The following is a 57,089-nucleotide window of genomic DNA, read 5'->3' as shown; positions in this document are numbered from 1 at the left end:
ACTCCGGGGTCTGCTTGTCGATGTCCCACTTCGGGGCGCCGGGGATGACCGGGTCGCCCCAGCGGATCAGCACCTGCTGCTCGTAGCCCTCGGGCACGACGACGGCGTCCAGCTCGTTCGGCTGCACGGGCGTGAAGTCCAGCCCGGCGACGCGGCGGCCCAGCCCGATCTCCACGTCGATGTCGATGTCGACGTCGATACCGGGGGCCGCGGCGGCGGTACCGGCGAGCGCGGTGGTGCCCGCCGCGGTCAACGCGAGCGCGGCACCGGCCTTCATGGCGCCTCTGCGGGACAGCGCCCGGCGGGCCACGTCGGCGAAGTACTCGTTCTCGGAGACGTTCGGCGCGTCGTGAGCGCATTGGTTGTTGCAGCGGTACTCACAGGTCACCGCTGCCCGGCTGCCCAGGTGGGGGAGCAGCATGGGGAGCATTCGCCGGCCATCGCGTTCTACCGACACGCGGACCTCCATATCGTCAGCTGGGGAACGCGGTGACGTTAAGCCGGATGAGCGTGCGATGAAAGACCTGCAAGTGAACTCTTCACCAACTGGCCGAAAGTGGTCGAATCGTTACCGTCTGTCCAGGTCACGCGGCGGGCGCACGACGAGCCGGTAGAGCGCGGGCAGCGCGGCGGTGATCGCGGCCCGGTCCGCATCGTCGAGGGCGGCCAGGCGCTCGGCCAGGAACTCCTCGCGGGCGGCGGCGGCCTCGTCGGTGAGCCGCTGACCGGCGGGGGTGATGTAGACCATCATCACCCGGCCGTCCTCCGGATCGCGTTCGCGCTCCACCAGTCCCAGCCGTTCCAGCCTGCCGACCAGTTCGGTCGTGGACGGCAGCTGGACGTCCAGCCGTTCGGCCAGCTCGCTCATCCGGTGCGGGCGGCGGGAGAGCACCTCCAGCGCCGAACTCCGGCTCGGCGTCAGCCGCTGCCGCGGGGCCTGCCTGCGCACCATCGCGGAGAGCTGGAACAGCAGCGGGCGCAGTGCGCGGGCCAGATCGGTCGTCGAACTCACTTCGGTATCCTAACCAGTTATATTAGGGACCCTAAGTAATCTGAGTCACGCCAGTTGTGTCTGTTTCAGCCGGTTTATGGGCCTTCGGGATCCACCTTTCAGCAGCCCTTAGGTGCAGTTACCCACCCGTGTCTTCAAGGTGTTGGCGTGGCCCTCTCGCTCGCGGACGAAGAAGCGGACAGTACGTACCAGTACTCCTTTAGAGTGAAAGGTACTTACTGTGCGTAGTGGACAATTCGGGCGTTTCCGCCTCGCCGCCGGTGCCGTCGCCCTGACCGCCGTCACCGTCGTCGCCGGTACCGGTGCCAGTGCTTTCTCAAGTCCGTCGGCTCCGTCCGAAGCTTCGGCGAACAACGCCGAAGCGCGGTTACTGCCCACCCCGCGGGAAATCCGTGCGCAATTCGACAGCTGGAACCGCGACCTCGTCACCGGTGACGTGAACAAGGTCGTGCGGCACTACGGCCACGACGCCGTGCTGCTTCCGACGCTGTCGAACAAAGTGCGGACCAACCACGAGGGCATCAAGGACTACTTCGTCGAGTTCATGGCGAAGAAGCCGACCGGGAAGATCCTGGAAACGCACGTCAACATCCAGAGCGACCACTCCGCCGTCGACGCGGGCGTCTACCGGTTCACCTACGGCGACGGCACCCACACCGACGCGCGCTACACGTTCGTCTACGAGAAGCGCCACGGCCAGTGGGTGATCATCAATCACCACTCCTCGAGGATGCCGCAGGGCTGATCAGCGCGCGGCGGAGCACCTCGGCCAGGTGCTCCGCCCGCCGCGGCGTCCCCTGCGCCACCTGCGTCCGGCAGGAGAAGCCGTCCGCGATGATCGCGGTGCCCGCGCTCGCCGCCCTCGCCTTCGGGTAGAGCTCCCGCTCGGCGCACTCCTGGGCGACCTCCCAGTGCCCCGGCTCGAAGCCGAAGTTGCCCGCGAGGCCGCAGCAGCCCGCGCCGATCCGGTCCACGTCGATACCGAGCTCGCGCAGCAGCGACAGCTCCGCGTCGTAGCCCGCCCCGGCCTCCTGGTGGCAGTGCACCTGCACCACCGCGGCGGCGTCCAACCGCTTGAACGGCAGCGGACCTTCATGCGCCGCAACGAGTTCGCCGAGTGTGCGGACGCGTGTGCTGAGCAGCTCAGCGGTCGGGTCGTCGGGAAGCAGCTCCTTCGCGTCGTCGCGGAGGACCTGGGTGCAGGACGGCTCAAGACCGACCACGACGCTTCCCGCGCGCAGCTGGGACTCCAAGCTGCGCATGGACTTCCGCAGCACCCGCCGCGCGACGCCGAGCTGCCCGGTGGAGTGCCAGGTCAGTCCGCAACAGACTGGACCTTCGGGCAGCTCGACGCGATAGCCAAGCGCCTCAAGGACTTCCACCGCCGCGCGGCCCGCGGTCGGATCGAGCAGGTTGGTGAAGGTGTCCGGCCACAGCACGACGGTTCCCGCGCTCCCCGGGGCTGGAGGGCGACCACGCATCCACCCGCGGAGGCTCTTGCGGGCGAAGCGGATCATCTTGCGGCGCGGTTCGAGCCCGGCCAGCCGCAGCATCGTTCGTCCGCCGAGCGCGTTGGCCAGTCCGGGCGCGATGGACGCGAGCCGGGCCCACAACGGCAGCCATCCCAGGGCGTAGTGCGCACGCGGACGGACCCGGCCCTTGTAGTGGTTGTGCAGGAACTCGGCCTTGTAGGTCGCCATGTCCACGTTGACCGGGCACGCGGACTTGCACGCCTTGCAGGACAAGCACAGGTCGAGCGCGTCGCGGACGGCCTCCGATCGCCAGCCTTCGGCGATGAACTCCCCGCGCAGCATCTCCGAGAGCACCCGCGCGCGTCCTCGGGTCGAGTGCACCTCATCGCCGGTGACCTGGAACGACGGGCACATCGTCCCGCTGGACTGGCGGCAGCTGCCCACGCCGAGGCAGCGGCGGATCGCACCCGCGAACGAGCCTTTGTCGTGGCTCAACGCGTGCACCGGGGTCAGCTCGAGGCGGTTGTGCCCGGGGCCCGGGCGGATGTCGGAGTCCAACGGCTTCGGATCGACCAGCAGGCCGGGGTTGAGCGCGCCGGTCGGGTCGAAGGCGCCCTTGAAGGCCGCGAACGCGTCGATCACCCGCGGCGAGTACATCCTCGGCAGCAGCTCCGACCGCGCCCGTCCGTCGCCGTGCTCACCGGAGAACGAGCCGCCGTGTGACGCGACGAGATCGGCTGCGCGCTCGATGAACTCCCGGTACTCGCCGATCCCCCGCGCGGTGGTCAGGTCCCACCCGACGCGCAGGTGCAGGCAGCCCTCGCCGAAGTGCCCGTACGCGATTCCCTTGCGCCCCATGGAGTCCATCAAGCCGTGCAGCTCGCGCAGGTAGTCGGCGAGGCGCTCCGGCGGCACCGCGGAGTCCTCCCACCCCGGCCACGCCTCTCCCCCGTCGGCCATCCGCGTGGCGAGCCCGGCGCCGTCGCGGCGGATCTTCCACAGCGCGGTGGTCTCGGCGGGATCGGTGACCACCTTGCCGCCGATTTCCTTCGCGCGCGCAAGGGCTTCGTCGATCGTGTCGCCCGGGACCTCGCAGTACACCCACGCCTGGCCGGGCGGCAGGAGGTCGGCGGCCGCGGAGCCACCTGGGCGGCTGCGGAGCGCTCCGATGAGGTGCGCGTCCATGCCCTCGGCGGTCAGCACGCCCGTCCGCGCGAGCTCCGGCGCGGCGGACGCTGCCTGGTAGACATCGTCAAACCCTTGCACCACAAGGACTTTGGCCTTGGGAAGCTCGGCGAGCCGGACGGTCGCGCCGAGCACGACGCCGCAGGTGCCCTCCGAGCCGACCAGCGCGCGGGCGACGTCGAAACCGTTCTCCGGCAACAAGGACGCGAGCCCGTAGCCGGAGACCTGGCGGGAGAAGCGGCCCAGTTCGGTGCGGAACTCGGCGAGGTGGTCGGCGGTGAGGGCGCGTAACCGCTGGTCGAGCTCGGGATCACCGCTGGAGCCCGTGCGCGCCGTGATCGTCCTGCCGTCCGCGAGCAGCACGTCGAGGTCGACCACGTTGTCCGCGGTCGTGCCCCACGCGACCGAGTGCGGTCCGCACGCGTTGTTGCCGATCATCCCGCCGAGCGTGCAACGGGACAGCGTTGACGGATCGGGACCGAAGGTCAGGCCGTGCCGGGCGGTCGCCGCGAGCAGCCTGCTCAGCACCAGGCCGGGCTCCACCACGGCTGTCCGCGCGTCCGGGTCGATCGCGCGCAACCGGTTGAGGTGCCGGGAGAAATCGATGACCAGGCCGGAGCCGATGGAGTTGCCCGCGATCGACGTGCCACCGCCGCGGCACGTGACGGGGACCTCGTGCTCGACCGCGATCCGCACCGCCTTCGCGGCCTCCCCCCGGCTGCGCGGCTCGACCACGGCGACGGGCACGGCGCGGTAGATCGAGGCGTCGGAGGTGTACGCGGCGCGTGTGGAGTCGTCGACCCGCGCCGCGTACGGCAGCTCGGACGTCAGGTGCCGGACGAAGTCCCGTTGCCTAGCCACCGAAGCATTGTGCAGGCTGATCAGTGGTCGCTACGCCTGGGCCAGCGCCGTGTCGCGGTCCGGGCAGTCGCTCGCGGTCCAGGTCGCCGAGAGGTCCTTGGCGATCACCGCCAGCGATCCGGCCTGGCACGCGATCTCGTGGCTGCACCCGTGCGCGTGCGGCAGCAGCTCGTCCAGCAGCAGCGGCCCGAACCGGCTCCACTCCGGCGACTCCAGCATGAAGCCGGACACGCCGTAGTAGCGCAGCAGCAGGTTCTCCACGTGCCGCCCGCAGCGGTGCCGGAACCGCAGCTCCAGCGTCACCTCGGTCTCCGTGCTGTCGAAGTCCACCCGGCTGAGCACCATGTCCTTGACGCAGCGCGGACCGTCGAGGTCGTAGTGCCCCTGCGCCTCCGCGAACGCGCGAGCCCCCGCGGGCAGCGCGGCGGCGAGCTGCGGGAGCTGGGCGAGGTAACCCGAGGGGTCGATCCCCGCGCCGCTCGCGATCACGAACCTCATGAGCCTGTCGCCTCTCGTTTCCCTCGCGGCCGCAGCCGCACTCCCGTGATCGCGTGGTGCTCGGTCGCGGTGACCTCGGCCGACCACTCGGCGAAGTCCACCCGGTCGCCCGGCCGCTCGGGGATTCGGCCGAGCCTGGTCAGCAGCATCCCGGCGATGGTCGTGTAGTCGCCCGCCGGCGCGTCGGAGATGTCCACGCCAAGGTCGGTGAGGTCGTGCACGGGGAAGGTCCCCGGCAGCTCCATGCTGCCGTCGTCCCCGGTCCGCACGGAGAGGATGTCGCGGTCGGCCTCGTCGTAGATCTCGCCGACGATCTCCTCCAGCAGGTCCTCCAGCGTCACGATGCCGTCCGCGGCGCCGTGCTCGTCCACGACGACGGCGAACTGCTGGTGCTCGGCCTTGAACCGGCGCAGCGCGTCGGAGACCCGCACGGAGTCCGGGAAGACGGTCGCGGGACGCGCCACCTCCGCGACGGTTCCCGTGTCCGCGAGCAGTTCGCGCAGGTGCACGACGCCGATCATGTCGTCGAGGTCGCTGCCGCGGACCACGGGCGCGCGGGAGTGCCCGGAGGCGGCCAGCGCGGCACGGGCCTCGGGCACCGGCGTCTCGGCTTCGATGGTGAAGACGGAGCGGCGGGGCCGGAGCACGTGCCGGAGCAGCCGCTCGTGGATCTCCAGGCCGCCGATGATGATCATCCGCTGTTCGGCGTTGAGGCCGCGGTGCCCGGCGATCAGCTCGCGCAGCTCCTCGGGGCTGAGCTGTTCCTGGTCGGCCTTGGGATCGCCGCCGAACACCCGCACCACCACGTTGGTGGACCTGCTGAGCAGCCACACCGCCGGGCGGGAGATCTTCGAGAGCACGTCGAGCGGCCGGGCCACCAGCAGCGCCCAGGGCTCGGCGTACTGCATGGCCAGCTTCTTCGGCGCCAGCTCGCCGATCACCAGGGTGAAGTACGTCAGCACGAGGGTGACCAGCGCGATCGCCACGCTCTCCGCGGCCGTGCCGAAGAACGACAGCGCCGGGACCAGCGGGCGGGCCAGCGAGACCGCGGCGGTCGCCGAGGCCAGCGCGCCCGCCAGGTTGATGCCGATCTGGATGGTGGCCAGGAACCGGGTCGGGTCCTTGGCCAGCCGGACCAGCGTCCGCGCCCCCTTGCCACCCCGCTCCAGGCGGCGCAACTGCCCTTCCCGCAAGGAGATCAGCGCGATCTCGCTACCCGCGAAGATCGCGTTCACCACCATGAGCAGCAGGATCAGCGCGATGGTGAACCCATATCCGTCCACTGTGGACTCAGCCCGCCCTGTTCCCGGTCCAGCGCCGGATCACCGGGCCGCCGGGGTCGGTGTTGTCGATCACGATGTCGGCCTGCTCCGTTGGGCGGGCGCTGTTCCAGTAGAGCTCGTGCGCGGGCCGGTAGCGCACCGCGTAGCGCTCCCGGACCCGTTCCGCCGTACCGAAGATCTCCGTGTCGCGCTCGACCGCGCGGCGCAGCTGCTCGTCCTCGCGGACCTCGACGAAGATCCGCACGTCCCAGCAGTCCCGCAGCTCCTCGCGCAGCAGGAAGACCCCGTCGACCAGCACGATCGCGTCGCGGGCCGCGACGCGCCGCGGATCGCTGCGGCTGGTGTTGGTGAGGTGGTCCCACACGGCCGTCCGGTACTGGCGGTTCCCTTGCGGGCCAAGGGGTTCCAGTACCTCGCGGCGCAGTGCGGGAACGTCGAAGGCGTCCATGAAGTAGCCCTCGGCCGACAGCGGTCCGCGCCGCAACCGCTCCTGCGCCGGGCGGTGGAAGTCGTCGGCGGAGATCCGCAGCGCGCGCGAGCCCAGCGCCTCCGCGATCTCCGCGGCCAGGGTGGTCTTGCCCGCCGCGTCCGGCCCGTCGATGGCGACGCGCACCGGGCGCGCGAGATCGATCCGGGTCAGCCATTCGACGAGTCGGCCGACCACCTCCGGCCGTGATGCGCTCATGCCGACCAGCCTGCCAGACCGGCTTCCGCCACCCGCGCACCTTCCCCTCGTGCCGCCCGTGGTGATCACCAATCGTGATTCGGGAAAATCCCGCTGCTTTCCCGTCGCGGTGCGGACGATCGCCGCTCGGATCAGGGGCAGCGGCTGGCGAGGACGCAGAACTCGTTGCCCTCCGGGTCGGCGAGCGTCACCCAGCTCTCGTCACCGGTCTGGCCGACGTCGGCGTGCCGGGCGCCCAAGTCGAGCAGACGGCGGACCTCCTCGGCCTGGTCCCGGTCGGTCGCGTTGACGTCGATGTGGAGCCTGTTCTTGGTGGTCTTGCCCTCGGGCACGCGCGCGAACGTCAACGTCGGCGGCACCGGGCCGGGGCGGTCCTTGCCCTCGGGCACCGCGGGGGAGCCGATCGTGACGCACTCGTCGTCCTTGTGCTGCACCTCGTAGTCGAGGACCGAGCACCAGAACCGGGCGAGACCGTCGGGATCGGCGCAGTCGATCGCGAGCTCGGTGAACTTGCTGGCCATGTCAGGACCTCCCGGGGCGAGTGGTTCGCTCCACCTTGACACATCCGAACAGGTGTTCGATATGCTGTCGGTGTGACGGTGGACGCGCGGACCCAGGCCGCCTTCCTCCTCGCCCTCCGTGGCGGGGAGTCACTGGACGCGGTCGAGCGGGAGATCATCGCCTGGCGGCGCGAGGGCATCGGGCTGGTCACCGTCGAGGACCCGCACTACCCGGCCTGGCTGCGCTTCCAGCCCGATCCGCCGCCGTTCCTGACCTACCGCGGCTCGCTCGAAGCACGGGATGCCCGGTCGGTCGCGGTGGTGGGCAGCCGTCGTCCCTCCAAGCGCGGCATCGCGCGGGCGTGGGACATCGCGGCGGTGCTCGCCGAGGCGGGCTGGACGGTGGTGAGCGGTCTCGCCTCGGGGACCGACGCGGCGGTGCACCGCAGGGTGCTGGCCGCCGGAGCGCGGACCGTGGCGTTCGTCGGGACGGGCCTGCGGCACTGCTACCCGCTGGAGAACTCCCCGCTGGAGGCGGAAATCGCCCGGCGCGGGGCGGTGGTGTCGCAGTTCCTGCCGGACACCCCGCCCGCGCGGCACCAGTTCCCGAAGCGTTGCGCGCTGATGAGCGAATCCTGTGCGGCGGTCGTGGTCGTGGACGCCGAGGAGTACTGCGAGGCCAGGGTGCTCGCCCAGCTGGCGCTGTCCTCGGGACGACCGGTCTTCCTCGCGCACGACGTGCTGTCCTGCCGGTGGGCGGCGGAGATGGCGACCCAACCCGGGGTCACCGTGCTGTCCGGCCCGCGCCAGGTGCCGGACGCCCTCGCCACCCCCGCCCTAGCCGCCTGACTCCGCGTGCCCTCGGCGGGTTGGGCGGTCTTCAAGTACCCCCGACCCCCACCCCAGCTGTCGTTAACCGCCCCCAACCCCGGCGAAGTCGCGTGGAGGTTGGGGGCGGTTAGCGGTGATCATCGGCGGGGTCGGTGGTACTTGAAGACGTCTCAACCTCCGTGCGGGGCAGGTTGGGTAGTGGTGCGCTAGATGAGGGTTGCGGCGATGTGCGCGGCGGCTTCGGCGAGGAGCGCCTGGTCGTACTCGGCGTCCCTGGTGGATTTGCTGGACATGATGGCGATGACGATGGGCGCGGAGTTCGGCGGCCACGCGATCCCGATGTCGTTGAGGGTGCCGTGATCGCCGGTCCCGGTCTTGTCGGCGACGTTCCACCCGCGTGGAACTCCGGCGCGAATGCGTTGCGCCCCAGTGGTGTTGCGCTCCAGCAGATCGCGGAGGAACGCGCGCTTCTCCTGCGGAAGGGCATCCCCGAGCACGATCTTCTGGTACGTGGTGCCGAACGCGCGCGGGGATGTCGTGTCCCGGGGATCTCCGGGAGCGGCTTCGGTGATGGCGGGCTCGATCCGGTCCATTCGCGTCACCGTGTCGCCGAGGCCGCGCGCGTACTCGGTCAGCCGGGCAGGTCCGCCGAGCTCGCGGAGCAGGAGATTTCCCGCTGTGCCGTCGCTGTAGCGCACCGCGGCGTCGCACAACTGCCGGATGGTCATTCCCGTTTCGAGGTGCTTCGGGGTGATGGTGGCGTTCTTCAGCAGATCGTTCTTCGTGTACTTCACGACCGTGTCCAAATGGGACATCGGGTTGTGGTGCAGCACCGCCGCAGCGGCCAAGCCCTTGAACGTCGAGCAGAACGCGAATCGTTCGTCCGCCCGGTGCGCGATGATCTTCCCGGTGCCGGTCGCCACCGCGTAGACGCCCAGGCGCGCGTCGAACTTTCGCTCCAGCTCGAACAGCCGGTCGTGAGCCGGGGCGGGAGCCGGAAACGACGTCGGAGCGGGAGCGGGCGTCCCGGTCCTCGCGCATCCGGCCAACGGCAGCAGCGCCACGGCCCCGAGCAGGCTGCGGCGGGTGATGATCGGCATGGTCTCCGAATGTAGCTACCAGTGCTTCCCCGCCGCGGTCAGGGTTTCGGTCACCGCGCGGATGTGCGGGAGCCGGGCCTGGTCCGCCCGCGTCGCCAGGTAGAGCGTGTTGATCGGCGGCTCGTCCGGTTCGTGCAACAGGACCAGCTGCCCCGACTCCAGCTGCGCCGCGCACAGGTACCTGGGCAGAACGGAGATCCCCGCCCCCGCCAGCACCGCGTTCAGCAGCGCGCGCAGGTCCGGCACGACGACCGCGGCGGTGTGCGGCGGCGGGCTGCCGAACACCGCCCGCCAGTAGCGCCTGACCAGCGGCAGCTCCTCCGCGTAGGCCAGCATCGGCGCCGCGGCCAGGTCGGGGAACCGCGTGCCCGACGCCGCGACGAGCACGAACTCCTCGTCCGTCAGCGGCGTCACCACCAGGCCCTTCCGCCGCGGTCGGACCGAGGAGAGCACCAGGTCGAGCCGTCCCTCCGCGAGGTCGGCCAGCAGGTCGTCGGCCAGGCCGAGGCCGACCCGCAGCCGCAGGCCGCGCCGGACCAGCCCGGCCAGCGCGGGCAGGGCGAGCAGCGAGATCGCCTCGGCGGGGCCGCCGAGCCGGACCGTCCTGGCGAACTCCTCCCCGGTCAGCTCCAGCTCCACCCCGGACAGGGCGTCCAGGTGCGGGCCGACCCGCCTGGCCAGCTCGTCGGCGAAGGCGGTCGGCGCGACCCCGCGGGCCAGCCTGCGGAACAGCGGCCGCCCCAAGCGCTGCTCCAGCGCCTTGACCTGCACGCTCACCGCGGGCTGGGTCAGGCCGAGCACCGTGGCCGCCGCGGTCAGCGAGCCCGCGCGGTACACGGCGTTGAACGTGCGGAGCTGCCCGAGATCCATAAAATAGATTATGCCTGGAGCGGCTCCAGACTATTGGTGGCTAATGGGTTTTCCGGCTTAGCCTGGCCAGGAACCCCAGCACAGGAGGCAATCCCATGGCTCGCACCAACAAGGTGCTGATCGCGCTGACCAGCCACGACAAGTTCGGCGATACCGGCAAGGAGACCGGCTACTACGTGCCGGAGGCCGCGCACCCGTGGCAGGTGTTCCGCCGGGCCGGTCTCCAGGTGGACTACGTCTCCGTCCGCGGCGGGACCCCGCCCGCGTACGGCTTCGACGCGGACGACCCGGCGCAGCGGCTGTTCGTGGAGAGCGAGACCGAGCGCCTCGCGGTGACCCCGGCCGCCGCCGAGGTGGCCGCGGCCGACTACGACGCGATCTTCTACGCCGGTGGTCACGGGACCATGTGGGACTTCGCGGTCGACAAGGACCTCGCCGTGCTCGGCCGGGACATCTACGAGAACGGCGGCGTGGTGGCCGCGGTCTGCCACGGTCCGGCCGCGCTGGTGCCGCTCACCCTCTCCGACGGCACGCTTCTGGTGGCGGGCAAGGACATCACCGGCTTCACCAACTCCGAGGAGGAGGCGGCCGGGGCGACCGAGATCGTGCCGTTCCTGTTGCAGACCGCGCTGGAGGAGCTGGGCGCGCGCTACCACGTCGCGCCGGACTTCACCGAGAACGTGGTCCGCGACGGACGGCTGGTCACCGGGCAGAACCCGGCGTCGGCGACCGGGACCGCCAAGGGCGTGCTGGACGCGCTGAACGACTGAAAGCCAAGGGGCGCAACGAAAGCGTTGCGCCCCTTCGGGTTCAGCTCTCGATCTCGCCGCGGATGAACTGCTCGACCCGCTCGCGGGCGAGGGAGTCCGCGTACTGCTCCGGCGGGGACTTCATGAAGTACGAGGACGCCGACAGGATCGGGCCGCCGATCCCCCGGTCCATGGCGATCTTCGCGGCCCGGATCGCGTCGATGATCACGCCCGCGGAGTTGGGCGAGTCCCAGACCTCCAGCTTGTACTCCAGGCTCAGCGGCACGTCGCCGAACGCCCTGCCCTCCAGCCGGACGTAGGCCCACTTGCGGTCGTCCAGCCAGGCCACGTAGTCCGACGGTCCGATGTGGACGTTCTGGGCGCCGAGGTCGTGCTCCAGCTGCGAGGTGACCGCCTGCGTCTTGGAGATCTTCTTGGACTCCAGCCGGTCCCGCTCCAGCATGTTCTTGAAGTCCATGTTGCCGCCGACGTTGAGCTGCATCGTGCGGTCCACGACCACGCCGCGGTCCTCGAAGAGCTTGGCCAGCACGCGGTGCGTGATGGTGGCGCCCACCTGGGACTTGATGTCGTCGCCGACGATCGGCACCCCGGCGGCGCGGAACTTCTCCGCCCACTCCGGGTCGGAGGCGATGAACACCGGCAGGGCGTTGACGTATGCGACCCCGGCGTCGATGGCGCACTGCGCGTAGAACCGGCTCGCCGCCTCGGAGCCCACCGGCAGGTACGCGACCAGCACGTCCACCTTGGCCGCGCGCAGGGCGGCCGCGACGTCCACCGGCTCGTCGTCGGACTCGGTGATCGTCTCCCGGTAGTAGCGGCCGAGGCCGTCCAGGGTGTGCCCGCGCTGCACCGGGACGCCCAGCGGCGGAACGTCGCAGATCTTGATCGTGTTGTTCTCGCTGGCCACGATCGCCTCGGACAGGTCGCGGCCGACCTTCTTGGCGTCGACGTCGAACGCCGCGACGAACTCCACGTCCCGCACGTGGTAGTCGCCGAACCGCACGTGCATGAGGCCCGGCACCCTGGCACCGGGCTCGGCGTCCCGGTAGTAGTGCACCCCCTGCACTAAGGACGCCGCGCAGTTCCCGACGCCGACAATGGCCACCCGCACCCTGTTGCGGTCTCCGCCCATGACCGGGTTCCTCCTTGGTTTATCTGGCTTGGTCGCGCTCACCGTGGTCGGGGCATGCGTCCCCGCCCGGTTCGCGCGCGATGAGTCCGTCGAGCCACAGCACTTCCCGTTCGGTGCCGTCCAGGCTCAGTTCGTGCAGTTCACGGGCGTAGTGGTCGGCGTGACCGGCGGGCTGGGCGAGCGCCGCCCGCAGCCCGTCGGCCCGATCGGCCAGCCACTGCCTGCGCCCGCGCAGGACTCGGATCCGCACGGACGCCGGGGTCCGCGCGAAGAACGCCAGCCGCACGCCGAAGCACTCGTCCTCCCACGCCTGCCTGCCGTCCTCGGCCAGCAGCCCGGTGAAGTGCTCCCGCCCGAGCGGCGTGAGGTCGTACACCTTCCGGTTCCGGGAATTCCCGGGGCAGGTCCCGGCGTTCCCCTCGGCGATGAGCCCGGCGCGGTGCAGCCTCCGCAGCGCCGGGTAGAGCGAGCCGAACGAGAACGAGCGCTGCCCGCACAGCAGCCCGCAGAGCTGTTTGCGCAGCTCGTAGCCGTGCATCGGGTGGCGGTGCAGTAGGCCCAGCACGGCCAGCTCCAACATCGCCCACCTCCTCGCCCGGTTCGGCTGACTATATCGAGCCGATATAGTTCTGCCTTCCGCCCGACGACGTGATTCAGCCGACATACCGGCCCTGACCAGGTATGCCGCCCCGCTGCCCTAAACGGCTCAAGGGCGTTCACAGGCTTGGCACGTACCCTGGTGAGGTGCAAACCCAGCGGCAGGTCGTGGACTACGCGTTGCAGCGCCGTGCGCTGCTCGCGGAGGTCTACGCGGGCCGCACGGGGGTCGCGGAGGTGTGCGACGCCAGCCCTTACCTGCTGAGGGCGGCGAAGTTCCACGGGCAGCCGAGCACGACGACCTGTCCGGTCTGCCGCAAGGAACCGCTGACGCACGTCGCCTGGGTCTACGGCGACGAGCTCAAGCACGCCGCCGGTTCCGCCCGCACCGCGGAGGAACTGGCGAAGCTGGCAACCCTGTACGAGGAGTTCACCGTCTACGTGGTTGAGGTCTGCCGCACCTGCAGTTGGAACCACCTGGTGCAGTCATACGTCCTGGGGACGCGTGGTCTGCCCAGTCCGTCGCGTCGGAGGACCGCGGCGGAGTGAGCCGACATTCGCGGTGCTGGAGTCCCACGGGGGAACGGAGAACTATCACCGAGCGGCATCCGCTGTGGATGACGCCGGTTTTCTGGAGGCTAAGTCGTGAACGACGAGCGCAACCGACCTGACGGTGGAGGGCGCGGGTCCGGCCCTGGTCCGGAAAAGCCGAACGAGAGCACCGGCTTCTGGAGCCCCCAGTGGGATGACGACGACGCCCCGCCCCCGCCGCCCCGCCGCTCCGCGGGGCCGCACCCCGCGAGCTCCGGCCCGCCGCCGCAGGGGGGCTTCCCCCCGCCGCCGCCCGGTGCCCGCCCGCCGGGCCCGCCCGGCCCGCCGCGCAACGGCCCCGGCGGCTACCCGCCGCCTCCTCCCGGCCCGCCGCAGCGCCCGCCGGGTGAGCAGCCGACGCAGATGATCCAGCAGCCGACCGAGATGATCGCCCCGGCCGAGCCGGAGTTCCCGCGCGAGCCCACGCTGCTGACCCACCGCGAGCCGATCCCAGCGGGGTACGAGAGCGACGCCGAGGGCTTCGACGACCCCGAGGACGGGCCGACCGAGGAGGAGGAGCGCGCGCTGCGCAAGAAGAAGATCTGGCGCCGCGTCCGCCGCACCGCCTACGTGCTGACCGGTCTGGCCATCCTCGGCCCGATCATCGCGTTCATCATCACCTACTACATGGTGACCATCGAGAAGCCAGAGGACTACCTGGCGAAGCAGAACAAGACCGTCTCGCTGCTGTACGGCAACGGCAACGAGATGAGCAAGATCGTTCCGCCTGCCGGTGCGTCGACCTTCGTCAGGCACGACGACATCCCGGAGATCGTGCGGAAGGCCATCACCTCGACCGAGGACGCGTCGTTCTACGAGAACCCCGGTTTCGACGTGGTCGGCATCCTGCGCGCCGTGTGGAACCAGGCCACCTCCGGTGTCGGTGGTGGTTCGGGCATCACGCAGCAGTACATCAAGCTGTCCACCGGCGAGAAGGACAACACGCTCAAACGCAAGTGGGTCGAGCTGGTCAAGTCCTTCAAGATGAGCGTCCAGCAGGACAAGAAGCAGATCATGGAGGCTTACCTCAACATCGCCCAGTTCCGGGCGGGGACGATCGGCATCGACGCGGGCTCCCAGGCGCTGTTCGGCAAGAGCGTCAAGGACGTCAAGGACCCGGCCGAGGCCGCGCTGCTGGCCGCCGTGCTCCAGGCACCGTCGCGCTGGGACCCCGAGCGCAACAAGGACGGTGTCGAGGAGCGCTGGCGCACCATGGTCCTCGCGCGCATGGCGAAGAACAATGTGATCACCCAGGACCAGGCGAAGAACCTCACGTTCCCCAGGACCGAGCCGCGCAAGAAGCCCGGTAGCGGTGTCAGCGGTCCGATGCTGCACATCCAGGAACAGGTCATGGATGAGCTGGAGGCTCGCGGGATCAAGGAACAGGACATCCTGAACAAGGGCCTCACCATCCAGACCACGATCGACGAAGGTGCCCAGAAGGCCGCGATGGAGGCGGTGAACAAGGTGATGGGCAACAACGTCGAGACGCTGCGCAGCTCGCTCGTGGCCGTTGACCCGAAGAGCGGCGGCATCATCGCCTACTACGGCGGTGAGAACGGCGCCGGAATCGACTACGCGAAGCAGGTTCAGGAGCCCGGCTCCTCGTTCAAGCCGTTCGTCACCCTGGCCGCCCTGGAGAAGGGCAAGGGACTCGGCGAGTTCTACGACGGCACGTCCGGCATCAACATGGCCGGGCGCACCTGGAAGAACTCCGGCGGCGACAGCAGCTGCACCAAGCAGTGCTCGGTGCGTGACGCCACGACGAAGTCCGTCAACACGGTGTTCGTCAGGATGGCCTTGGACGTCGGTACGACCAAGGTCGCCAGTGCCGCTCACCAGGCGGGCGTCGAAGAGACGATCAACAACAAGAAGACGCTGGTGGGCGAGAACGGTGGCGCGCCGGGCGCGGAAATCGCGATCGGTGGTGGCCTGACCGCCGTGCGCACGATCGACATGGCCAACGCCTACGCCACGTTCGCCAACGACGGCACGAAGCACAAGGCGCACTTCGTCAAGGACGTGAAGCAGGGCGACAAGTCCTACGTCACCGACTACGAGAAGACGAACTTCGGCGACCAGGTCGCCTTCGATGCGAACGACGCCGACAACAACCGGAACCTGGCGCGCAACGTGACCGAGTCGATGCTCCAGGTCGCGAGCTACTCCAAGATTCCGCTCAAGGGCAACCGGCCGGTGGCGGCCAAGACGGGTACGAACCAGTACCTCGAAACCGCGCAGAACTCCGACGCGTGGACGGTCGGCTACACCCCCCAGGTCTCGACCGCGGTGTGGGTGGGTTCCGACCAGCCGATGGCGATCAAGGGCAACTACCCGCGCGGCTCGCACGACATCTACGGCAAGGACGAACCCGGTCAGATCTGGAAGGAGTTCATGGACTCCTACCTGACCGGCAAGCCCGTCGCGAAGTTCGAGAAGGCATCCCCGATCGGCGTGTACAACGAGCCGCCGAAGTCCACGACGGCCTCCCCGTCCTCGACCACCCCGGCGACGACGACCACGCCGACGGACCCGAGCAGCTCGCCGTCGAAGCCGTCGAGCAGCCCGTCCAGGCCGTGCCGGCCGTGGGAGATCGGGTGCACCAGGCCCACCACCACGAAGTCGACCCCCAGCAACGGCAACGGCGGGGGCGGCGGTGGTGGTGAGGGCGAAGGCCAAGGCCGCGGGATCGGAGTGCCCGATCCGCGCGGCGGCGGTTGAGTCCCGCCCGTTCCACGCACATGACGGCCACCGCCCCGAATCGGGCGGTGGCCGTTCGCTTTCCCAGTCTCGCTTTCCCAGTCGGCCGATGCCGCATTCCGTGCTCACGTACGATCCGGCCCGTGTCCAGCAGCCGTGAGCCACAGCCGTCGCAGGACCAGACGGAGGAGGCACCGTCCCAGCAGGGCTCGGTCGCCGACTCCGCCTCGCTGAGCCCTGCCGAACGCATCGTGCCGACCTGGAGCGAGCCGTTGGCGTTCCACGCCAGCCGCCCCCTCGGCGGCCCGCTCGGCAGGCACGCGGTCATCGGGCGGCACTGGTTCTGGACGCCGCTGCGGGTGGTGCTGCTGCTCGCGACGGTGACCCTGGTGCTCGGCTGGTTCGCCAAGTCGCCGTGCCTGCAGACCTATGTGGACGAAGGCAGCAACGTCCAGCTGGACTGGCGCGACTCCCGGCAGTACGTGGCGATGTGCTACTCCGACACGATCCCGCTCTACACGGCCGAACGCCTGGACAAGGGCGCTTTCCCTTACGCCACTTCGTGGGTGGAGAACCCGGGGCAGCCCAACGAGCAGGTGCGGTACATGGAGTACCCGGTGCTGACCGGGCTCTTCCAGTGGTTCAACGCCAAGCTCACCGCGGGGTGGACGGCGTTGGCGGGCGACGGCTGGGTGCCGAAGACGATGCCCGTCGTCGTGTACTTCAACTTCACCGCGCTGTGGCTGGCGTTGGCGTGGCTGGTCACCATCTGGGCCACCGTGAAGCTCGCGGGCAGGCGCCCGTGGGACGCCGCGCTCGCCGCGCTGTCGCTGCTCGTGGCGGTGCACGTGTTCACCAACTTCGACGCCATCGCGACCGCGTTCGCCGCGGTCGGCATGCTCGCGTGGGCGCGGAAGAAACCCGTGCTGGCGGGCGTGCTGATCGGGCTCGGTGCCGCGGCGAAGCTCTACCCGCTGTTCCTGCTCGGTCCGCTGCTCGTGCTGTGCCTGCGCGGCGGGAGGATGGGCGCGTGGCTGCGCACCACCGCGGCCACCGTCGTGGCGTGGAGCGCGGTGAACGTGCCGATCATGGTGCTCTACCCCAAGGGCTGGTGGGAGTTCTTCCGGCTCAACTCCGAGCGCGGTGTCGACCCGGACACGATCTACAACGCGTTGCAGTACTTCACCGGTTGGGGCGGCTTCGACGGCCCGCTGCTGCACGGTGAGGCGCCGACCATCCTCAACACGGTGACCGGTGCGCTGTTCGTGTTGTGCTGCCTCGGAGTCGGGTGGATGGCGCTGTCCGCCCCGACCCGGCCCCGCGTCGTGCAGCTGATGTTCCTCGTGGTGGCCGCGTTCCTGCTGACGAACAAGGTGTGGAGCCCGCAGTACTCGCTGTGGCTCGTGCCGCTCGCGGTGCTGGCGCTGCCGAGGTGGCGGCTGCTGCTCGCGTGGATGGCGGTGGACGCGCTGGTCTGGGCGCCGCGGATGTACTTCTACCTCGGCGAGTCGAACAAGGGGTTGCCCGCGGACTGGTTCCTCGGCACGGTCCTGGTGCGCGACGCCTTGGTGGTGCTGCTGTGCGTGCTGGTGGTCCGGGACATCTACCGGCCGGAGCGGGACAAGGTCCGCTACGCGGGGCAGGACGATCCCACCGGCGGCGTCCTCGACCGCGCCGCGGACCGATTCGTGTTGCGCCGCAAGAAGAAAACTCCCACCGACACCCCTCCTGAGGGCCCGCTGGTAGAGGCGTCTTCAAGTACACCGAACCCCCACCCAGAGCGTCTTTAACCGCCACGAACCCCCGTCGCCAACGGAGGTTGGTGGCGGTTGGAGACGGCGGGAGCGGGGGTCCGGGGTACTTGAAGACCGGTGAACCTGGCCAGCGGATTAGAGGAGGGCCAGGTCGATCGCGTCGGCCATGGCCTTGAAGCCCGCGTCGCCGGGGTGCAGGTGGTCACCGGAGTCGTACTCGGGGCGCATCTTCAGCGGGTCCTGCGGATCGCGGATCGCCTTGTCGAAGTCGATCACGTCGTCGAAGACCTTGCCCGAGCGGATGATCTCGTTGACCTTCAGCCGGGTCGCCTCCAGCGTCTCGTTGTAGACGCGCCAGCCCTTGAACGGGGTGATCGTGCCGCCGAGCACCCGCAGCCCCCGCGCGTGCGCCTGCAGCACGACCTGGCGCATCCCGGCGACGAGCTGCTCCGCGTCGGTCTGCTGCGGTAGCTGCTGGATGTCGTTGATCCCCTCCAGCATGATCACCGTCCGGGCCCCGGTGCTGGTCAGCACGTCGCGGTCCAGGCGGGCGACGGCGTTCTGGCCCATCCGCGCCGCGCTGCCGTCCAGCAGGACGCGGTTCGCGCTGATGCCGGAGTTCAGCACGCCCAGCCGCTGCGGCTCCGGCCGGGCGAGCAGCCGGTCCGCCAGGTAGTCCGGCCAGCGCCGGTTCGCGCTCGCCGTCGACCCGGCGCCGTCGGTGATCGAGTCGCCGAGGGCGACCACCGCGCCGCGCACCCTCGGCGCGTGCACGTCCACCCCGGCCACGTAGTGCCAGACGTTGGTCTTCTCGGTGAACGACAGGCCCGACTCCTCCTTCGCGAAGTCGCCGTTGCGGGTGAAGTACGAGGTCTGCATCGCGAGCGGGTGGTAGGTGACCGGGCCGGACGGAGTCGGGGTGAACGTCGTGACCAGCAGGTTGGTGTCGGCGGGCACCGTCAGCCGGACCGGGTCGCTGACCGCCTCGGCGCCCGGCGGGATCGTGATCGTCTTCGCACCGCCGAAGGTCAGCTCGCGCATCGTGCCGGGGACCGCCTTGGGGCCGTTCTCCCCGACCGCGACTGTCGCGCTCACGGGTAACGGCGCGGTGCCGAAGGCGTTGGACAGCCGTACCCGCGCCGCCTCGCCGCCCACGCTGGTGTGCACGACGTTGCGGATCGAGTAGTTCGGATAGCCGTTCGGGGTGTTCTCCACGCCCGCGGCCGGGGCGGTCTGCCAGGTGCCCACCCAGCCCCCGAGCGCGCTCTTCACCGGCACCGCGGTGTCGACGGGCGCCTCCCCGGCGGTCGACGCGGCTCCAGAGGCCACCACCGTGCTCAGCACGAGTGCGGCCACCACCAGCCGATGTCCCTTGCTCACCATGCGGACGTCCCTTCCGGTCAGGGGTATCGGTACTACCCGGCTACTTTCGCCCACGTGGTCGGGAAATCACCAGGAATCTGTCCCGTTTCGTTCAGGACCGACAGCGGTGGCCCGCGACGACGACGGCCGCGAGCTCGGCGACCCGCCGCCCCAGGTGCTCGCCGGTCAGGAGGTCCGAGCGGTGCATGGCGTCCGGCTTCTCGTCCAGGTTGGACTGGGCGGTGGCGCCGCTGTGGAACCCGAGCCGGTTCAGCTCCTCACCCGTGCTGGTGGAGCGGTTCCAGCCCGGCAGCAGACCGAGGTTGACCCAGAGCATGCCGTGCTGTGCCGCCAGGGTGCCGAAGTAGCCGAGCGTCGACGACTTGTCGCCCGCCTTCGAGCCGGAGTTGGTGAACCCGGCGGCGAGCTTGTCCCGCCACTCCTGCAACAGCCACCGGCGGCTCGTCGACTCGGCGAACTGGTGGAAGGCGGCCGACGCGGTCCCCATGTAGGTGGGAGCGCCGAAGATGATGGCGTCCGCGGAGTCGAGCACCGCCCACAGCGCCGGGGTCATGCTCTCGACCGCGACCAGGGTTACCTCGGTCTCGGGCACACCGGCGGCGCCGTCGCGCACGGATTCGGCCAACCGGGCGGTGTGGCCGCGCCCGCCGTGGTGGGCGATGGCGATGCGGACGCCTGGGGCGTCAGGGTTTGTCATGTCGCGGTCCGATCAACAGAGTCAGCGGTCTCTTCTGGCAGGTCCCGATGTCGTTGCAGAGCCCGGTCGACGAGCGGCCCCGCGGCTCCGACGTACCGTGCGGGGTCGACCAGGTCGTGCAGTCCGGCAACGCCACCCAAGTTCGCGGCGTCCAGGTGCTCGGCCAGGACGTCTCCGAGGTTCCTGCCGGTCCGGCCCACCTCTGCCGCCACTCGTCCCAGCAGCTGCTTGCCTGCCGTTTTGCCCAGCGTCGGTGCGAGAGCGACGTTCAGCCGTTCGCTGACGATCGCCCCTCGGGTCAGCTCCAGGTTCGCCGACATCCGCTCGGGGTAGACCTCCAACCCCTCGGCGAGCTCGACCGCGGTGTGCGCCGCGCCCCCGGCCAAGCGCAGCGCCTCGCGCAGCGGCTGCCACTCGGCGTGCCACGCGCCACCCGGTCGTTCGTCCTGCGCGAGCATGCTCTGCGCGAGCACCAGCGCGTGCGCGGGCACCTGGCGGGCCGCCGAGACGATGAGCGTGGCCAGCACCGGGTTGCGCTTCTGCGGCATGGCCGAGGAGGCTCCCCGGCCTTCCGCCGCGGGCTCGGCCAGCTCGGAGATCTCGGTCCGGGAGAGGTTCTGCACGTCGAGGGCGAACTTGCCGAGCGCTCCGGTGACGAACTGGAGGACCGATCCGAGATCGGCGACGGGGGTGCGCAGGACGTGCCACGGCAGCACGGGCTCGGCCAGCCCGAGTTCTTCGGCGAACGGCCCGATCAGCTCGACACCGCCCTGCGCGTTCTTGGCGTGTTCGCCATACGCAGCAAGCGTTCCGGCCGCCCCACCGAGCTCGGCGGGCAGGCCGGAAGACGCGAGGTGGCGCACTCGCATCCGCGCGTCCAGCACCAGGTTCAGCCAGCCAGCCGCCTTGAGGCCGAAGGTGATGGGCACCGCGTGCTGGGTCAGGGTGCGTCCCGGCATCACGGTGTCCCGGTGCCCTTCGGCCAGCGCCGCCAGCGCGTCCGCGACCCGGCCGAGGTCCTCGTCGATGCCCCCGAGCACCCGCTTCGCGATCAGCATCGTGGCGGAGTCCAGGATGTCCTGGCTGGTGGAGCCGTAGTGCACGTACTCGGCGGCGGCGGTGTCCCGCTCCGCGACGGCTGCGGTGAACACCTGGACGAACGCGACGACGGGGTTGGCCGCCTTCCTCGACTGCCTGGCCAGGTCCACGAGGTCGAACTGGTCGGCGTCGGCCGAGGCGGTGATGGTCGCGGCGGCATCCGGCGGGACCAGGCCGAGCCGGGCCTGGGCGCGGGCGAGCGCGCTCTCGACGTCGAGCATGGCCTGGAGCCAGGCCCGGTCCGACACCTCGGCCTCGACCGGGGTGCCCGCCCAGACCGGGGCCAGCAGCCCGGACTCGATGTTCGGCATGGTCACAGCTGCGCTCCTTCGCGCACGGGCTCGGCCGAAGGCCGGGAGGGGTTGACCGAGCCGAGCGCCAGCACGGTCCTGGCGATCGCGTCGGAGTCCTCCAAGGTGACTGAGCCGACGCCGGGACGAATCCCCGCGGCGGTCACCCAGTGCACGTACTCGGTCGGCACACCGAAGGCGAAACGCCGTTCGTGGGGACTGCCGTGCGCGTCGAGCAGTCGGTACGGGCGGGCCGTCACCGCGAGGCCACCGCTGTCGAAGTCACCACCGACCTCGTCGACCATGCGGTACGCCCGGCACTGCCCACCCGCAGTCATGGATCGCAGCAGCGGGTTGGCCGCCCGCCGGAGGTCGACGTCGGGCACTCGCGCTTCGATCAGGGTCGTCACCGCGACCGGGGCCTCCAGGACCGAGGTCGCGTCGACCAGGAAACCCGGAGTGTCGGAGTCGGTGACGACCCGCATGCCGGGACCGAGCACCCGCAGCACACCGGCCTCGACGAGCGCGGCCATCTCCTCGATCCGGCGCAACGGCGGTCCGATGGACAGGAACGCGTTGAACGGCGTGTACCACCGCGCCAGTTCGTCGCGGTAGGAACTGGCGGTGATACCGCCGTGGTCCACGATGAGCCTGATCTCGTTGCGGAGGTCGCGCAGGACGTCCAGCGCCGCTTTGAGCGGGCTTCGCACGTTGCCCAGGCGCGCCTCGGCGACGTCCCGGTCCAGGTAGTCGGACAGCCACCGGCCGAACTCCGCCCGATCGGCGAAGATCCGGTCGCCGTGCGGTCGTTCGAGCCCGGACCAGTCCCAGCGCTGGCCGCGGTCGATCCCGTAGCGCGAGAGCACCGCGTCGTCATCCGTTCCGGCCCGCTGGCACGCGACGTAGTCCCGCAGGAAGGCCCAGGCCGCAGCCATGTCGCCGCGCGTGAACATCAGGGTCTGGTAGTAGACGGTGCGGACTTCCTTGTCGATCAGCGGCCAGAGGTCACCGCGGAAAGTCAGCCGCTGTCCCGACTGCGCCCGATCCCGCAACTGCGCGACCTGGGGGCCGGTCAGGAAGCGGGGACGATGCCTGCCCGCAGGGCCCTTCTGGTTCTCCCCCCTCGCGTGGTGCGGGACGCCGCGCCGGGAACCCGCGTAGAGCACTGGCTCCTGGCCGGAAGGCACGTAGCGCAGCCCGCCGCGAAGCCGTTCGAAGCGACCGCCCCGACCCTCGGTGAGCAACGCGAGGTAGTCGAAGAAGTTGAGCCCGAGGCCGCGCAGAGCGACCTTTTCCCCCGGCATGACCCCGCTGAGGTCGGCATCCGCCGGATTGCTCGGTTCGACGTAGCGCAGCGCGTGATCGACGGCGAACCCGCGCAGTGCGGCCTCGTCCTCGGTGGGCGCCATCTGGCAGTGCCCCAGCGCCAGCACGACCGAGTCCAGGTCTTCCAGCAGGGTTCCGTCCGCCAGCCGCACGGACTGTCGGCCATCGGACTGGTCCTCAAGCGCGACAGCGGTACTGCGGTGCACCTTGATGGCGACCCCATCCGGAGCGGTCGCGACCAGGCGGTGGAAGACCCATTCGAGATAGTGGCCGTAGAGCGACCGCGACGGGTAGGAGTCCGGCCCCAACCGGTCGGCTTCCGCGGCGAGCGCGCCCGGCAGGGCCCGGGAGTCGATCCCCCTTACCCAGTCGTACAAGCTCGGTCCCGACACCACCGGCCCGGCGCAGTCGACGCTCTCATCGGTGAACAGGCTCACCTGTGACGCCACGGTGTTCATCAGCAGGTGGCCGGATTGTTCGGTGCGCCAAACACTTCCAGGCCCCGCCGAGAACGGGTCCACCACGTGGACGACAACCCCGGTGCCGGGAAGGCAGACCTCCGCGTAGTTGGCACAGATCCGCTCCAGCACCGAGGTCCCGCGCGGACCGGCACCGACGATGCACACAGCGAGCCGGCTCATGACAGGAAACCGTTGCGCCAGCTCGGGACCGCGGGACTCCAGCCCAGGCGGTCCTTGGCGCGCTGGTTGCTCGCGCCGCACAGCCCGGTCTGCTGAAAGCTGGGGAACCAGCCGAGCACGCGGGCCGCCAGCTCGCCCGGCATCGCCTTCGGCGGCGGACCTCCGAGGGCGTGCGCGAAGTGGGGAACCCAGTCCCGCGCGGGAGCCGGATCGTCGTCGACGATGTTGAACACGCCGGTCTGCTCGCTGTGCACGGCCACGACGGCGGCCGCGGCCGCGTCATCGACCCGCACGAACGAGGAGACCCCGTTCCCGTCGCCGACCAGCGGCAGGCGACCAGCGCGCGCGGCCTGCCCGAGCATGCCCTCGCTGTCGTACAGCGTGCCCTCGCCGTAGAGGACTCCGTACCGCAGGACGACACCGGCAACGCCGGACTTCCGGAGCACCAGGTGTTCCAGCTGCTCGACGGCCCGCACGGTCTCGGCCCACCCCGTGTCGGGAGCGTCGAGGTACAGCGGCGCGTCCTCGTCGAGCACCCGTGCCTGCTGCGGTGCGGTCGCGAAGGCCACGCTCTGCGCGACGAACCGCTGTGCCCCGGCCGCCTCGGCCGCGGCGACGAGGTTCGCGGTTCCCTCGACCCGCAGCCGAGCGGTTCGTTCGAGCCCCTGCCACCTGACGCCGGGCTCCGCGCGCAGGGCCGACAGCTGGTGGACGACCACCTCCGGCTCGGCGTTGCGGACCGCGGTCTCGACCGCCTCGGCGTCCAACGCGTCGGCGAACTCGACCGCGTCCGCCGACACCCACCCGGACGTGGGGCGGACCAGTGCGGTGACGTGGTGCCCCTCCGCCCGGAGCAGTGGCAGCAAGCTCCGTCCGATCACACCGGTGGCACCGGCGACGAGAACGCGCACAGGTCAGTCCTCTCGTCCGACCGCGACCTGGTTCTCGGCACGGGCCACCAGCTCGCGAGCCCGCTCCCGCATGACCCGCTTGAGCACCTTGCCGGTGACCCCGACCGCCAACTCACCCATGTCCATCCGCAACGCTTTCGCCATCGGCGGAAACCCTTCCGCCACAAGCACTTCGTTCACCCACGCGGTCAGGTCGTCGGGCGTCCGCGCGTCCTCGGCCAGCTGGAGCAGCGCATAGGCCTCCGCTTCGCCGTCACCGTCCCAGTCCGCGCGGACCCCGTCCGGCGCGATCCCCACCACGGTGCAGTCGGCAAGGCCGGGCAGCTCGCGCAGCAGCAGCTCCTCGGAGCGGGTGCTGAACACGATCCCGGCGGCGGTCCGGACCGCGTCCGGCGCCCGGTCGAGGTGGAAGAAGTAGCCCTTCTCGTCCCGGTAGGCCAGGTCACCGGTCAGCCAGTAACCGCCGAGCCGGAGCTTGTGCCAGGTGCCGCTGTCGTTCCAGTACCCGGGGGTCAGCGTCGGCGACCGCACACCGAGCCTGCCCACCTCCCCCGCGGGCAGCGGCCTGCCGTCCTCCGACAGCACCGCGGCGTCGGCGAAGCTCATCGCCTTGCCGATGCAGCGGCCGAAGGACGCGCTGCCCGGGCGGTGCGCGTTGTTGAACATCGAGTAACCCGTCTCGGAGGAGCCGAGCCCGTCGGTGAAGACCGAGCCGGGCACGCGGTGCCGCTGGAAGTCGGGACCGATCTCCTCGTGGCTGCCCTGCGTGATGAGCTTCCTGATGTGCGCCTCGTGCGCGGCGTCACCGGTGTTGAAGTACCGCTCGATGCTGGACATGTTCCGCGCGGACAGGTCCTCGGCGGCCATCTGGGCGTAGGTCCCGGAGAAGGCGAACACCGCGCTGGGCTTGAACTGCTCGATCGCGTCCAGCACGTCGGTGCCGACCTGGCTGGACAGCATCATCACCGGTGCGCGCAGCAGCAGGCCGAGCATCATCGTCGACATCGCGGCGTTGTGGTTGCCCGGGTAGTTGACCAGGAGCCGGGTCATGCCGTCGCCCATGAACACCCGCAGCGCGTGCAGGTGGGCGTAGAGCAGGCTCTGGTGCGTGTGCGGCACGGCCTTGGGCATCCCGGTGGTGCCGGAGGAGTGCGAGATGATGATCGGGTCGGTCGCGTGGTGGCGGTAGGGGTAGCCCGCCGGGAGCAGTTCGCGGTGCTCCGGGCGGACGTCCGCGGCGGTGACGACGAACTCCACTCCCGGATCGGGATCGCCCGCCCCGGACAGCACCGGGAAGCGGTCCTCGTCGGTGATCACGCCCAGCGCTGCCTGCCTGCGCACGTACTCCCGGACGATCTCCGGGCGCAGCTTGGCGTTGGCGAAGGACGGGATCGCCCCCAGCGCGGTGAGCGCGAGGAAGTTGATGGCGAACTCGGGGCTGGACGCCGTGACCACCGCGACGACGTCCCGTGGCCGGACGCCCCTGGAGTGGTAGAACCCGGCGTAGGTCTCCACGGTCGCGCGCAGCCCGCCCAGGGTGAGCACCTCGGGGTGGCTGCCGTCCGGCGCCCGCCAGGTGCCGTCGGTCCACAGCACCTCCTCGTGCTCCGGGCGCCCGTACACCGCGAGCCGGTGCAGTACGTTCCCCGCGCCCAGTTCGTCGTCGGCGACGATCTGGGCGCGCTCTGCCTTAGTGATCATGCTTCTGGTCCTTTGTCGAGTGCCGCGTCGCGATGGGTCAGCTCGACCACCGCCTGCTCAGCGGGCGCGGTCGGGTCGTGGACGAGGGTCGTGGTGCCCGGCGCCCCGGAGCCGGTGCAGCCGAGAGCGAGGTGGACCAGGCCCTGCACGCTTCCGTAGCCACCCGGGGCCGGTGCGCCGCCAAGGTCCTCGGCCGCACCGATGGAGGTGATCTCCACCGGCCCGGCGCCGCGCTCGACCAGCAGCGCGACCGCCACGTCCGCGACCGGCGGGCCGACCTGGCCACCGCTGTCCGCCAGGAGCCGGTAGGCGTGGCCGGTGCGCTCGTTCGCGGCGAGCTCGACGCCGAGCAGCAGGACCCGGTCCACCTCGGCCGTGTCGAGCACGAGGTCGGCGGCCAGGAGCAGTTCGCCCGCCAACCCGCCGGACACGGAGAGGCAGCTCATCGGTCCGGTGATGCCGAACTCCCGGCTGAGGTAGCCGAGTACCGAGTTGGAGGTCGCCTGCATGAACAGCAGCGGGTTGTGTACCTGACCGGCCACCATCCGCTGGCTGGTCAGGTCGAACGTGGTGGAGTCGCCCATCAGGCCGCCCAGCACGACGGCGGTGCGCGAGGGATCGCCCGGTGCCGCGGTCAGGCACCGCTGCGCCACGTCGAACAGCAGCGGGTTGAACGTGGACTCCACGAAACCCGGCAACCGGGGAATGTCGGGGTGGCCGTCCGGCTCGGTGCGCGTGGCGACGGCCACGACCGTCAGGGACAGGGACTGTCGGGTGGTCATCACGGTGACTCCAACAGGATCGCGGTGTTCATCCCGCCGAACGCGGCGTTCAGCGTCAGCACCCGGCGCAGGTCGGCCGCCCTGGGACCCTCGGTGACGTAGTCCAGGTCGCAGGCCGGGTCCGGGGTGGTGTACCCGGCGGTCGGCGGCAGGACGTTGTCCATGAGCGCCAGCAACGAGATGACGAACTCGACCGCGCCGGAGGCCGCCATGAGGTGCCCGGTCGTGCTCTTGGTCGAACTGACCGGAATAGCGTCCGCCGAGGCGCCGAACACCGCGCGCAGCCCGTTGGTCTCCGCACTGTCGTTGAGGCGGGTTCCCGTGCCGTGCGCGTTCACATAACCGATGCCTTCAGGCCCGGTCCCGCTCATCCGCAGCGCCTGCTCCACCGCGAGCGCGAGCCCTTTGCCGTCGGGGTGGGGCTTGGCGATGTGGTAGGCGTCCGATGCCAGTCCCCAGCCGGTGATCCTGGCGAGCGGGGTGCTCCCGCGTCGCCGGGCGACGTCAGCGGACTCGATCACGACGACCGCGGCCCCGTCCCCGAGCAGCATCCCGCGCCGATCCGCCGAGAACGGCCGGAGCGTGCTGTCCAGGGAGATCGCCAGCCCGGAGTCGAACTGCCCGAAAGTCGCTTCCTCCAACAGGTAGACCCCGGCGCACACCACGGTGTCGGCCCGTCCCGACGACACCAGCTGCCAGCCGTGGATGATCGCCGCCGCCGACGCCACACAGGCGTTGGTGTAGGTCAATCGCTTGCCACGCAAGCTGAATCGGTCGGCGATCGTGTCCGCGACCACGGCGGGAGTTCCGTTCACCGTGTCGGCCGAAGGACCGTCGCGCCAGAAGCGGGTGATCGCGCCGAAGTCCCCGAGGCAGCCCAGCAGGAACGGCATGTCCCCGCCATCGGCGCGCCCGGCCATGGTCAGCGCGTCCTCGACGCATCCGGCCAACACCTCCAGCAGCTCCGGGTCACCGGGCACGGTGGCGGCAACCGACCCCCGGTACGGGCTGGTGTCAAACCGCGTGACCGGCGCGAAGGCGGCCTTGCCCGCGAAAACTCCGTCCCGCACGGCGGGTGCTCCCCGGCCGTGCGCGGTGTGCACACCGAATCCGGTGACAACGACCTCACGTCCCATCGGGCACCTTCCGGGCCAGGTAGGCGACGATCGCGCCCACCGAGGTGAACTCCTCGAACTCGGCCTCCGTGGGCTCGATCCGCACGCCGTGCTGCTCGGTGAGCTGGTGCAGGAACCAGATGAGTCCCATCGAGTCCAGGGTCACCGGGGTGTCGTCGGCCAGCCGCTCGGGGAGCTCGGGGAAGATCTTCCGCTCGGACAGCAGGCGCCGGACGTCGTCGGCCGTGATCGGGGTGCCCGAGGTCATGCGGCGGCCCTGCGCTGGAGGACGTAGTCGACCAGCTCGCTGAAGGTCATCGGGATGAGCAGCTCGATGTCGGCGTCCGGGATCTCGATCTCGTACTCGCGCTGGAGGCGGGCGATGAGCTCGATGAGCCTGATCGACTCGAGATCGAGCCCGCCGACGCCGATCGGGCTCTCGTCGGTGATGTTCGCGCCGTCGACCGGGATGTTCATCTCGTCGTTGATCGTGGTCAACAGGAACTGGCGGACGTCGCTTGCCAGCAGAGCGGACATGTCTGACCTCGTGTTTCGTCGTCGGGTTGAGCTAGGAGGCGCCGGCGAGCGTCGCCGTGCGCAGCGCGGAGGGGTCGCGGACGAGCTTTCCGTTGGGGGTTCGGGGAAGCGCCGCCACGATCCGGAAGAGCTTGGGGAGCTTGTAGTCGGCGAGCCGGTCCTGGCACCACGCGGTCAGGTCCGCGACGGTCAGGTCCTCGGCGTCGGCGGACACGTACGCCTTGATCACCTCGTCGTGGACCAGTGCGGCCTCCCGCACCAGGGGATGAGCGGCCAGCACCGCCTCCACCTCGGTCAGGTCGACCTTCAGCCCACCGACCACCACGAGCGAGTCGCTGCGGCCGAGCAGCCGGATCGAGCCCGTCCCGTCCACGGTCGTCCGGTCACGGGTGCGGAACCAGCCGTCCCGGTAGCCGTCCTGACCGTTCGCGGTCAGGTAGGGCGTCCGCTCCAGCCGGACCTCCAGTTCCCCGTCCCGCACCCGCACGTCCACTCCGGGTGCCGCCCTGCCGACCGCCGGTCGCAGGGCGCCGCTGACGTCCATCGCGATCACGCCGGTCTCGGTGGTCCCGTAGGACTCGCCGACCCTGAAGCCGTACCGTTCGGCGAACCGGTCAGCCGCCTCCGGCGGCATCAGCTCGCCGCCCGAGACGGCTCGGTCTCCCGGCAACCGGGGCGGCCGCGTGATCGAGCCCAGCAGCTCGTAGTGGAACGGCACACCGAAGATCGCGTCGACGCGGTGGTTCACCGCGGCCTCCACGATGCCGCTCGCGGTCATCATCGGCGCGAACACCACTTCGGCGCCGACCGCGAGCGAGTGCAGCAGTCCGGCGATCAACCCGAAGCTGTGCGCGGTCGAGCTGAGCAGCAGCACCCGTTCCCCGGCACCGGGCATCCCGTCCACCTTGGTGAACCGGGTGATCTCCTCGGCGAGCGACCGCGCGGTCCGGCCGATGACCTTCGGCACGCCGGTGGACCCCGAGCTGAACTGCACCAGACGGTGCTCAGTCGACGCGGGCAGCCCACCGGCCAGCCGCTGGGTCACCAGCTCGTACCGCGACCGGAAGGCCAGCAGTGACTTCGCTGCGGTGCCGGTGTGCACCGCGTGCTGCGGCCTGCACAGCTGGTGCAGCACCTTGACCTCGGCGGACTTGAACCGGTAGTCGATCAGCATCACCTGGGCGCCCAGCGTCCACAGCGCCAGCAGGACCTCGATCTGGGTGTAGCTGGGCGGCACCTGGAGGGCCACCGTGCTGCCCGGACCGATCCCGGCCCCGGCGAACAGCGAGACCTCGGCGCCGACCGCTTCCCTGAGGTCGCCGTGGGTCAGGTTCTGGTTCCGCTCCCCGAGGAGGTACGGCCTGGTGTCGGGCTGACCGCCGAGGAGGTCGTCGACGAAGTCGTCGACACCCTCGGTCAGCGGGTTCGTCGCCATCAGTTCTCCTCGCAGAACTCACCGATCGGGAAACCCACGTGCCGCTGGTCGGTCGCGATGTAGCCCAGCAGCTCGTCGCCGCGCTGGAGTTCGGTGACGTTGCGGACCTTGCCGCCGGGGCCGAGCACCCGGACGTGCCAGTCGTCCTGCACGGTGAGGCTGACCTCGACCCCGTCGACCGAGTGCGCGGTGATCGTGAGCAGCGGCCGGGACTCCAGCTTCGCCCGGCCGACCACGATCCGGCGGGTGCTGCCGTCGGCCCGCACGCCCAGCGTGACGCTGCCCGACCTCAGCTCGCTGAGGTAGTTGGTGCGGTTGTCCGGCCCCATCACGTAGGAGTGCAGCGCGCCCGCGTTGACCCGGAACGGCCGCGTCGGCATGTAGGGCAGCGGATGCGTCTCGCTGCAGCACAGGATGAAGCCCGAGGAGTACGAACCGACGAGGATTCCCTCGTCCTTCTGGAAGTGCGAGCAGGTGTCCACGCAGACCCGGTCACCGAGACCGTCGTGCCGGATCGAGTCCACGATCAGTGTGGACAGCTCAAGCGCGGGTGTCCCGCCGTCGAGCAGCCGGGCCAGCTCGAAGACCTCTCCCGGTTCGCGCGGGGCGAGCATCACCCCGTCCGGCCCGTGCTCCAGCACGTCCAGCACGATCGCGGCCTCTTCGAGGTCGGCCACCTCGGTCACCAGGCTGCCCGGGGACTGGTGGGCCGCCGCGATCACGATCTCCAGCGGGATCTTGGTCGGATCGGCGAAGCGGACCGCGGTGTAGGGCAGGCTCTTCGCGGCGGCACAGGCCAGCCGGAGGGTCGCGTCGTCGGTGACCTCGACGAAACCGTTGCCGCTCCGCCCGCTGACCGCGCTGAGCTGGTCGGAGTCCCCGATGGCCTCGACGACGAGCAGCGCGGAGTCCTCCGACGCTCCCGGGTCGGCGCCCAACAGCACCTTGGTGACCGTGGGGGGCAGCGGCGCCAGCGTCTCGGGGTCGTCCGCGACGACGCCGTGCACGCGGCTGTGAATGGCGGCGTCCAGCACCGCCTCCAGCTGGGCGGGGGGAACGGAGCGAACGTCGATCCAAGCGAATTTCATGCGGCACCTGTGGTCTGCGCGGAGAGAGGGGGGACAAGATCGGTATCCACGGCGGAGAAGTCGGCGTGCACTACCGCGGCGAGCTGCCGCACCACCGTCAGCGGACTGCCCGCGGAGAAGACACGCCGCCCGACGGCGAGGCCGCCGCACCCGGCGGCCATCGCGGCCCGCCCGTACGCGACCAGATCGCCCCCGTCCGCGGGGCCGCCCGCGGCGAGAACGGGGATCGGGCAGCTCGCGGTGACCTCGGCCATCCGCTCGACGGGCAGGGTCGCCGAGGTTTTCACCAGGTCAGCACCCAGATCGGCGGCGATGTTGACCACGTGGGACAGCAGGGTGGGATCGCGGGAGTCGGCCACGTGCGGTCCACGCGCGTAGGCCATCACGATCAGCGGAACGTTCCACGCGTTGCACGCGCCGGAGACCGTGCCGAGATCGGCCAGCTGCCGGTGCTCGGTCTCGGAGCCGATGTTCACGTGCACGCTGACCGCGTCCGCGCCGAACCGCAGTGCCTCGTCGACCTGTCCGACGAGGACCTTCGCGTTGGCGTCGGCCGCGTGGGCGGTGCCCGCGCTCAGGTGCATCACGAGCGCGCAGTCGCCGAGCGAGTCCGGGTCGATCGCCTTCAGTCGTCCTTTGTGGACGATGATCCCGTCCGCGCCGCCGAGGACGAGCGACCGCACCAGGCCGTCCCAGTCCGCGTTGGACGCGATCGGTCCGTCGGAAACGCTGTGGTCCAGTGGGACGAACAAATGCTTCCGGTCGCCGTGTCGGGAAAGGCGTCGCAATCGCAGTGCCTTGCCGGTCTCTGTCACGCAGCCTCCTCTCGGTCAGATTTCAGGCAGAAGGTGTTACCGCGGACGGGCCCGAGATGCGGCCGAAAAGCCTAACGGCTTGATCGGTGTGCACTACCGCAGCTCGGATGCGGACTCCCAAAGTAGTTGAAGTTTCATTCATAGGTCGGCTCGGACGTAACGTCAAGCACTCCGGTCAACGGCGCAGTTGACTGATTCAATTTTTCTTCTGATCTACGGCAGGCATCCTGAGCTGCGAAGACGTTCACCGCTGGGCGAGGGATCGGCCGCCGTCGAGGCGAGGCAGTTGCCTTCGAGCACTGCCGAGAACTCGGCTTACGGGACCTGTAACCTGCCTTCTGGATAGAAGAAACAATGATGAAAAACTAACGAGAAAATCACATGGGTAAAGGTTCTGTTTGCTCGCCGGAGTCGACTGCTTCTATATCTCCACCCCGTGGTGTTCGACTCCGCGGCGCTTGCGTTCATTGACCTTGAAATCCTGATGTTGCGGAATAGTCTTCGGTTGGACGGAGCGCCCCGACGACGTGTCCGGATTTCGAGGTGTCCCGGTCGGGTTCGCCGCGGATGACCTCACCGGGGTAACCCCGTCGGGTACCAGGGGGCTCCTCCGCAGGTGGACCGGTCGGCTCCGGGTTAGTTTCCGCAGGTCCCAGTCGACTTCCCCTGGACGTTGGAATGCGTATACGCCACCTGTCGCTGGTCGTGCTCGTCACCGTGCTGTCCCTGCCGCCGGCCGCGCTCGCCGCGCCCGTGCCGAGCTACAACGGCACGCACTCAGGTCCGGCGACGCTGTTCGACCAGCGGACGCAGCCCCCGCACTTCGGCTACGACCCGGCGCTGGTGGTGAGCCCGGCGGAGCTGGCGCAGAGCGCGCCGGACGCGGCGGCCACGTTCACCACGACGGTCACCGCGGACCGGGGCGCCACCTTCTACGACGGGGTCCCCGAGTCCACGGCGGTGGGATTCCTGCGGGTCCTCGAAGGCGAAGCGGTCGATCACCGAGCCCCGCTGGCGACGCCGGACCACGACGGGGACCCGGTGCTGTTCACCCGCTACGTCAACGGCGCGAGCAGCACGTTCTGCGCGAACAACCAGTTCAACCACAACGGCAGGTTCGTCTTCGAGGAGGGCGCGCACTGCGCGGACCCGATGGACGGCCCCGGGCAGGAAGGACCCGCGGAGGACATCGCGGTGCTGCGCTACACGGTGCAGATCCGGCAGGACAACACGTACTCCGCGCGGGTGGACGCGGTGGACGGGGCGGGACAGGTGGTCGAGGACTACGAGCCGCAAGGTCAACTGCCGTACACGTTCACCGGTGTGCTGCCCGGCGAGCCCACCGCGAAGTACGTGCCGTTCGTGCGGCTGCGGCCGGGCGCGCTCACCGGCGGACCGTGGAAGTACCAGGTCACGGGCTCGGACCTGACCACGACCCGGCCTACGCCCACCGCGCGGATCGGCCAGGTCGACTGCGCGGATGGACCGACGACCAATGTCGAGATCGGCAACGCCACGGGCACCGCGACCGCCCGCTACCGGGTGCTGGTCGACGGCCAGGTGGTGCGCGCGGGGTTGCTCGGGCCAGGCGGGGCGGAGCGGGTGCCGGTGCCGTTGACGGACGGCACGTTCGGCCTCGTGCAGATCAAGCACGGCAACGACCGCACGGTGGCCGAGGCGCGGCTACGCGTGCACTGCGAGGTCGAGTTCGCGCCGACGACAGCTCCGACGACGACCACCACGCCGCCGGTGCACGCGGTCGCCAAACCGCCGGACGCGCGGGCGGAGCTTCCGGGCCACGGGTTGGGGCCGTGGATGTCCGTGGCGATGCTGGCGGTCCTGGCCGCGATCGCGCTCGTGGTGTTGCACCTGTGGCACCGGACCAGGCGGTCGGTCAGCTCGGCAGCGGAGCGGACTCACCGATGTTGAGCAGCGTCTTCGTCAGCGGCTTCGCCGACTCCAGGTAGCAGACGGCGGTGGTGTAGCCGAGCGGCCAGTCCTTGGCCTCGGGCAGCCGCCAGGTCAGCGTCAGGTCCTTCCGCCCGTTCGGCGCGGCCAGGTACTGGTTGGCCATCGCCTTGCAGTGCGGTTCGGCCGCCGCGTTCATCTGCTCCGGGCTGAGCACGGGGTCGGTCGGTTTGCCGAGGGAGAGCACCCACGGCACGGCCTCGCCGAGGTGGGCCTGGTCGCAGGGCGCGAGCTTGAGCTGGTTGTCCCGTGACGGCGAGCCCGCGGTGCACACCTGGAACCGGTAGTAGTTGGCGCCCGCCATGGCCGCGCGCACCGAGCCGGTGCGGCTGACCGGCTTGTCGTCCGGGCCCAGCTCCACCGCGGCGCAGGTCAGCCAGCGCTCGCCCTTGGCCCAGCCCTCCCTGGTCGGCCATACCGGCCACGCCTGGAGGCGGCTGGCGTCGAGCTGGTCACCGACGTAGGCCAGCGCGTGCGCCCGGCACTTCGGCAGCGCGGCGGCCAGCAGCGCGGCCTCGTCCGGGTAGTCCTTGGGCATGCTCGCCGGGAACCGCTCCGGCTGGGTGACTTCGAGGTCGTGCGGCTGCGCGCAGTCGACCACCGCGAACCGCTTGCCGTCGATGCACTGCGAGGCCAGCGCGGTCCCGGACGGGCTCGTCGCGGCCTGCGGGCGCGCCTGGCTGGGCTGCTGCGTCACCGGCAGCGGTTCCGGGCTCACCGGCACCGTGCAGCCGGTGAGCAGGGCGAACGCGGAGAACGCGAGAACCGCCGTCCCACTCCGCAGATGCCTGCGCATGTCCCTCCCCCTAGAGGTGTCCCGGCCGAACGGTACCGGGGTTGGCGCTACGGTGTCCCACCCAGCGAGCAGAGGTCACGCTTGGGTCCAGACGAGTGACGTGACGAACGGTCGCGTCTTAACATCCGCCGATATCGCCGCACCGCCGTGACCTGTAGGAGACCCGATGGCGTCAGGACGACCGTCCGGCGCGGACAGGACGAAGTCGATGGGGCTGCGCTGGAACGCGTGGAACCTGTTGCTGCTCGTCCCGCTCGCCATGCTGTTCACCCCCATGCTCAACATGGACGCGCCCCGCGTGTTCGGGTTGCCGTTCTTCTACTGGTCGCAGTTCGCGTTCGTGCCGCTCGGCGTGATCTGCGTCGGCCTGGTCTACATCAAGACCAAGGACGAGCCGGTCGTCACTGACAAGCCCGACCACCTCTCGGTCGACGACCTCGACGAGGGGGGCAAGGCATGAGCCTGGACAACGTGCAGTGGACCGAGCTGATCGTCTTCACCGCGCTGTTCCTGGTGGTCAGCGTGATGGGTTTCGTGGCGTCCAGGTGGAAGGCCGGCGACACCCTGGAGCACCTGGACGAGTGGGGCCTCGGCGGCCGCAAGTTCGGCTCGTGGATCACCTGGTTCCTGGTCGGCGGTGACCTCTACACGGCGTACACCTTCGTCGCCGTGCCCGCGCTGATCTTCGGAGCGGGCGCGATGGGCTTCTTCGCGCTGCCCTACACGGTGATCCTCTACCCGATCGTCTTCCTGCCGCTGCTGCGCATGTGGTCGGTCTCGCGGGTGCACGGCTACGTCACGCCCGCCGACTTCGTGAAGGGCCGCTACGGTTCGCGGCCGCTCGCGCTGATCATCGCGATCACCGGCATCGTCGCGACCATGCCCTACATCGCGTTGCAGCTGGTCGGCCTCGAAGCCGTGCTGCGGACGATGGGCCTCAACGGCAGCGGCTTCCTCGGCCACCTGCCGCTGTTCGTCGGCTTCCTGATCCTGGCGGTCTACACCTACCAGGCGGGCCTGCGCGCGCCCGCGCTGATCGCCTTCGTCAAGGACACGCTGATCTACATCGTCATCCTGGTCGCGGTGATCTACCTGCCCGCCAAGCTCGGCGGTTGGTCCACGATCTTCGACAAGTCCGCGGAGCTGCTGTCCGCGCCCGGGGCCAACGGGGCGCCGAAGGGCTCGACGCTGCTCACGCCGAACAACCAGCTCCAGTACGCGACGCTGGCACTCGGCTCGGCGCTGGCGCTGTTCCTCTACCCGCACTCGCTGACCGGCATCCTGGCCTCCAAGGGCCGCAACGTGATCAAGCGCAACATGGTCGCGCTGCCCGCGTACTCGCTGCTGCTCGGTCTGCTCGCGCTGCTCGGCTACGTGGCGCTGGTGTCGGGGGCCAAGCCGATCACCAACGCGGCCACCGGGCGCCCGGACACCAACACGATCGTCCCGGTGCTCTTCGACCAGCAGTTCTCCGGCTGGTTCGCCGGGATCGCCTTCGCCGCCATCGGCATCGGCGCGCTGGTGCCCGCGGCGATCATGTCCATCGCCGCGGCGAACCTGTGGACCCGCAACATCTACAAGGAGTACATGCGCAAGGACGCCACCCCGAAGCAGGAGGCGAAGCAGGCCAAGCTCGCCTCGCTGGTGGTGAAGTTCGGCGCGGTGCTGTTCATCGTCTTCGTCGACCCGCAGTTCTCCATCGACCTGCAGCTGATCGGCGGCGTGATCATCCTGCAGACGCTGCCGACCGTGGCGATCGCGCTCTACACCCGCTGGTTCCACATCTGGGGCCTGGTCTCCGGCTGGATCGCCGGTATGGCCTACGGGTTCTGGCTGCTCTACCAGATCCCGAACCCGGCGGCGGGCAAGGCGCACTTCGGCGGGTCCGCGCTGACGCTGGACAAGCTCACGTTCTTCGGCTGGGAGCCGTTCGCGGGCTCCAAGGTGCAGATCTACGTCGGGTTCGTCGCTTTGCTGGTGAACGTCGTGGTCGCCGTGCTGGTCACGTTCCTGGCCAGGAAGCTGCGCAAGCCCAACGGCGTCGACGAGACCTCACCGGCGGACTACCACGCCGACGAGGGCGACCCGCGGCTCAAGGCGGTCGCCGCGCACTGAGCACCGACAAGGGGCGCCCTCATCGAGGGCGCCCCTTTCCCATGCCCGCAAGTAGCCATCGGTCAGTGATCCCTCGACCTTCGACAGGCGCGGCCGAACACCCGCTCTCCATAGAACTGACCAGGTCAGATCCCTTGGAGCGCGGGAGGAAGTACAAGTGCGAGGAATGGCCACCCTGCTCGGCGCGGTGATCGTCATGGGCGGGGCGTTACCCGCGCAGGCGGCAGAGCCGTTGCGGGAGTTCCACCAGCAGCAACCGGACTGGAAGCCGTGCGCGTTCGACGCCGCGGCGGAGTGCGCGAGCATCGCCGTGCCGATGGACTACGGCAGGCCCGGCGCGGAGCGGATCTCGATCGCGCTGAGCCGGATCAGGGCCACCGATCCGGCTCGGCGCCGCGGCGTCCTGCTCAGCAACCCGGGCGGACCGGGTGGGGACGGTTTGGAGCTGCCGAAGGCGTTCGCGAGCACTCCGCTCGCCGCGGCCTACGACCTGATCGGCTTCGATCCGCGCGGTGTCGGCAAGTCCACGGAACTGTCCTGTGAGGACACCGTGGCGCCGCCGAAGGTCGGTTCGCGGCCCGGCGACGCCGAGCTGCCGCGGCTCGTCGAGTTCGCCAGGGCCGTGGAAGCCGCCTGTGCCAAGGCAGGTGGCGAACTGCGCAGGCACGTCAACACCGCGAACACCGCGCGGGACATGGACGTCATCCGCGCGGCGCTGGGCGAGAAGAAGATCAACTACCTCGGTTTCTCCTACGGCACCTACCTCGGCGCGGTCTACGGCTCGCTGTTCCCCGCGGCGCTGGACCGCAGCGTGCTGGACTCGGCAGTGCACCCGGACTGGATCTGGCGCGAGCAGTTCAAGCACCAGGCGATCGCCGTGCGGACCAGCGTCGACGCGTGGGCGGAGTGGGTGGGCAAGCGGCACGACTCCTTCGGGCTCGGCCGTTCCCAGGCCGAGGTGGTCGCGAGCCTGGAGCGCGTCTCGGCGAGGCTCGCGGTGAAGCCGGTCGACGGGCTCACCCAGACCATTTTCGACCGGGTGATGGGCACGCTCAGGTTCCGTGCGTCCTGGAAGGAGTTCGCGGAGATCATCAAGGCCGTCGATGAGGCACTGGCCCGGCCGGAGCGGGCCGTTGACGCCTCCCGTGCGCTGAACCTGTTCCTCCAGGCCGGGATAACGCCGACGTACCAAGGGGTTTTCGAGGCCGTGACCTGTGAGGCCGACTGGCCCACCGACACCGCTCGCTACCTCGGCGAGATGCGCGAGTTCCGCGAGAAGTACCCGTACGGCAACGGGATCTCGTCAGCGGCGCCGTTCCCGTGCACGTTCCGGTCCTTCACGCCGAAAGAACAGCCAGTGCGCTTGCAGCGCAAGGGCTACCAGGCGGGGCTCGTCGTCCAGGCCGAGGCCGACGCGCAGACGCACTACGACGGCGGCCCGGCGCTGGCCGAGCGGCTCTCGCACCACCTGGTCTCCGTCGCCGACGACGGGATGCACGGGCTCTACCTCTCGAACCCCTGCGTCGACCAGCACATCAACCGCTACCTGCTCGACGGGGTCCTGCCGCCGTCGCGGTCGGTCTGCGCCGGGGAACCGCGGCCGGAGGTGTCAGAGGACGGCACCGACGTCCGGTATGCGCCGACGAAGTCCCTGGAAGCCGCGGCGCGCGAGCTGATCGCCGAGGGCAAGGTCGCCAGCAGGCCCTTCTAGCGGTCCGCGACGGCGGTGTGGAGGTGGACCACACCGCCGTCCAGGCCGTGGAAGGCCACCTCGCTCCACCCGCAGGTGCCGATCTGCCCGGCAAGGGCGGACGGCGTCGGCCACGCCCGGATCGACTCGGCGAGGTAGACGTAGGCCTCCGGGTTGGAGCTGATCCGCCTGCCGATCGCCGGCACGATCCGGCGCAGGTAGGTCCGCCACAGCGCTCGGGGCAGCGCGGCGGGCGGCATGCTGAACTCGCACACCACGAGCCGCCCGCCCGGCCTGGTCACCCGGCGCATCTCGCGCAGCGCGACGCGCGGGTCCGCGACGTTGCGCAGGCCGAAGGAGATCGTCACCGCGTCGAAGGAGCCGTCCGCGAAGGGCAGCGCCATCGCGTCGGCGGCGACCCGGCTCAGGCCCGGGTGCCTGCGGCCGGCGACGTCGAGCATGCCGAGGGAGAAGTCGGAGGCGATCACGGTGCCGCCGCCGCGGGCGATGATCGCGCTGGAGGTCCCGGTGCCCGCGGCGACGTCGAGGATCGTGGTGCCGGGCCCGGCGTGCGCGGCGGCGGCCATCCGCTGCCCCCACGCGTCCATCCGCCCCCACCACAGCCGGGTCCGGGTGCGGTCGTAGCCCGCGGCGACCTCGTCGAACATCGCCGAGACCTGAGCCGTCTCCTTGTTCAGGTCCGCTCTCACCATGCTCGGATCGTATTCAACGCGCGGGCAGCGCGACCAGCGAGATGTCGCCGCCCGCGACCGGATCGCAGCTGATCAACGCCCGCCCGTCCGCGACCGTCGCGTACCTCGGCGTGCAGCCCAGCGGCACGTCCGCGCCACGCGGTTGGAAGGTGCGGACATCCAGTGCTCGCAACGCATTCCGCTCGCCGAGGTAGACGATGCCGTTGGCGGTGCCGAGGAAGCTGCCCTGGATCCCCGCCTCGATCCGCGTCAGCGCTCCGCCGCGGAACTCCTGCACCTGCTCGCCGGAGACGATCACTCGCGAACGGCTGTTGTCCAACTCCCGCAACGGAATCACCCGCGCGAAGCTGCCGACCGAGAGCCGCGTGCCGACCGAGCCGTCCAGCCGGAGCCAGATCAGCCCCTGGTTCTCCCTTTCGCCTGAGTCCGAAGTGTGCAGCACCAGGCCGTCGTCGAGCGCGGCGATTCCGAGCAGGCGGCACGGCTGCCCGCCCTGACAGCGGCGGTCGTCCGGCCGCACGGGGACCTTCGCCCGGTTCGCCTGGTTCAGGCCGTCGAGGCGGATCACCTCCACCGTCGCGTCGGAGCAGGCGTTGCGCACGAAGTAAGTCACCCTTCCGGGGCCGCGAACCCAGTAGTCCGCGCACTCGGCGTTCGCCCCGCGCACCACCTCGCGCCAGGTCCGCGTGCGCACGTCCAGCGCGAACACCGCGTCGTCGCGGACCCCGGGCTTGCTGGCGCTGAGCAGCGCGACCGAGCCGATGCGGATCGGCGGGCGGTTCTCGTCGGCCTCCCGCACGAAGACGAACGAGCTGTCCGCCTGGAGCTCGGCCAGGTCGAGGCGGTGGCGCAGCTCTCCGGTCAGCAGGTCGAAGAACAGCGCGGCGCGGCGGATGCGGGCGAACAGGATGCCCGCCTCCGGATCCACCATGACCTGCGTGAAGTGGAACTGGTCGGTCAGCGCGTACTGCCACAGCGGTGCGCCCGTCGACGCGTCCGTCACGAACACGCCCTGCTCGGCGGAGGTGTTCCGCTCCGAGCGGTCGCGCAGCTCCACGACGACGTTGCGGCCTGGCACCAGCACGCCGCTGCCGTAGAGCCCCTTCGGCAGTTGACGCGTCCAGTTGGTCACGGTGCCGGTGGGCTTCGCCGTCGCGATCGTGTGCCGCACGCCGTTGCCCGCCGCGCCGCGCACCATCAGCTCCGACCAGCCCCACCCGAGCAGCAGCGCCACGACCACGGCCAACGCCGGGACCGCGATCGGCACCGGGCGGTCGCGCGCGGCGAACACGATCAGCGGGATGAACAGCAGCCATCCGGCCTGCTGGAGCGGCCCCTGCACGTCGATGCCGAGAATCCGGTCCGAGAGCTCCGCCGAGACGTGCGTCGTCACGACCGTGTAGCCGGAGATCAGCAGTGCGGCCGCGTACAACGGCGCGGCTGCCTTCGGGATGACCCACAGCAGGGCCGTGCTCACCGCGGTCAGCCCGATGGTGATCCAGCGGACGATCTCGTTGCCGGACCAGCTCGCGCAGAACAGCACCACCGCGCAGGCCCCGATGGCGGTGACGATCACTCGTGTCCTGTCCCCCACAACCCCGGAAGACTAGCCAATCCGGCGCACGCGCAGAGCCCGAACAGCCCAGCGTTCCCGCTTTTGCTTGCACGGCAAGCAAAGGCGCTTCAGCCTGCGCGTTCGCGGTTACGTGACAGGATGCGAACGTGGACCACGACACCCTGAAGACGACCGTCCAGACCCTGTGGGACGGCCCCATCCTGTCCAGCCTCTCCGAGCTGGTGTCCATCCCCGCCGTCTCGCCCGCCTTCGACGCGGACTGGCAGCGCAACGGGCACCTCGACGCCGCCATCGAGCACGTCCGCGCCTGGGCGGAGGAGCGCGACCTGCCCGGCGCGCGGATCGACGTGGTCCAGCTCGACGGCCGCACCCCGGTGCTGCTGATCGACATCCCGGCGACCCCGGGCGCCGAGGGCGTCGGCACCGCGCTGCTCTACGGGCACCTGGACAAGCAGCCGCCGGTGGGTGGCTGGTCGGAAGGGCTGGGGCCGTGGACCCCGGTGGTCCGCGACGGCAGGCTGTACGGCCGCGGTTCGGCGGACGACTGCTACTCCGGCTACGCGGCGCTCGGTGCGGTGCTCGCGGTCCGGGCGGCGGGCGGAGCGCACGGCCGCTGCGTCGTGCTGCTGGAGACCGGCGAGGAGTCCGGCAGTCCTGACCTGCCCGCCTACCTCGACCACCTGCGCCCGCGCCTCGGCGAGGTCTCGCTCGTGGTGTGCCTGGACTCCGGCGGCGCCGACTACGAGCGGCTGTGGCTGACCACCTCGCTGCGCGGCATGGTCGCGGTCGAGGTCACCGCGCAGGTGCTCGACAGCGGCCAGCACTCCGGCATCGCCAGCGGCGTCGTGCCCAGCTCCTTCCGCGTCCTGCGCGCCCTGCTCGACCGCGTCGAGGACCCCGAGACCGGCCGGATCAAGCTGTCCGAGCTGCACGTGGACATCCCCGAGGTGCGGGTCAAGGAGGCCACCGCCGCGGTCGCCGGGCTGCCCGGCATGGTGGTCGGCAGCTTCCCGTTCACCCCGGGCGTGCGCGCGGTCTCCGGCGACGAGCTGGAGCTGGAGCTCAACCGCACCTGGCGGCCGACGCTGTCGGTCATCGGCGCGGACGGCCTGCCCACCCCCGCCGACGCGGGCAACGTGCTGCGCCCGTCCACCACGCTGATGCTGAGCTTCCGGTTGCCGCCGACCACGGACTCCGAGGCGGCGCTGGCCGCGGTGCGCCGCGTGCTGACCGCGGAGGTGCCCTACGACGCGCAGGTCGAGCTGAGCCGGGTGGAGCACGCGGACGGCTGGAACGCCCCGGACCTGGCGCCGTGGCTGAGCGAGGCGCTGGACCGCGCGGGCTCCGAGGTGTTCGGCCAGCCGTGGGGCGCGCTGGGCATGGGCGGCTCCATCCCGTTCATGGGCCTGCTCCAGGACGCCTACCCGCACGCCCAGTTCGTGATCACCGGCGCGCTCGGCCCGGACAGCAACGCGCACGTGCCGGACGAGTCGCTGCGGCTGGACTTCGCGGCGAAAGTGACCAGGGCGATTGCCCATTTGCTGGACGGTCACGGAAAGCGCTGATTCGGGCACGGTGAGTAGTTCAAATGTCCGTATAGTCATGCAGCCGTAATCACGGAACCGGTGCGCCTGCCCCACCTGGATGGCAGGATTCCCAGATCTCGATCGATCTCCATGCGAGGAGTTACACCGTGGCCAGACGAACAGGGCTCAAGGCATTCGCGCTGCTTCCGGCACTGGCGGTCGTGGTGGCCGGGTGCGGCGGCGGGCCGCAGCCGGGCGAGGCCAAGGGCGTTCCGCTGGTCGCGGCCGGTGCGCTGAAGACCTGCACCCACCTGCCCTACGAGCCGTTCCAGTTCACCAGGGACGGCAACATCGTCGGGTTCGACGTGGAGCTGGTCGACCTGGTCGCCAAGGACCTCGGCGTCAAGCAGGAGATCGTCGACGGCCCGTTCGAGACGATCGAATCCGGCGAGGACCTCAACGCCAAGAAGTGCGACCTCGCCGCCGCGGGAATGACGATCAAGGAATCCCGCAAGCAGAACTTCGACTTCTCGGCCCCGTACTTCAAGGCCAGCCAGGCGCTGCTGGTGAAGAAGTCCTCCGGGATCAACAGCCTTGAGCAGTTGAAGGGCAAGACGCTCGGCGCGCAGTCGGCGACGACCGGTCTGGACTACGCCAACAAGAACGCCGCGCCCCAGGGCACAACGGTCCGGATCTACGAGGACCTCGGGCTGCTGCTGGAGGCCGTGAAGAGCGGTCAGGTGGAGGCGGGCATCAACGACAACGGCGTGCTGCTCGACTACGCCAAGAAGAACTCCGATCTCGACGTCACTAAGGAGTTCGACACCAACGAGGACTACGGCATCGGCGTCCGCAAGGGCAACGACAAGCTGCGGGCCAAGATCGACGAGATCATCGCGAGGGCCAAGTCCAGCGGGGAGTACGACGCGATCTACGAGAAGTGGTTCGGCAAGAAGCCTGCCAACAAGTAAGCGTCCCCGCGGGGCCGGTGCCGGGAGGTGGCACCGGCCCCGACGACTTTTCCCAGGAGTACGGATGTCAGGCAAGTCCGGCCTGAGCAAGCGCCAGCGCGCCAAGGTCTTCCGCATCTCGCAGTACGTCCTGCTGGTCGCCGTGGTCGTGGTGTTCGCGATCACCGCCGACTGGGCAGAGATCAGGCGGGCGTTCTTCGACTTCGACGTCGCGGCGCAGCAGTTCCCCAACGTCATCACCATCGCGCTCAAGAACACCATCATCTACACGGTCCTCGGGTTCGCCTTCGGACTGAGCCTCGGCCTGATCCTGGCGCTGATGCGGTTGTCCTCGGTCGCGCCCTACCGGTGGCTGTCCACCATCTACATCGAGTTCTTCCGCGGTCTGCCCGCGCTGCTGGTGTTCATCGCCATCGGCACCGGCATCCCGCTGGCCTTCAAGGACACGCACATCACCCGCGAGGTCTCGATCATGCTGGCGCTCGGCCTGGTCGGCGCCGCGTACATGGCCGAGACGATCCGCGCCGGTATCCAGGCCGTGCCCAAGGGCCAGGTCGAGGCGGCCCGCTCGCTGGGCATGTCGCAGGGCCGAGCCATGATCACCATCGTGATCCCGCAGGCGTTCCGGATCATCCTGCCGCCGCTGACCAACGAGCTGATCCTGCTGACCAAGGACTCCTCGCTGGCCTACCTGCTCGGCAGCACCCTTGCGGAGCAGGAGCTGGCCCAGTTCGGCCGCCAGGCGCTGACCTCGTTCAAGAGCCTCACCCCGGTCCTGGTGGTCGGCCTCTGCTATCTGATCATCACGATCCCGCTGTCGCTGCTCTCCCGCAGGCTGGAGAACAAGTTCGGTTCCGGCGGAATGACGACCCGAGGGGTGGGTGGCTGACATGACCGAGCCGATCATCGAGATCACCGGGCTGTGCAAGGCTTTCGGGCCCCTGGAGGTGCTCAAGGGCATCGACCTGACCGTGCGGCGCGGTGAGGTCGTCTGCATCATCGGGCCCTCCGGTTCCGGCAAGTCCACGATGCTGCGCTGCGTGAACCTGCTGGAGGAGCCCACCGGCGGCAAGGTCGTCGTCGACGGCGTCGAGCTGACCGACGAGGACTGCGACATCGACAGGGCGCGCACCCGCGTCGGCATGGTGTTCCAGGGCTTCAACCTGTTCGCGCACCTGAGCGTGCTGGACAACCTGACCATCGCCCAGCGCAAGGTGCTCGGCCGGTCCAAGGGCGAGGCCGAGATGGTGGCCAGGGAGAACCTGGCCAAGGTCGGCCTGAGCGAGAAGGCCGAGTCCACGCCGGGCCAGCTCTCCGGCGGCCAGCAGCAGCGGGTGGCGATCGCCCGCGCGCTGTCGATGAACCCGGAGGTGATGCTCTTCGACGAGCCCACCTCCGCGCTGGACCCGGAGCTCGTCGGCGACGTGCTCGGCGTGATGCGCCAACTGGCTGACGACGGCATGACAATGCTTGTCGTCACGCACGAGATGCAGTTCGCCCGCGAGGTCGCCGACCGGGTGCTGTTCATGGACGGCGGCTACGTGGTGGAGGAGGGCCCGGCCGAGCAGGTCATCGGCGCGCCCCGCGAGGAGCGCACCCGCTCCTTCCTCGCCCGCGTCCTCGACCCCGTGCACAACGCAGGCGCCTAGCCGTTGTGCCCTGAACGGGTCGTTCGGGGAATCTAACGCCCCCAACGACCCGTTCAGGGAACCCAACGCCCCAATCGCGTCATTCACGTTGTGGTGCGGGTTCGCTACTCTGCGGCCGCATCAGGAACTCAACCCGGGTGCCGTTGACTTTCGAGGGGCCCTGGATTTAGGTCGGTGTGATCCACGTCTCAAGATCGTGTCCGGGTCAGGAGGGCGCATGTCTGTGCACAGGGCGGTTGCCGCTCTCGCGCTCTCGGTGCTGCTCCTGCCGGTCACGGCCTGCGGTGGCGACTCCGGCGAGCACACGCTGAAGGTCGTCTACCAGCGCTACGGCGAGGACGTCCGGGTCGAGGCGCACATGAAGCGCACCAAGGAGGCCCTGGAGCAGTCGCACCCGGACGTCGAGGTCGAGCTGATCCCGGTGGTGGCCCCGGACAACGAGTACCTGTCCAAGGTGCAGCTGATGCAGCGCTCCCCGGCGACCGCGCCGGACGTGCTCTACGAGGACAGCTTCAACATCAACGCCGACGTGGACGCGGGCTACCTGGCCCCGCTGGACGAGTTCCTGGCGAAGTGGCCGGACTGGCAGCAGTTCGTCCAAGTGGCCAGGGAGAGCGCTCGCGCGGTCGACGGCAGGACCTACGGCGTGCCGATGGCCACCGACACCAGGGGGCTGTGGTTCAACCGCCAGGTCTTCGCGCGCGCCGGGCTGCCGGAGAACTGGCAGCCGAAGAACTGGGCCGACATCATCGCCGCGGCCCGCGCGATCAAGGAGAAGGCGCCCGGCGTCATCCCGTTCGCCATGCCCGCCGGCAGGCCGCAGGGCGAGGCCGTCGCGATGCAGAGCGTGGAGATGCTGCTCTACGGCACCAGGACGGCCACCCTCTACGACGAGGCGCAGCAGAAGTGGGTCGCGCCGAGCAAGGGCATGGCCGACGTGCTGGGCTTCGCCAACGACATCTTCGGCGGCGGCCTCGGCCCGAGCCCGGCCCAGGTCGCCGACCCACGCTTCGGTGACCGCGGCGTCGAGGAGCTGACCAAGCAGGGCCGCGTCGGCATCCGGCTCGACGGCAGCTGGCTGCCCGCGCACTGGAGCCCCGGCGGCAAGGCCGAGTGGGCGGAGTGGGCGCGCACGATGACACCCGCCGCGATGCCGACGCAGTTCGGCCAGGCACCCGGGCGGGTCAGCCTCTCCGGCGGCTGGACGCTCGCGATCGGCGCGCGCAGCAAGAAGAAGGACGACGCCTTCCGGTTCATCACCACGGCGCTGGACCGCGACGGGGCGCTGGCCTTCGCGGTCGGCGCCGGGCAGTTGCCGGTGCGCAGGGACATCGCCAGGGAGGACCCCCGGCTGGTCGAGCGCAACCCCACGGTGGCCTTCTGGACCGGGCTGATCGACATCACCCACTACCGGCCGACGCTGACGATCTACCCCAGGGTCTCGCAGGAGCTGCAGATCGCGATGGACCAGGTGGTCAACGGCGCCGACCCGGCGGACACCGCGACCGCGTGGTCAGCGAAGGTCACCCGCATCGTCGGCCCGGCGAACACCCGCGCGGGCTAGCCCAGCACCACCCCGCCGCCGTAGTCCGCCGGTCTTCAAGTACCCCCAACCCCGTCCCCAGCGGTCGCAAACGACACCGAACCCCGCGGCGGCACGCTGGTTGGGGGCGGTTGAAGACGTTGTGGGCGGGGGTTCGCGGTACTTGAAGACGCCCCAACCACGGCGCGGCGGAGGTCGCCGGGCACCACGACGGCCGACACCCGCGCGGGCTAATCGGCACAATTCCCCGAAAGGCACCCAATACGTCTGGCGGTGTCCCCTGCCGTTCACCTACTTGACCATGTGAGTGAAGGCGAACGAACGGGGGAGTCGGGGCGTGAAGCGGGTTGTGCCGTTGGTGCCCGCGGTGGTGTTGCTGGGGATCTTCCTGGTGGGCCCGGTGCTGTGGACGGTCTACCTGTCCTTCACCAACACCGCGCTGAGCGGAGCGGCCGCGCGGAGTCCCCAGTTCACGGGGCTGGACAACTTCGCCCGGATGATCGAGGACCCCGCGCTGCTGAACGCGGTGTGGCTGACCGTGGTCTTCACCGTCGGCTCCGCGGTGATCGGGCAGAACTGCCTCGGCATGCTGCTGGCCGTCCTACTCGCGGGCCGGTCGCGCCTGCTGCGGTCCGCCGTCGGCGGCGTGGTGGTGGCCGCCTGGGTGCTGCCGGAGCTGGTCGCGGCCTTCGCGATCTACGCCTTCCTCAACGCCGACGGTTCGCTCAACGCGGTGCTCGACTGGCTCGGCCTGCCCGGCCAGAACTGGCTCTACACCGCGCCGATGGCGGCCGTCGTGCTGGCCAACGTGTGGCGGGGCACCGCGTTCTCGATGCTGACCTACCAGGCCGCCATGTCCGATGTGCCCTCCGACCTCCTTGAAGCCGCGCAGATGGACGGCGCCGGGCCGCTGCGCCGTTTCTGGCACGTCACCCTGCCGACGATCCGGCGCACCGTGCTGAGCAACCTGCTGTTGATCACCTTGCAGACCATCGGCGTGTTCGCGTTGATCTACGTGCTCACCGCGGGCGGGCCCGGTGAGGCCAGCCAGACCCTGCCGCTGCTGATGTACGAGCAGGCGTTCGTGTTCCGCGAGATCGGCTACGGCACCGCGACCGCACTGGTGTTGCTGCTGGTCGGCGGCGTGTTCGCGGCCGTGTACGCCCGGACGCTGAGGGAGGAGCTGCGGTGATCTCCACTCCGCGCAGGCGCGTCGCGACCGGCTTCGTCCACCTGGTGCTCGGCGCGATCGCGCTGGTGTTCGCCGCTCCGCTGCTGTGGCTGGTCACCGCGGCGGTCGACGAGAAGGCGGGGCTGCGCACCGAGCTCCCGGAGCAGCCCGGCCCGGCCAACCTGCTCGCCGTGCTCGACTGGGAGGTCGGCCTGCTGCCGATGCTCAACGGCCTGCTGCTCGCGGGCGGGGCCGCGGTGATCTCGGTGACCCTGGCCGCGCTCGCCGCCTACCCGCTCTCGCGCTACCAACTGCGCTTCAAGCGGCCGTTCCTCTACGTCGTGCTGTTCGCGACCGGGTTGCCGATGACCGCGGTGATGGTGCCCGTCTACAGCATGTTCGTGCAGCTCGACCTGATCGACAGCATGTTCGGCACGATGCTCTTCCTCGCCGCCACCTCGCTGCCTTACGCGATCTGGATGACGAAGGGCTTCATGGACAACGTGCCGCTGAGCCTGGAGGAGGCGGCGTGGGTGGACGGCGCCTCGGGCATGCAGTCGCTGCGCCAGGTGGTGCTGCCGCTGATGCTGCCCGGCCTGTCGGTGGTGGGCGTGTTCACCTTCATCTCCGCGTGGGGCAACTTCTTCGTCCCGTTCACGCTGCTGCTCGACCCGGAGAAACAGCCCGCGGCAGTCGGTGTCTTCGCGTTCTTCGGTCGTGCCGGGCTGGAGTCCTACGGCCCGCTCGCCGCGTACTCGCTGCTTTACACCGCCCCCGTCCTGGGCTTGTACTTGATCGTCTCGCGGCGTCTCGGCGGGACGTTCACGCTGGCTGGAGCGGTGAAGTGAAAGGGGTCCGATTGTGGCAAGGGTTCTTTCCGCGGAGTCGACCGAACTGTTCACCGGGCCGGAACAGGCCCCGCTCCAGGTCGTCCGGGTAACCCTCGACGGTCCGGCGACCGTGCGGGTGACCGGTGCGGGCGTCGACACCCCGCGGCCGGTCAGCGGGGACGGCGTCGTCGAGGTCTCAGTGTCCACTTCGGACAGTCCGGGCACGGTGCTGCCCGCGCGGGCGGTCACCGACGACGGTTCGGAGCTCGCCTTCGAGCTGACCGTCGCCGAGCCCGGCTGGACCATGCACATGATCAGCCACTTCCACTACGACCCGGTGTGGTGGAACACCCAGGCCGCCTACACCACGGCGTGGGACGCGCTGGACTTCCCGGGCTCCCCGCGCTCCGCCTACCAGCTCGCCGGGTTCGACCTGGTCCGCGCGCACCTCGCGCTCGCGCTGCGCGAGCCGGAGTACAAGTTCGTGCTCGCGGAGGTCGACTACCTCAAGCCGTACTGGGACGCCTTCCCCGGCGATCGCGACGTGCTGCGCAGGCTCGTCGCCGAGGGGCGCGTGGAGATCATGGGCGGCACCTACAACGAGCCCAACACCAACCTGTGCAGCCCGGAGTCGGCGATCCGCAACTTCGTGCACGGCATCGGTTTCCAGCGCGACGTGCTCGGCGCCGATCCGCAGACCGCCTGGCAGCTCGACGTTTTCGGCCACGACCCGGCGTTCCCCGGCATGGCAGCCGACGCCGGTCTCTCGTCCAGTTCGTGGGCGCGCGGCCCGTTCCACCAGTGGGGTCCGATGGAGGTGCGCGACGGCGTCAAGGGCGATCCGACCCGCATGCAGTTCCCCAGTGAGTTCGAGTGGATCTCTCCATCCGGGCGCGGCCTGCTGACCAGCTACATGGCCGACCACTACAGCGCCGGGTGGTGGATGGACACCGCGCCCTCGTTGGAGGAGGCGCAGCGGTCCGCGCTGAAGTTGTTCCAGGGCCTCAAGAAGGTGGCCACCACGCGCAACGTGCTGCTGCCGGTCGGCACCGACTACACGCCGCCGAACAAGTGGATCACCCGCATCCACCGCGACTGGAACGCCCGCTACACCTGGCCGAGGTTCGTGTGCGCGCTGCCGAAGGAGTTCTTCGCCGCCGTCCGCGCGGAGCTGGCCGAGCGGGGCGAGGAGCCGACGCCGCAGAGCCGGGACATGAACCCGATCTACACCGGCAAGGACGTCTCGTACATCGACACCAAGCAGGCGCAGCGCGAGGCCGAGGACGTGCTGCTCGACGCGGAGCGGTACGCGGTCTTCGCGTCGTTGCTGACCGGAGCTCGCTATCCGGACGCCGCCTTCGCCAAGGCGTGGGTGCAGCTGGCCTACGGTGCGCACCACGACGGGATCACCGGCTCGGAGTCGGACCAGGTCTACCTCGACCTGTTGTGGGGTTGGCGTGAAGCGCGGGAGCTCGCGCTCGCGGTGCGGGACTCCGCGCTCCGGGTGCTGACCGACCGCGTGGACTTTTCTCAGGCTGTGGGTCGCGGCGTGGTGGTGTGGAACTCAATTGCCGCGCCGCGCACGGATTTGGTCACCGTGCGGCTCACCGATCCTGTGCACAGCACGGTCTCCGTTGTGGATGATGCGGGAACCGAGCTGCCCGCGCTTGTGGATCATGAAGGCCACTCGGTCACCTTCCTGGCCCGTGACGTGCCGTCTTTCGGCTGGAAGGCATACACAATCCGACTGTCCACTGTGGATAAGTCCATTGTGGATAGACCTGTGGATTCTGTGGACAGCTCGGGTTGGCTGCCTGTGGATGGTTATGAGATCGCCAACGCGCACTACCGGATCGCGGTCGACCCCGGGCGCGGCGGCGGGGTCGTCAGCCTGGTCGAGCTGCCGTCCGGGCGGGAGCTGATCGCGTCCGGCGGGGTCGGCAACGAGCTGGCGGTCTACGAGGAGTACAGCAGGCATCCGCGCTTCGGCGAGGGTCCGTGGCACCTGCTGCCGAAGGGGCCGGTCCAGGTGTCCGGCGCCAACAACGCCGCGGTGCAGGCGTTCCAGTCCCCGCTCGGTCAGCGCCTCGTCGTGCGCGGCAAGATCGGTGCGGTCTCCTACACCCAGACGATCACGTTGTGGCGCGGCGTTTCCCGCGTCGACTGCTCCACCAAGGTCGAGGAGTTCACCGGCTCCGACCAGCTGCTCCGGCTGCGCTGGCCGTGCCCCGTCCCGGGCGCGCTGCCGGTGAGCGAGGTCGGCGATGCCGTTGTGGGCAGGGGTTTCGGGCTGCCGGACGTGGATTCCGCCGAGCACCCGTGGACCTTGGACAACCCCGCGTACACCTGGTTCGGCCTGTCCGCCACGGCCCGCGTGCGCATCGGCGAGGCGGTCCGCGCGATCGGCATCGCCGAGCTGATCGCGCCCTCGCGCGCGGAGGCGGCTCCGCTCGCGCGCGAACTCACGGTCGCATTGGCTCAAGCCGGAGTCACCGCGACGTGCAGCACCGCGGACGGCCCGCGCTACGGGCACCTCGAAGTGGACTCGAACCTGCCGGACGTGCGGTTCGCGCTCGGCGGGCCCGACCGGAACTCCTTCACCGCCAAGGTCCTCGCCGAGGCGGACCCTGCCTACCGGACTGAGCTGGACCGGCAGCTCGCGGCGACCGGCCGGGCCGTGGTGTGGGTCCCGGCGGAGCGGCCGCTCGCCGATGTGTGGGTGCCGAGCGCGGATCTCCGTGCGGTGCGGGCACTTCCGGTGCTGGTCATCGCGGGCGCGGACCTCGACGCGGTTATCGAGTCCATTGTGGATGATCTAGTCGATCACGAGATCGAGGTGCGGCAGGACGCCTCCGCTGGAGCGGGCGAGTTCGAGTCGCGCACGGTGGCGCTGCTCAACCGCGGCGTTCCCGGCTTCGCGGTGGACTCGGCCGGAACGCTGCACGCGTCGCTGCTGCGCTCGTGCACCGGCTGGCCGTCGGGCGTGTGGATCGACCCGCCGCGTCGCGCCACCCCGGACGGCAGCGGTTTCCAGCTCCAGCACTGGACGCACGTCTTCGACTACGCGGTGGTCAGCGCGGAGGGCGACTGGCGCAAGGGAATTCCCATGCGCAGTGCGGAGTTCTCCCATCCGCTGATCGCGGTGCTGTCCCCGGACGACGGGGTCGGCGGCCTCCCCGGTTCCGGTTCGCTGCTGACCGTCGAGCCCGCGGGCGGGGTCAGCCTCGCCGCGCTGAAGGCCGTGGGCAATCCGCTGGCCCGCGGTTCGGCCCACCCGGCGGACCCGGCGGAGGGGATCGCGTTGCGGCTGGTGGAGACCTCGGGCCTGATGCCGGAGGTGCGCGTGTCCTCGTCGCTGCTGAGCTTCGCCGACCCGGCGACCGCGGACCTGCTCGAACAGCGCCGCGACTCGCTTGCCGACCTGTCGCTCACCCTGGCGCCGTTCGAGATCGCCACCCTCGTCGCCCGTCCCGAGCTGAGCCGATGGTCCACAATGGACGGTGGAGTGCTCGGGCCGGAGCGCGAGGTCGCCCAGCCGCTCTACGCGCGCTACTGGATGCACAACCGGGGCCCGGCACCGATGGGCGGCCTGCCGGTCGCGGTGCACCTCGACCCGGTCACCGGGCTGGTCCAGCCGGGCGGCGACATCACCCTCACGCTGAGCGTGGTCAGCGACTGCACCGACGCCGAGCTGCACGGTGTCGTCCGGTTCGTGGTTCCGGACGGGTGGACCTGCGCCCCGCCGCAACTGCCGTTCGGGCTCGCGCCCGGCGGGCACTGGCAGACGGAGGTGCAGGTCAGAGCGCCCAAGGGGAGCCCGGACCTGCCGCATCCCATTCGCGCCCAGCTGGAGCTCACCGGCGAGGCGCTCCCACCGAGTTGGCGCCAGGTGGTCGAGGATGTGGCGATGCTGTCGACCGTCGCCGAGCCCGCGCAGCCGCTGCGGCTGGCCGGATCGCCCCAGGCGGTCCGGGTGGCGCGCGGCGGGCGGGAGCGGCTCACCGTCGACGTGGTCGGCGACACCTCCGCCCCGGTCTCGGTCGAGGCGCAGCTGCTCACCCCGTGGGGCACCTGGGACGCCACACCGGACTGGTGGCAGGTCCGCGAGGTCGTCGGCCGCACCGAGTTCGGCTTCGACATCGCGCCGCCGCCGTGGGCGGAGCCCGGTGCCTACTGGGCGCTGGTGAAGGTGGCCGGGGCCGGTCGCATCCTGTATTCCGAAGCGGTATCGCTGGTGGTGACGGCATGACCCCCATCGCCTGGGTCGGCGACGAGCCGGTCCTGCTCTCCGAAGTCGACAACGCCGAGGCCGAGCTGCGCTCCGGCCGCGCCGCCGCGACGCTGCCCGCGCAGGGCTCCAGCGAGGCGCGGCAGCTGCGCCGGTGGCTGGTGCAGCGGCTCACCGCGGAGCGCATCGTCGGACAGATACGCCCGCGCGAGGAGGCGACCGCGCCGGAGCTGGAGAAGATCGCCGCCGATCGCGCCGCCATGCTCGAACTCGGCAGCGTCGCGGCTTCGCTGTTGACGAGGAGTCCGCGCGCGCGAGCGGTGTTCCACGAGGTCACCGCAGGGATCGCGGTGACCGAGTGCGAGGCGCGGCGCTACTTCGAGGCGAACTTCGAGCTGTTCTCCGCGCCGGAGCGGCGGATCGTCCGGCACCGCGTGCTGACCAGTCCCGAACTGGCCGACCTCTCCGACAGTCCATTGAGGACGGTCGTGCGCGGTCAGCTGGCCGGGCCGGTCGAGCAGGCCCTCTTCGCCGCCGCGGAGCGCTCCGTGGTCGGCCCCGTCCGCGACCCGCTCGGCTGGCACACCCTGTTCGTCGAGCGGGCCTACCCGGAGAGCCGGAGCACCTTCGCCGAGGCGCGCGAGCAGATCACCTCGCGCCTGCTCGCCGCCGCCCGCCGCCGGGCCTTCGGCGACTGGCTGGAGGCGCGCCGCGCCGAACTGGTCCGCCTCGCCCCCGGCTACGAACACCCCGGCGACCCCCGCCAACCCGACAACACCCACCGCCACTAACCCCCCGTTTTCGGGCTGAATGAGTCATTCGGTGCGTTCAACTCCCCCAATGACTCATTCAGCACGCTCAAGTGCCCCAATGACTCATTCAGGTGCGTCGAGTGCCCTCAATGACTCGTTCAGGGCCTCAGCGGACGCCGTGAATGCCGCGTTTGGTGCGGTGCCGAACGCCCTCAATGACTCGTTCAGGGCGCTCAACTCCCCGAACGACTCGTTCGGGGCGTCCCGTACCGTCTCGCGGGTGACGGACGTGGTGCTCGCGCTGGACGTCGGCGGCACGAAGATCGCCGCCGCGCTCGTCGACGACCGGGGCACGATCGTGCGCGAAGCCCGGCGGCCGACCGCGGCCGGAGGTTGGGCGGCGGCACGGGAAGCGGTCGAGGACGTGCTGCGCGGCGAGGTCGTGCGAGGTGTCGGCATCGCCTGCGCCGGGCCGATCGATGCGGTCGCGGGCACGGTGAGCCCGATCAACATCGCGGGCTGGGAGGACTTCCCGCTCGTCCGCAAGGTCGCCGATCTGGTGCCGGGAGTGCCGGTGCGGCTCGCCGGGGACGGCGTCTGCATGGCGCTCGGCGAGCACCGTTTCGGCGCGGGCCGAACCAGCGATCACCTGCTCGGCATCGTGGTGTCCACCGGCGTCGGAGGTGGGCTCGTGTTCGACGGCAAGCCCTTCGGCGGGCGCACGGGCAACGCGGGCCACATCGGCCACGTCGTGGTCGAGCCCGATGGCGCGCCCTGCACCTGCGGCGGCCGGGGCTGCGTGGAAACCGTTGCGGCAGGCCCACATCTGGTGCGCTGGGCGAGGGAACACGGCTGGATCGGAGACGACGCGGGCGACCTCGCGGAGTCGGCGCGCGCCGGGGACGAGGTGGCCCGCGCCGCCTTCGAACGCGGTGGGCGCGCGGTCGGGCTGGCCATCGCGGCGACGGCCGCAGTCTGCGACCTCGACCTCGTGGTCATCGGTGGCGGTGTCGCGGAGGCGGGCGAACTCCTCTTCGACCCGGTCCGCAGAACGCTGGCCACCCACGCCGGACTGTCCTTTTTGGACAAACTGACGGTGGAGCGGGCCGAGCTCGGCCCGCGCGCCGGGCTCGTCGGCGCCGCGGCGCTGGTCGGTTAGGCGGACTTCTCCGGGGACCAGGCACGCCCCAGCACCAGGTTGCCGAAACCCATCCAGGACAGGTTCATCAGCCTGCGCGCCATCGCCTTCGGGCTTTCCTCGGGGTGCTCCAGCCACCACTCGGCCAGCGCCTCCCCGGCACCGGTCAGCGCTGCGGCCAGCGGCTCGGTCCTGCCCTCGGCGAACGCCCCGACGCCCTCCCGGCCCGCGGCGCGGTCGAGCAGCGCGGAGATCATCGCGACCGCCCGGCGCCTGCCCTCGGCCAGTTCGGCCGCGAACGGGGCGCCCTGGGTGCCCGCCTGGCGGTGCAGCACCTGCCAGGAGTCGCGGTTCTCCCCGACGAAGGTGAAGAACGCCAGCACTCCGCGCCAGAGCTGCTCCTCCGGGTCGAGGTCGACGTCGACCACGCCACCGATCGCCTCCATCAGCCGGGTCGCCTCGCGCTGGATGCACGCGGCGAACAGCTCCTCCTTGGAGCCGAGGTACGCGTAGATCATCGGCTTGGAGATGCCCGCGACGTCGGAGACCTCGTCCATCGACGCGGCGTGGTAGCCGCGTTCGGAGAACACCCGCACGGCGGCGTCGAGGATCTGCCGCTCGCGCACGGCGCGCGGCAGCCGCTTGGCGCGCGGCGGAGGGGTCGCCCCCGCCACGTCCTTCTTGGTCATGCACCCACCTCAACGGTGTCTTGGGACCTCTTGCGACCGAACCTACTCAAAAGTAGTCTTACTCATCAGTAGGTAAGCCTGGAGGTGCGCTGTGCCGAACACCGACCCGATCGCCGCCCTCGCCGAGGTCGACCCGAAGAAGATCAGCAACGACGAGTTCGTCGCCCTGCTCGCCGCGGCATCGGACCTCGCGGACAGCGGAGCCGAGGTCGATCTCAGCTCGCTGGAGCCACAGAAGTTCGCTCGCCTGGTCTCCCGCGCCTCCAAGGATCAGATCGATGCCGTCATGGTTCGTCCGGAACTGCGGGTCAAGGTACTGGATGAGGTCTTCAGGAGGATGGGAACGCACTTCCGCCCCGACCGCGCCGGTTCGACCACGGCGGTTGTGCACTGGCGGATCACGCGGCCCGAACCGGACACCTACGACCGCTACGAGATGGTGGTCGACTCCGGCGAGTGCACCGTGAACAAGGACAACGCGGCCGAGCCCCGCGTCTCCGTCACGGTCTCCCCGCCGGACTTCCTCAAGCTGGTCACCGGCAACGGCTCCGCCCCGGTGATGTTCATGACCGGCAAGCTCAAGATCAAGGGCGACCTCGGCTTCGCCGCCGGGCTGATGAACCTCTTCGACGTCCCCAAGGCATGATCCCCGAGACTAGGGAGCTGACGTGACCTTCTCGCTCGAACTGTCCGAGGAGCAGACCGGGCTCAGGGACTGGGTGCACGGCTTCGCCGAGGACGTCGTGCGCCCGGCCGCCTCGGAGTGGGACGAACGCGAGGAAACGCCGTGGCCGGTGATCCAGGAGGCCGCCAAGATCGGGCTGTACGGCTTCGAGTCGCTGGCGACCTGCTACGCCGATCCGACAGGGCTGTCGCTGCCGATCGTCAACGAGGAGCTGTTCTGGGGCGACGGCGGCATCGCCATGGCGATCATGGGAACCGGCCTCGCGGTCGCGGGCATCTTCGCCTCCGGCAGCCCGGACCAGCTCGCCGAGTGGGTCCCGCAGTGCTACGGCGACGTGGACGACCCGAAGGTCGCCGCTTTCTGCTCCTCCGAGCCCGAGGCGGGCTCTGATGTCTCGGCCATGCGCACCCGCGCCGTCTACGACGAGGCCAAGGACGAGTGGGTGCTCAACGGGCAGAAGGCGTGGGCGACCAACGGCGGCATCGCCAACGTGCACGTGGTCACCGCCGTCGTCGACCCCTCGCTGAAAGCGCGCGGGCAGGCCGGGTTCATCGTTCCGCCGGGTACCCCCGGCCTGGTCGGCGGCAAGAAGATCAAGAAGCACGGCCTGCGCGCCTCGCACACCGCCGACGTCTACCTCGACGACGTCCGCGTCCCCGGCTCATGCCTGTTGGGCGGCAAGGAAAAGCTCGACGCGCGCCTGGCTCGGGCCCGCGAGGGCAAGAAGGCCGAGGGCCAGGCGGCGATGGCCACCTTCGAGGTCACCCGCCCCACCGTCGGCGCCATGGCCGTCGGCATCGCGCGCGCCGCCTACGAGTACTCGCTGGAGTACGCCAAGCAGCGCGTCACCTTCGGTCGGCCGATCATCGAGAACCAGTCCATCGCGTTCACGCTCGCGGACATGAAGATGGAGATCGACGCGGCGCGGCTGCTCGTCTGGCGGGCGTCGTGGATGGGCCGCAGCGGCCAGAAGTTCACCAGCGCCGAGGGCTCGATGTCCAAGCTCAAGGCCGGGGAGGTCGCGGTCTGGGCCACCGAGCGCGCCATCCAGATCCTCGGCGGCAACGGCTACACCCGCGAGCACCCGGTGGAGCGGATGCACCGCGACGCCAAGATCTACACCATCTTCGAGGGCACTTCGGAGATCCAGCGCCTGGTGATGGCGCGGGCGATCTCGGGGATGCACATTCGCTGATGGTCCTGTCCGGTCGCCATACCGCGCTGGCGGCCTCGTGAGCGGGCGGTGGATCCCGGTTCCCCCAGGACGGGATCCACCGCCCGTTCCCTTGCTAGCGCAGCTGCGCGGTGACGAGCTCGCCGAGCGCGGCCTGGCCGTCCTTGTTCAGGTGCAGCACGGCTTCCTGGCCCTCCTCGTTGGGCGCCAGGGCA

At 70.1% G+C, this 57,089-nt stretch carries 51 protein-coding genes (2 of these 51 running past the window's edge); 22 read left to right on the top strand and 29 right to left on the bottom strand.

The genetic code is table 11. The features are described from left to right. Both NLX83_RS09110 and NLX83_RS09105 read right to left on the bottom strand, forming a co-directional pair. Nucleotides 1–421: the start of a PhoX family protein gene (locus NLX83_RS09110; RefSeq protein WP_254234390.1), read on the bottom strand. It extends 1,634 nt beyond the left edge of the window; the window shows 421 of its 2,055 coding nt (coding positions 1–421); the start codon lies at nt 419–421; the stop codon falls past the left edge of the window. Nucleotides 422–568: 147 nt separating this feature from the next. Further along, entirely contained in the window at nt 569–1,012 is a 444-nt protein-coding gene (locus NLX83_RS09105; protein WP_308209285.1) for a MarR family winged helix-turn-helix transcriptional regulator, read from the bottom strand. Nucleotides 1,013–1,232: 220 nt separating this feature from the next. Between NLX83_RS09105 and NLX83_RS09100 the strand changes: the two genes are divergently transcribed. After that, the gene (locus NLX83_RS09100; RefSeq protein ID WP_254234389.1) at nt 1,233–1,757 is read left to right on the top strand and encodes an SgcJ/EcaC family oxidoreductase; all 525 of its coding nucleotides are present in this window, start codon (nt 1,233–1,235) and stop codon (nt 1,755–1,757) included. Here the strand turns inward: NLX83_RS09100 and NLX83_RS09095 are convergent. From NLX83_RS09095 to NLX83_RS09075, 5 genes are all read right to left on the bottom strand, one after another. Further along, nucleotides 1,723–4,530 (bottom strand): FAD-binding and (Fe-S)-binding domain-containing protein, encoded by a 2,808-nt coding sequence (locus tag NLX83_RS09095; RefSeq protein ID WP_254234388.1) that lies wholly within the window; start codon nt 4,528–4,530, stop codon nt 1,723–1,725. The two genes, NLX83_RS09100 and NLX83_RS09095, sit on opposite strands and share 35 nt — an antisense overlap. Nucleotides 4,531–4,560: 30 nt before the next feature. Next, nucleotides 4,561–5,028 (bottom strand): hypothetical protein, encoded by a 468-nt coding sequence (locus tag NLX83_RS09090; RefSeq protein WP_254234387.1) that lies wholly within the window; start codon nt 5,026–5,028, stop codon nt 4,561–4,563. Next, nucleotides 5,025–6,311 carry a hemolysin family protein gene (locus NLX83_RS09085; protein ID WP_254234386.1) on the bottom strand — a complete coding sequence of 429 codons (1,287 nt, stop codon included), beginning with the start codon at nt 6,309–6,311 and terminating at the stop codon, nt 5,025–5,027. The genes NLX83_RS09090 and NLX83_RS09085 overlap by 4 nt, the downstream gene beginning before the upstream one ends. Before the next feature lie 7 nt (nt 6,312–6,318). Further along, entirely contained in the window at nt 6,319–6,996 is a 678-nt protein-coding gene (locus NLX83_RS09080; protein WP_254234385.1) for an AAA family ATPase, read from the bottom strand. Between the two features lie 131 nt (nt 6,997–7,127). After that, nucleotides 7,128–7,517: a VOC family protein gene (locus tag NLX83_RS09075; RefSeq protein ID WP_254234384.1), complete on the bottom strand. Its 390-nt coding sequence runs from the start codon at nt 7,515–7,517 to the stop codon at nt 7,128–7,130. A 72-nt stretch (nt 7,518–7,589) separates the two neighbouring features. On the opposite strand from NLX83_RS09075, the gene NLX83_RS09070 reads away from it, so the two are divergent. Further along, nucleotides 7,590–8,345, top strand: coding sequence for a DNA-processing protein DprA (locus NLX83_RS09070; protein WP_254234383.1), 756 nt, complete (start codon nt 7,590–7,592; stop codon nt 8,343–8,345). A 188-nt stretch (nt 8,346–8,533) separates the two neighbouring features. Here the strand turns inward: NLX83_RS09070 and bla are convergent, their stop codons facing one another. After that, nucleotides 8,534–9,427: a class A beta-lactamase gene (gene bla / locus NLX83_RS09065; protein ID WP_254234382.1), complete on the bottom strand. Its 894-nt coding sequence runs from the start codon at nt 9,425–9,427 to the stop codon at nt 8,534–8,536. A 15-nt stretch (nt 9,428–9,442) separates the two neighbouring features. After that, nucleotides 9,443–10,297 carry a LysR family transcriptional regulator gene (locus NLX83_RS09060; RefSeq protein WP_254234381.1) on the bottom strand — a complete coding sequence of 285 codons (855 nt, stop codon included), beginning with the start codon at nt 10,295–10,297 and terminating at the stop codon, nt 9,443–9,445. A gap of 95 nt (nt 10,298–10,392) precedes the next feature. Here NLX83_RS09060 and NLX83_RS09055 point away from each other — a divergent pair, with 95 nt between their 5' ends. Beyond that, entirely contained in the window at nt 10,393–11,067 is a 675-nt protein-coding gene (locus NLX83_RS09055; protein WP_254234380.1) for a type 1 glutamine amidotransferase domain-containing protein, read from the top strand. Between the two features lie 40 nt (nt 11,068–11,107). Here the strand turns inward: NLX83_RS09055 and NLX83_RS09050 are convergent, their stop codons facing one another. Together NLX83_RS09050 and NLX83_RS09045 are read right to left on the bottom strand one after the other, a co-directional pair. Further along, on the bottom strand, nt 11,108–12,199 hold the full coding sequence (locus NLX83_RS09050; protein ID WP_254234379.1) for an inositol-3-phosphate synthase: 1,092 nt from the start codon (nt 12,197–12,199) through the stop codon (nt 11,108–11,110). Between the two features lie 19 nt (nt 12,200–12,218). Then, nucleotides 12,219–12,779: a PadR family transcriptional regulator gene (locus tag NLX83_RS09045; RefSeq protein ID WP_254234378.1), complete on the bottom strand. Its 561-nt coding sequence runs from the start codon at nt 12,777–12,779 to the stop codon at nt 12,219–12,221. A 164-nt stretch (nt 12,780–12,943) separates the two neighbouring features. Between NLX83_RS09045 and NLX83_RS09040 the strand changes: the two genes are divergently transcribed. From NLX83_RS09040 to NLX83_RS09030, 3 genes are all read left to right on the top strand, one after another. Beyond that, on the top strand, nt 12,944–13,345 hold the full coding sequence (locus tag NLX83_RS09040) for a DUF5318 domain-containing protein (protein WP_030429860.1): 402 nt from the start codon (nt 12,944–12,946) through the stop codon (nt 13,343–13,345). 96 nt (nt 13,346–13,441) lie between these two features. Beyond that, nucleotides 13,442–16,108 (top strand): transglycosylase domain-containing protein, encoded by a 2,667-nt coding sequence (locus tag NLX83_RS09035; protein ID WP_254234377.1) that lies wholly within the window; start codon nt 13,442–13,444, stop codon nt 16,106–16,108. Nucleotides 16,109–16,230: 122 nt separating this feature from the next. Beyond that, a complete protein-coding gene (locus NLX83_RS09030) occupies nt 16,231–17,877 on the top strand; it encodes a glycosyltransferase family 87 protein (RefSeq protein ID WP_374118702.1) in 1,647 nt (548 codons plus the stop codon). Nucleotides 17,878–17,976: 99 nt separating this feature from the next. Here NLX83_RS09030 and NLX83_RS09025 read toward each other — a convergent pair whose 3' ends face one another. From NLX83_RS09025 to NLX83_RS08965, 13 genes are all read right to left on the bottom strand, one after another. After that, nucleotides 17,977–19,224: an SGNH/GDSL hydrolase family protein gene (locus NLX83_RS09025; RefSeq protein ID WP_254234376.1), complete on the bottom strand. Its 1,248-nt coding sequence runs from the start codon at nt 19,222–19,224 to the stop codon at nt 17,977–17,979. Between the two features lie 91 nt (nt 19,225–19,315). Further along, nucleotides 19,316–19,921, bottom strand: a complete 606-nt coding sequence (locus NLX83_RS09020; protein ID WP_254234375.1) for a flavodoxin family protein — start codon at nt 19,919–19,921, stop codon at nt 19,316–19,318. Continuing rightward, entirely contained in the window at nt 19,918–21,330 is a 1,413-nt protein-coding gene (gene pcaB, locus NLX83_RS09015; RefSeq protein WP_254236146.1) for a 3-carboxy-cis,cis-muconate cycloisomerase, read from the bottom strand. The genes NLX83_RS09020 and pcaB overlap by 4 nt, the downstream gene beginning before the upstream one ends. 2 nt (nt 21,331–21,332) lie before the next feature. After that, complete coding sequence (locus NLX83_RS09010) at nt 21,333–23,276, bottom strand: FAD/NAD(P)-binding protein (protein WP_254234374.1); 1,944 nt, start codon at nt 23,274–23,276, stop codon at nt 21,333–21,335. After that, nucleotides 23,273–24,187: an NAD-dependent epimerase/dehydratase family protein gene (locus NLX83_RS09005; RefSeq protein ID WP_254234373.1), complete on the bottom strand. Its 915-nt coding sequence runs from the start codon at nt 24,185–24,187 to the stop codon at nt 23,273–23,275. The genes NLX83_RS09010 and NLX83_RS09005 overlap by 4 nt, the downstream gene beginning before the upstream one ends. 3 nt (nt 24,188–24,190) lie before the next feature. Then, nucleotides 24,191–25,888: a class I adenylate-forming enzyme family protein gene (locus NLX83_RS09000; RefSeq protein WP_254234372.1), complete on the bottom strand. Its 1,698-nt coding sequence runs from the start codon at nt 25,886–25,888 to the stop codon at nt 24,191–24,193. Beyond that, entirely contained in the window at nt 25,885–26,670 is a 786-nt protein-coding gene (locus NLX83_RS08995; protein ID WP_254234371.1) for a ketosynthase, read from the bottom strand. The genes NLX83_RS09000 and NLX83_RS08995 overlap by 4 nt, the downstream gene beginning before the upstream one ends. After that, on the bottom strand, nt 26,670–27,806 hold the full coding sequence (locus tag NLX83_RS08990) for a beta-ketoacyl-[acyl-carrier-protein] synthase family protein (RefSeq protein ID WP_254234370.1): 1,137 nt from the start codon (nt 27,804–27,806) through the stop codon (nt 26,670–26,672). The genes NLX83_RS08995 and NLX83_RS08990 overlap by 1 nt, the downstream gene beginning before the upstream one ends. Continuing rightward, entirely contained in the window at nt 27,796–28,053 is a 258-nt protein-coding gene (locus NLX83_RS08985) for a phosphopantetheine-binding protein (protein WP_254234369.1), read from the bottom strand. The genes NLX83_RS08990 and NLX83_RS08985 overlap by 11 nt, the downstream gene beginning before the upstream one ends. Beyond that, nucleotides 28,050–28,322, bottom strand: a complete 273-nt coding sequence (locus NLX83_RS08980; protein ID WP_254234368.1) for an acyl carrier protein — start codon at nt 28,320–28,322, stop codon at nt 28,050–28,052. Before NLX83_RS08980 ends, NLX83_RS08985 begins: the two co-directional genes overlap by 4 nt. Before the next feature lie 31 nt (nt 28,323–28,353). Further along, nucleotides 28,354–29,757 carry a class I adenylate-forming enzyme family protein gene (locus NLX83_RS08975; RefSeq protein ID WP_254234367.1) on the bottom strand — a complete coding sequence of 468 codons (1,404 nt, stop codon included), beginning with the start codon at nt 29,755–29,757 and terminating at the stop codon, nt 28,354–28,356. Continuing rightward, a complete protein-coding gene (locus NLX83_RS08970) occupies nt 29,757–30,845 on the bottom strand; it encodes a 3-dehydroquinate synthase II family protein (protein ID WP_254234366.1) in 1,089 nt (362 codons plus the stop codon). The genes NLX83_RS08975 and NLX83_RS08970 overlap by 1 nt, the downstream gene beginning before the upstream one ends. Next, the gene (locus tag NLX83_RS08965; protein WP_254234365.1) at nt 30,842–31,660 is read right to left on the bottom strand and encodes a 2-amino-3,7-dideoxy-D-threo-hept-6-ulosonate synthase; all 819 of its coding nucleotides are present in this window, start codon (nt 31,658–31,660) and stop codon (nt 30,842–30,844) included. The genes NLX83_RS08970 and NLX83_RS08965 overlap by 4 nt, the downstream gene beginning before the upstream one ends. A gap of 678 nt (nt 31,661–32,338) precedes the next feature. Between NLX83_RS08965 and NLX83_RS08960 the strand changes: the two genes are divergently transcribed. Beyond that, nucleotides 32,339–33,589, top strand: coding sequence for a hypothetical protein (locus tag NLX83_RS08960; protein ID WP_254234364.1), 1,251 nt, complete (start codon nt 32,339–32,341; stop codon nt 33,587–33,589). Here NLX83_RS08960 and NLX83_RS08955 read toward each other — a convergent pair. Then, a complete protein-coding gene (locus NLX83_RS08955) occupies nt 33,555–34,424 on the bottom strand; it encodes a septum formation family protein (protein WP_254234363.1) in 870 nt (289 codons plus the stop codon). The two genes, NLX83_RS08960 and NLX83_RS08955, sit on opposite strands and share 35 nt — an antisense overlap. 166 nt (nt 34,425–34,590) lie before the next feature. Here NLX83_RS08955 and NLX83_RS08950 point away from each other — a divergent pair, with 166 nt between their 5' ends. From NLX83_RS08950 to NLX83_RS08940, 3 genes are all read left to right on the top strand, one after another. Beyond that, nucleotides 34,591–34,884 carry a DUF3311 domain-containing protein gene (locus tag NLX83_RS08950; RefSeq protein ID WP_254234362.1) on the top strand — a complete coding sequence of 98 codons (294 nt, stop codon included), beginning with the start codon at nt 34,591–34,593 and terminating at the stop codon, nt 34,882–34,884. Beyond that, the gene (mctP, locus tag NLX83_RS08945; protein WP_254234361.1) at nt 34,881–36,539 is read left to right on the top strand and encodes a monocarboxylate uptake permease MctP; all 1,659 of its coding nucleotides are present in this window, start codon (nt 34,881–34,883) and stop codon (nt 36,537–36,539) included. The genes NLX83_RS08950 and mctP overlap by 4 nt, the downstream gene beginning before the upstream one ends. Nucleotides 36,540–36,705: 166 nt before the next feature. After that, nucleotides 36,706–38,250, top strand: coding sequence for an alpha/beta fold hydrolase (locus tag NLX83_RS08940; RefSeq protein WP_254236145.1), 1,545 nt, complete (start codon nt 36,706–36,708; stop codon nt 38,248–38,250). Here NLX83_RS08940 and NLX83_RS08935 read toward each other — a convergent pair. Both NLX83_RS08935 and NLX83_RS08930 read right to left on the bottom strand, forming a co-directional pair. Further along, the gene (locus NLX83_RS08935; RefSeq protein WP_254234360.1) at nt 38,247–38,942 is read right to left on the bottom strand and encodes a class I SAM-dependent methyltransferase; all 696 of its coding nucleotides are present in this window, start codon (nt 38,940–38,942) and stop codon (nt 38,247–38,249) included. The two genes, NLX83_RS08940 and NLX83_RS08935, sit on opposite strands and share 4 nt — an antisense overlap. Before the next feature lie 13 nt (nt 38,943–38,955). Then, complete coding sequence (locus NLX83_RS08930; protein WP_254234359.1) at nt 38,956–40,518, bottom strand: hypothetical protein; 1,563 nt, start codon at nt 40,516–40,518, stop codon at nt 38,956–38,958. A 146-nt stretch (nt 40,519–40,664) separates the two neighbouring features. On the opposite strand from NLX83_RS08930, the gene NLX83_RS08925 reads away from it, so the two are divergent. From NLX83_RS08925 to NLX83_RS08880, 10 genes are all read left to right on the top strand, one after another. Next, nucleotides 40,665–42,083: a M20/M25/M40 family metallo-hydrolase gene (locus NLX83_RS08925; protein ID WP_254234358.1), complete on the top strand. Its 1,419-nt coding sequence runs from the start codon at nt 40,665–40,667 to the stop codon at nt 42,081–42,083. Nucleotides 42,084–42,211: 128 nt separating this feature from the next. Further along, on the top strand, nt 42,212–43,015 hold the full coding sequence (locus NLX83_RS08920; protein ID WP_254234357.1) for an ABC transporter substrate-binding protein: 804 nt from the start codon (nt 42,212–42,214) through the stop codon (nt 43,013–43,015). Between the two features lie 64 nt (nt 43,016–43,079). Continuing rightward, nucleotides 43,080–43,904: an amino acid ABC transporter permease gene (locus NLX83_RS08915; RefSeq protein WP_254234356.1), complete on the top strand. Its 825-nt coding sequence runs from the start codon at nt 43,080–43,082 to the stop codon at nt 43,902–43,904. Between the two features lies 1 nt (nt 43,905). Then, the gene (locus NLX83_RS08910) at nt 43,906–44,664 is read left to right on the top strand and encodes an amino acid ABC transporter ATP-binding protein (RefSeq protein ID WP_256563024.1); all 759 of its coding nucleotides are present in this window, start codon (nt 43,906–43,908) and stop codon (nt 44,662–44,664) included. 217 nt (nt 44,665–44,881) lie between these two features. Next, a complete protein-coding gene (locus NLX83_RS08905; RefSeq protein WP_254234355.1) occupies nt 44,882–46,228 on the top strand; it encodes an extracellular solute-binding protein in 1,347 nt (448 codons plus the stop codon). 316 nt (nt 46,229–46,544) lie between these two features. Then, on the top strand, nt 46,545–47,399 hold the full coding sequence (locus NLX83_RS08900) for a carbohydrate ABC transporter permease (RefSeq protein WP_254234354.1): 855 nt from the start codon (nt 46,545–46,547) through the stop codon (nt 47,397–47,399). Next, the gene (locus NLX83_RS08895; protein ID WP_254234353.1) at nt 47,396–48,226 is read left to right on the top strand and encodes a carbohydrate ABC transporter permease; all 831 of its coding nucleotides are present in this window, start codon (nt 47,396–47,398) and stop codon (nt 48,224–48,226) included. Before NLX83_RS08900 ends, NLX83_RS08895 begins: the two co-directional genes overlap by 4 nt. Nucleotides 48,227–48,239: 13 nt before the next feature. Next, nucleotides 48,240–52,457, top strand: a complete 4,218-nt coding sequence (locus NLX83_RS08890) for an NEW3 domain-containing protein (protein ID WP_254234352.1) — start codon at nt 48,240–48,242, stop codon at nt 52,455–52,457. Beyond that, nucleotides 52,454–53,227 carry a peptidylprolyl isomerase gene (locus tag NLX83_RS08885; RefSeq protein ID WP_254234351.1) on the top strand — a complete coding sequence of 258 codons (774 nt, stop codon included), beginning with the start codon at nt 52,454–52,456 and terminating at the stop codon, nt 53,225–53,227. The genes NLX83_RS08890 and NLX83_RS08885 overlap by 4 nt, the downstream gene beginning before the upstream one ends. 241 nt (nt 53,228–53,468) lie before the next feature. Then, complete coding sequence (locus NLX83_RS08880) at nt 53,469–54,347, top strand: ROK family protein (RefSeq protein ID WP_254234350.1); 879 nt, start codon at nt 53,469–53,471, stop codon at nt 54,345–54,347. On the opposite strand, the gene NLX83_RS08875 is transcribed toward NLX83_RS08880, so the two are convergent. Then, complete coding sequence (locus NLX83_RS08875; RefSeq protein ID WP_254234349.1) at nt 54,344–55,015, bottom strand: TetR/AcrR family transcriptional regulator; 672 nt, start codon at nt 55,013–55,015, stop codon at nt 54,344–54,346. The two genes, NLX83_RS08880 and NLX83_RS08875, sit on opposite strands and share 4 nt — an antisense overlap. A 91-nt stretch (nt 55,016–55,106) precedes the next feature. On the opposite strand from NLX83_RS08875, the gene NLX83_RS41805 reads away from it, so the two are divergent. Both NLX83_RS41805 and NLX83_RS08865 read left to right on the top strand, forming a co-directional pair. Further along, the gene (locus tag NLX83_RS41805) at nt 55,107–55,661 is read left to right on the top strand and encodes an SCP2 sterol-binding domain-containing protein (protein WP_254234348.1); all 555 of its coding nucleotides are present in this window, start codon (nt 55,107–55,109) and stop codon (nt 55,659–55,661) included. Between the two features lie 22 nt (nt 55,662–55,683). Next, nucleotides 55,684–56,895 (top strand): acyl-CoA dehydrogenase family protein, encoded by a 1,212-nt coding sequence (locus tag NLX83_RS08865; protein WP_254234347.1) that lies wholly within the window; start codon nt 55,684–55,686, stop codon nt 56,893–56,895. Between the two features lie 94 nt (nt 56,896–56,989). Here NLX83_RS08865 and NLX83_RS08860 read toward each other — a convergent pair whose 3' ends face one another. Beyond that, nucleotides 56,990–57,089 carry the end of an SGNH/GDSL hydrolase family protein gene (locus NLX83_RS08860; protein ID WP_254234346.1) on the bottom strand. The gene runs 785 nt beyond the window's last position, so the window shows 100 of its 885 coding nt (coding positions 786–885); its start codon lies off the right edge, out of view — the gene reads right to left on this strand; it ends in the stop codon at nt 56,990–56,992.

The organism is Allokutzneria sp. A3M-2-11 16, from assembly GCF_024213555.1.
GTDB lineage: Bacteria > Actinomycetota > Actinomycetes > Mycobacteriales > Pseudonocardiaceae > Allokutzneria.
The sequence above is the reverse complement of the archived record's forward strand: the minus strand, read 5'-3'. Positions and strand labels throughout refer to the sequence as shown.

What these genes read in the sequence shown, in the direction of transcription:
- bla (WP_254234382.1), bottom strand. Translation starts at nt 9,427, where the DNA reads ATGCCGATCATCACCCGCCGCAGCCTGCTCGGGGCCGTGGCGCTGCTG.
- NLX83_RS09060 (WP_254234381.1), bottom strand. Translation starts at nt 10,297, where the DNA reads ATGGATCTCGGGCAGCTCCGCACGTTCAACGCCGTGTACCGCGCGGGC.
- NLX83_RS08980 (WP_254234368.1), bottom strand. Translation starts at nt 28,322, where the DNA reads ATGTCCGCTCTGCTGGCAAGCGACGTCCGCCAGTTCCTGTTGACCACG.
- NLX83_RS09090 (WP_254234387.1), bottom strand. Translation starts at nt 5,028, where the DNA reads ATGAGGTTCGTGATCGCGAGCGGCGCGGGGATCGACCCCTCGGGTTAC.
- NLX83_RS08985 (WP_254234369.1), bottom strand. Translation starts at nt 28,053, where the DNA reads ATGACCTCGGGCACCCCGATCACGGCCGACGACGTCCGGCGCCTGCTG.
- NLX83_RS08905 (WP_254234355.1), top strand. Translation starts at nt 44,882, where the DNA reads ATGTCTGTGCACAGGGCGGTTGCCGCTCTCGCGCTCTCGGTGCTGCTC.
- NLX83_RS09020 (WP_254234375.1), bottom strand. Translation starts at nt 19,921, where the DNA reads ATGACAAACCCTGACGCCCCAGGCGTCCGCATCGCCATCGCCCACCAC.
- NLX83_RS09045 (WP_254234378.1), bottom strand. Translation starts at nt 12,779, where the DNA reads ATGTTGGAGCTGGCCGTGCTGGGCCTACTGCACCGCCACCCGATGCAC.
- NLX83_RS08960 (WP_254234364.1), top strand. Translation starts at nt 32,339, where the DNA reads ATGCGTATACGCCACCTGTCGCTGGTCGTGCTCGTCACCGTGCTGTCC.
- NLX83_RS08995 (WP_254234371.1), bottom strand. Translation starts at nt 26,670, where the DNA reads ATGACCACCCGACAGTCCCTGTCCCTGACGGTCGTGGCCGTCGCCACG.
- NLX83_RS08935 (WP_254234360.1), bottom strand. Translation starts at nt 38,942, where the DNA reads ATGGTGAGAGCGGACCTGAACAAGGAGACGGCTCAGGTCTCGGCGATG.
- NLX83_RS08970 (WP_254234366.1), bottom strand. Translation starts at nt 30,845, where the DNA reads ATGAAATTCGCTTGGATCGACGTTCGCTCCGTTCCCCCCGCCCAGCTG.
- NLX83_RS08990 (WP_254234370.1), bottom strand. Translation starts at nt 27,806, where the DNA reads ATGGGACGTGAGGTCGTTGTCACCGGATTCGGTGTGCACACCGCGCAC.
- NLX83_RS08885 (WP_254234351.1), top strand. Translation starts at nt 52,454, where the DNA reads ATGACCCCCATCGCCTGGGTCGGCGACGAGCCGGTCCTGCTCTCCGAA.
- NLX83_RS08910 (WP_256563024.1), top strand. Translation starts at nt 43,906, where the DNA reads ATGACCGAGCCGATCATCGAGATCACCGGGCTGTGCAAGGCTTTCGGG.
- NLX83_RS08915 (WP_254234356.1), top strand. Translation starts at nt 43,080, where the DNA reads ATGTCAGGCAAGTCCGGCCTGAGCAAGCGCCAGCGCGCCAAGGTCTTC.
- NLX83_RS09025 (WP_254234376.1), bottom strand. Translation starts at nt 19,224, where the DNA reads ATGGTGAGCAAGGGACATCGGCTGGTGGTGGCCGCACTCGTGCTGAGC.
- NLX83_RS08875 (WP_254234349.1), bottom strand. Translation starts at nt 55,015, where the DNA reads ATGACCAAGAAGGACGTGGCGGGGGCGACCCCTCCGCCGCGCGCCAAG.
- NLX83_RS09080 (WP_254234385.1), bottom strand. Translation starts at nt 6,996, where the DNA reads ATGAGCGCATCACGGCCGGAGGTGGTCGGCCGACTCGTCGAATGGCTG.
- NLX83_RS09010 (WP_254234374.1), bottom strand. Translation starts at nt 23,276, where the DNA reads ATGAGCCGGCTCGCTGTGTGCATCGTCGGTGCCGGTCCGCGCGGGACC.
- NLX83_RS09075 (WP_254234384.1), bottom strand. Translation starts at nt 7,517, where the DNA reads ATGGCCAGCAAGTTCACCGAGCTCGCGATCGACTGCGCCGATCCCGAC.
- NLX83_RS08950 (WP_254234362.1), top strand. Translation starts at nt 34,591, where the DNA reads ATGGCGTCAGGACGACCGTCCGGCGCGGACAGGACGAAGTCGATGGGG.
- NLX83_RS08975 (WP_254234367.1), bottom strand. Translation starts at nt 29,757, where the DNA reads ATGGCGACGAACCCGCTGACCGAGGGTGTCGACGACTTCGTCGACGAC.
- NLX83_RS09050 (WP_254234379.1), bottom strand. Translation starts at nt 12,199, where the DNA reads ATGGGCGGAGACCGCAACAGGGTGCGGGTGGCCATTGTCGGCGTCGGG.
- NLX83_RS08955 (WP_254234363.1), bottom strand. Translation starts at nt 34,424, where the DNA reads ATGCGCAGGCATCTGCGGAGTGGGACGGCGGTTCTCGCGTTCTCCGCG.
- NLX83_RS09000 (WP_254234372.1), bottom strand. Translation starts at nt 25,888, where the DNA reads ATGATCACTAAGGCAGAGCGCGCCCAGATCGTCGCCGACGACGAACTG.
- NLX83_RS09055 (WP_254234380.1), top strand. Translation starts at nt 10,393, where the DNA reads ATGGCTCGCACCAACAAGGTGCTGATCGCGCTGACCAGCCACGACAAG.
- pcaB (WP_254236146.1), bottom strand. Translation starts at nt 21,330, where the DNA reads ATGCCGAACATCGAGTCCGGGCTGCTGGCCCCGGTCTGGGCGGGCACC.
- mctP (WP_254234361.1), top strand. Translation starts at nt 34,881, where the DNA reads ATGAGCCTGGACAACGTGCAGTGGACCGAGCTGATCGTCTTCACCGCG.
- NLX83_RS08940 (WP_254236145.1), top strand. Translation starts at nt 36,706, where the DNA reads ATGGCCACCCTGCTCGGCGCGGTGATCGTCATGGGCGGGGCGTTACCC.